Here is a 57,671-nt window from a genome sequence, read left to right as displayed (position 1 = left end):
ACCGAAAGAGCGCGTAATCGGTTCTGGTACTACTTTAGACTCTGCTCGTTTCCGTTACATGTTAGGTGACTACTTAGATGTAGATCCACGTAACGTTCATGCTTACATCGTTGGTGAGCACGGTGACACTGAACTTCCAGTATGGAGCCACGCTACTGTAGGTGTACAAAAACTAGAAACAATCTTAGCGAACAACGAACAGTATAACCAAGAAGATTTAGATAAAATCTTTGAAAATGTACGCGATGCAGCTTACCACATTATTGAGCGTAAAGGCGCAACTTACTACGGAATCGGTATGTCACTACTTCGTGTAACTAAAGCAATCTTAAGCAACGAGAACAGCGTATTAACTGTATCGGCATACCTTGAAGGTCAATATGGTGAGAAAGATGCTTTCGTAGGTGTTCCAGCTGTTATTAACCGCGAAGGTGTACGTGAAATCGTAGAACTTGAGCTAAATGAAGAAGAAAAAGCGAAATTCGCTCATTCTGTAAAAGTATTAAAAGAAACAATGGCACCAGTACTATAATAATTGCTAAATAATTCAGAGGCGGGAAGCTGCTTCCTACCTCTGAGTTTTTATATAATTTAATATAAATTCCTTTTCCGGTTTCCCTTGTATATCCCCAATATACCCCTTTTGCTGGATAAGGGTCGTTTATAGAAAAGAGCACTCTACTTTATATAGAGTGCTCTTTATTATCCCGCATTAACGGGCAGTAAGACCCCCACTTCAAAATGCAGCGAAAGCAAAGAAGTTAGGTGGGGGATCAACTGCCCGTAAAAGCCCGATTTGTTCAACTAATAATCAGTGGTGGATGAACAAAACCCCCACTGATTAAAGTTTCACTTTATCATTTTTTAGGTGTTAATCCTAATTTCTTTAAAATATCTGCCAGTGTACCGCTTTTTGATTTTTCTACAGGTGTTTGTGATTTTGCTGCATCTGGTCCTTTTTTCAAGAATTTCTTTTCTACGAAGCGAATGTCTTTTTCGTCGACGATGCCGTCATTATTAAGATCGCCATCTTTTACAGATACTCCTTTTTTACCATAGTTATTAGCGATAATTTCAGCATCTTTAATATCAATTATTTTATCGCCATTTACGTCGCCTGCAAGGTTTTCATCTGGACGAGCATATTAATATTGACCGAGTAGCTTACCATCTTTTTCAGTACCTAATTTCGTTGTTAGACGGTTTGAAATGAATTACCCGATGTTTCAGAATCACTGAAATAGGCGAATACACCGCCGAATGTAAGGGATAAGCCAAGTGAAGCTGTGACAACTCCCATTCCAACCTTTTGTTTTAATGACATAAGAAAGCCCCCCTAATTTAATTTTTATCAGACTTTCGCCTGGAGCATCGATAGAGTAAACATAGTGTTTCAGTATGAATTATATTTGCGAAAGTTCAATGTTCTTTATTGAGAATGAGTATATGCTTATGAATTTTCCATTTCAATAAAATTGTGACAAAAAATATTGAGAAACATTTTTTTATGACAGATTATTTTGTTACGATTTTAAGTGATAAATAGCGAGTAAAATAGGATAAATCTTATGAAATAAAGGTTGAGAAATAAATAATAGGATGAAAGGCTAGTAGGAAATGAAGCGTTTGCAATGAATATTCGTCAAAATTCGATAATTTACACGGAAAATGTGAAAATTTTAAGTGAAATTTAAGAAAAAAACGAATATTTTTTAAAAAAATAACAAGGATATTTCAGTTTTTCGCAGAAATGATAAAGAGTAAAAAATTTCTGTCATCTTAGTGAGGTGAACATATTGGATGTAATAAATTGTGAAGAAGTGAAACGAGATGAGTTTCATACAGAAAAGTACTATGACAGTTATAACATCTTTGGGGCACATATTGTGACGGAAGATGGGATGCGAGGTGTACGATTCACAGTATGGGCTCCTCATGCGAAAGCAATGAGTGTTGTTGGGGATTTTAATGAATGGGATTATGAGCAACATAAGATGCTACAAGTGACAGAAGAGGGGATTTGGTCCTTGTTTGTACCGCATATTGAAGAGAATGAGATATATAAGTATGCGATTGAAACGATGGATGGTGACGTTATTTTAAAAGCAGATCCTTACGCAGTATATGCAGAAGTAAGACCAAATACGGCATCTGTAGTTTTTGATATAGAGGGATATGAATGGAATGATAAGAACTGGATTCGTAAGAGAAAGAAAAAATCGATTTATAAAGAAGCGATGACAGTTTATGAATTACATTTCGGTTCTTGGAAAAAGAAAGAAGATGGCGCTCTGTATTCTTACAGAGAAATGGCCGAGGAGCTCATTCCGTATGTGGTGGAACATCAATTTACACATATTGAAATTATGCCGCTTGTTGAGCATCCATATGATCGTTCTTGGGGATATCAAGGAACAGGATATTATGCAGCGACAAGTAGATTCGGCACGCCACATGATTTGATGTATTTTGTCGATGAATGTCATAAATATGGAATCGGTGTCATTTTAGATTGGGTGCCGGGGCATTTTTGTAAAGATGCTCACGGTTTATATTTGTTTGATGGGACACCGACTTATGAATATAAAGATATAGATGTACAAGAAAACCAGGTATGGGGAACTGTTAATTTTGATTTAGGAAAGAGGGAAGTACGTAATTTCTTAATTTCAAATGCGTTATTTTGGATGAGGTATTTCCATATTGATGGGTTCAGAGTAGATGCAGTTGCGAATATGCTGTATTGGAATAAAGAAGGAAAAGAGCAAAGCAATGAACACGCCGTTTCTTTCTTACGAGAGTTAAATGAAGCCGTGTTTGCAGAAGATGAAGAGTTTCTTATGACAGCGGAAGATTCAACAGCTTGGCCACTTGTAACAGCTCCAACATACGAGGGTGGACTTGGATTCAATTATAAATGGAATATGGGTTGGATGAATGACGTGCTGAAATATATGGAATGTGCGCCAGAGTACCGGAAATACATTCATGAGAAAATGACATTTTCTTTAATATATGCTCACTCTGAAAACTTCATATTGCCGCTTTCTCATGATGAAGTCGTTCATGGGAAAAAGTCGTTATTAAATAAAATGCCGGGAGATTACTGGGATAAGTTTGCTCAGCTTCGTTTATTATATGGATATTTCTTTACTCATCCAGGTAAGAAATTACTCTTTATGGGTGGAGAATTCGGGCAATTTGATGAGTGGAAAGACCTTGAAGATTTAGATTGGAATTTACATGATTTTGAAATGCATCGTAATATGCATGATTACTTTAAAGAGCTCATAGCATTGTATAAGCGCTCAAAACCACTTTGGCAGTTAGATCACTCGCCTGAAGGATTTCAGTGGATTGATGCTAATAATAATGAGCAAAGTATTTTCTCGTTTATCCGCCAAGGGGATAAGCAGGAAGATGCGTTAGTTGTCGTATGTAATTTTACGAAAGCTACATATGAAAACTATAAAGTAGGTGTACCAGATTTCGAGTACTATAACGAAATTTTAAACAGTGACTCGGCGCAATATGGCGGATCGGGGCAAGTTAATAAGAAACGTCTCAAGACGATTCTAGAGCCATATCATAATCAAGCGGCACATGTAGAAATTACAATTCCACCATTTGGCGTATCCATATTACGACCAGTGAAGACGAGAAAGGGGAGCAAAAAACAAGATGGCTCAAAAACAAAAGTGCGTAGCAATGTTACTAGCAGGGGGAAAAGGTAGTCGTTTAAGTGCATTAACAAAAAATTTAGCCAAGCCAGCTGTTCCATTTGGTGGTAAATATCGCATTATTGATTTTACGTTAAGTAACTGTGCAAACTCCGGTATTGAAACGGTGGGGATTTTAACACAATATCAACCGTTAGAACTTCATAATTATATTGGAATCGGAAATGCTTGGGATCTTGATCGTGTAAACGGTGGAGTCACTGTGTTACCTCCTTATGCGGAGTCTTCAGGTGTGAAGTGGTATACAGGTACGGCAAGTGCTATTTATCAAAACTTAAACTATTTAAGTCAGTATGAACCAGAATATGTTCTTATTTTATCTGGTGACCATATTTATAAAATGGATTACAGTAAAATGCTAGATTATCATGTTGAGAAAGAAGCGGACGTTTCAATTTCTGTTATTGAAGTGCCTTGGGATGAAGCAAGTCGCTTTGGCATCATGAATACAAATGAAGAGATGGAAGTTGTTGAATTTGAGGAGAAACCGCAGTTTCCAAGAAGTAATCTTGCATCAATGGGAATTTATATTTTTAACTGGGCTATTTTAAAAGAATATTTAGAGATGGATGCGAGAAATCCTGAATCTAGTAATGACTTCGGAAAAGATGTACTTCCGCTTTTATTAGATGAAGGGAAGAAGTTGATGGCGTATCCATTTGAAGGATATTGGAAAGATGTTGGAACGGTGAAAAGCTTATGGGAAGCGAATATGGATTTACTTCGTGATGAAACATCGTTGAACTTGAACGATCGTAATTGGCGCATTTATTCTGTGAATCCAAATGAGCCACCTCAATATATTGCACAGCAGGCAAAAGTAGAAGAGTCACTTATTAATGAAGGATGCGTCATTGAAGGGGACGTGAAGCATTCTGTTTTATTCCAAGGAGTAACGGTAGAAGAAGGTAGTATGGTAATCGATTCCGTCGTTATGCCTGGGGCAAAGATTGGTAAAAACGTTGTGATTGAAAGAGCGATTGTTGGATCAGAAATGGTTATTGAAGATGGGACAATAATTCGCCCAGAAAAAAATGTTGACGATGTAGTACTAATTGCTGAAGGAAAATAGAAAAGGGGGATGAAATGAATGGGAGAAAAAATGTTGGGGATTATTAATGCAACGGGAAGTTTTCCTTCCTTAAAGAAAGTAACAGGGCATCGTTCATTAGCGGCGTTACCGTTTGGAGGCCGTTACCGACTCATTGATTTCATGCTTTCAAATATGGTGAATTCTAATATTCATAGCGTGGCGGTTTTTACAAGTCATAAAAATCGTTCTTTAATGGATCATGTCGGTTCAGGAAAACAGTGGGATTTAGATAGAAAGCGTGATGGCCTGTTTTTATTCCCACCGAACTGCCAATGTGATCATGACGAATTTGGATCTTTTGCACATTTTAGAAGACATATTGATTATTTTCTAAGAAGCAGAGAAGAATATGTTGTTATTACGAATAGCCATCTTGTAACAGCGTTAAACTTTCAAGCGGTGTTAGAGCGACATATACATACGTCTGCAGATATTACTGAAGTTTGTCATGAAGGGGTTTCGCTTCAAACATATGTGTTAAAGAAACAATTATTGCTAGACTTATTTGAGACATATAAAGATGTGGAGCAATACAGTTTATTTGATGTAGTGAGAGAAAAGCGAGGGGAATCACTGCATATTGCTACGTATGAGCATACAGGGTATGTAGCTATTATTGATTCGATTGAAAGTTACTATAAACATAGTCTAGAAATTTTGCAGCCTTCTATTTGGAAGCAATTATTTAAGAAAGAAGCACCGATCTTTACGAAAGTAAAAGATGAGCCACCAACTCGTTATATGAAGGGTGCAGTAGTGAAAAATACAATGGTTGCAAACGGCAGTATTATTGAAGGGGAAGTGGAAAATAGTGTTGTCGCCCGTTCTGTTAAAATTGGAAAAGGTTCAATTGTACGTAATAGTATTATTATGCAAAAGAGCCAAATTGGAGATAATTGTATAATAGACGGTGTTATTATTGATAAAGATGTGAAACTTGGCGACGGCGTAGTGTTAAAAGGAAGTGCTGATAAGCCATATGTTGTAGAAAAAGGTAGTGTACAAAATAGTACAATCAATAGTTATTCGTAAATAGCAGGTGCATAATTAGTGGGGGATTTAAAACCCCCACTAATTAAGGTTTTACTCTATATGAAAACTTGAAGGGAGGAAGCTGTAAGAGGAGCGATTTATGATGTATACGCTTTTCGTGCAGTGGAACAACAGGTGAATATTTTATTTGCAGTATCAGAATGTGTACCGTTTATTAAATCCGGAGGTCTAGCTGATGTAGCAGGAGCGCTTCCAAAAGAATTAAAAAAATTAGGAGTGAATGTTCGCATTATACTTCCAAACTACAGTCTTATCCCGAAAGAGTTAAGAGAAGGATGTACGCTTCATAAAGTAATTAACGTTCCTCTTGGATGGAGAAATCAATATTGCGGGATTTTAAAAGGTGAGCAGGACGGGATTACGTATTACTTAATAGATAATGAATATTATTTTAAGAGAGATTCTCTATATGGCCATTATGATGATGGGGAGCGTTTTTCTTATTTTTCAAAAGCAGTTTTAGAGTGTATTCCGCATCTTGATTTCGAAGTAGATGTTCTTCATAGCCATGATTGGCATACAGCTATGGTTAATTTCTTACTTCGTGAAAAGTATCAAGATAACCCGTTATATGAGCATATTAAAACGGTATATACGATTCATAACTTGCAGTTCCAAGGTGTATTTCCTCCTGAAGTGATGTACGACTTACTGGAGCTTGGTCATGAATATTTTCATAGTGAACAGCTTGAGTTTTATGGAAACGTGAACTTTATGAAAGGCGGTATTATCGCATCTGACCAAATTACAGCGGTTAGCCCGACATATAAAGAAGAGATTCAATATGAGTTTTTCGGTGAGAAGTTAGATGGATTGCTACGAAAGCATAACGATAAGCTTAGTGGCATTGTAAATGGAATTGATACGAGTGTATATAATCCAGAAACAGATCCATATATTATGGCTCAGTATAGTGCAGAGTCATTAGAGGAAAAGAGTGAAAATAAACGCGCATTGCAGCGTTATTTTGGTTTACCAGAAAAAGAAGATACACCAGTTATTTCGATGGTAACACGATTAACGAAGCAAAAGGGGCTTGATCTAGTACGTACTGTATTCCGTGAAATAATGGAAGAAGATGTACAATGTATTATTTTGGGGTCAGGCGATTCTGAATACGAGCAGTTCTTTGAATGGATGGCATACGAGTATCCAGAAAAGGTAAAAGTATATATTGGGTTTAATGAAGCGTTAGCGCACCAAGTGTACGCGGGAAGCGATTTGTTTTTAATGCCATCGCTGTTTGAACCGTGTGGACTTGGACAAATTATTGCGCTAGCATATGGCACGATTCCAATTGTAAGAGAAACAGGCGGATTAAATGATACTGTACATTCTTACGATGAGGACACTGGAATTGGGAATGGCTTTAGCTTTACGAATTTTAATGCGCATGACATGTTACATACGATTCTTCGTGCAATTGAGTTTTATCAAGATAAACCGGTATGGGATAAGCTTGTAAAGCAAGCGATGACTGAAGATTATAGCTGGGGGAAATCTGCTCTTGCATACAAGAAATTGTATAAAAGTCTCATGGAATAACATTGAGGTGGTGAAAAAATGTTTACTCATGTTGAAAGCTTCAAATCCGCTTTTCTAGAAAAATTAGAAACGATGTATGGGAAAAGTTTCAAAGATTCTACAACTCGTGATCAGTATAATACGCTCGGTCATATGGTACGTGAGTATATGAATAGTCAATGGATTGCAACGAATGAAAGTTATCGTTCTGGAGATCAAAAACAAATGTATTATTTATCCATTGAATTTTTACTTGGGCGTTTACTAGGCAGTAACATATTAAATTTAGGCATTCGAGATGTATGTGAAAAAGGACTTTTTGAACTTGGAATTTCTTTGCACGAGTTAGAAGAGATTGAAGCAGATGCTGGCCTTGGTAACGGCGGACTTGGACGTTTAGCAGCCTGTTTCCTCGATTCACTCGCTTCTTTAAACTTACCAGGACATGGCTGTGGTATTCGTTATAAGCATGGTCTGTTTGATCAAAAAATTGTTGATGGCTATCAAGTAGAATTTCCAGAACAGTGGCTTCTTCATGAAAACGTTTGGGAAGTAAGAAGGTATGACCAAGCCGTAGAAGTAAGTTATTTTGGAAACGTTGAACCACTAGAAATTGATGGACGTTTAGAGTTCAGGCATACAAATGCAGAAGTTATTATGGCAGTACCATATGACGTTCCAGTTGTAGGGTATGAAACGAGTACTGTAAATACGCTTCGACTTTGGAATGCGGAGCCAGTTCCTTTCCCGCAAAATTGTAAAGATATTTTGAAATATAAGCGTGAAACAGAGGCCGTATCGGAGTTTTTATATCCAGATGATACGCATGATGAGGGGAAAATACTTCGTTTAAAACAACAGTATTTCCTCGTATCAGCAAGTTTGCAAAATATCGTTCGTATGCATAGGGAGAGACACGGTAGTCTTCGTCAGTTACATGAAAAAATCGCGATTCATATAAACGATACACATCCGGTTCTAGCAATTCCAGAACTTATGCGTATTTTATTAGACGAAGAAAAATTGACATGGGAAGAGGCTTGGCACATAACAACGCAGACGATTTCCTATACGAATCATACGACGTTATCAGAAGCGCTTGAGAAATGGCCAATTCGCATTTTTAAACCGTTATTACCGAGAATTTATATGATTATTGAAGAAATTAATGAACGTTTCTGTCATGAGCTTTGGGACCGTTATTCGTACGATTGGAAGCGTATTGAGGACATGGCCATTATTGCGCATGACCTTGTAAAAATGGCTCATTTAGCGATTGTTGGTAGCCATAGCGTTAACGGTGTGGCGAAAATTCATACAGAAATTTTAAAGCAGCGTGAAATGCGATTGTTCTATGAATTTTATCCAGATAAGTTTAATAATAAAACGAATGGAATTGCTCATAGGCGCTGGCTAATGAAGGCGAATCCGCAGCTGACGAATCTTATTTCGGAAGCGATTGGAGAAGAATGGAAGAAAGAGCCAATTAAGCTGCAAGCACTGCAAAACTTTATACATGATACTAGTTTTCAAGAAAAGCTTGCAGGGGTAAAACAAGAGCGTAAGATTATTTTAGCGGAGAGCATTCATAATAAAATGGGGATCACTATTGACCCAAATTCTATTTTTGATGTGCAAGTGAAAAGGTTGCATGCCTATAAACGACAGTTATTAAATGTTCTTCATATTTTGTATTTGTATAACCGTTTAAAAGAGGATACTAGTTTTTCATTTTACCCGCGTACTTTTATTTTTGGAGCGAAAGCATCACCTGGCTATTATTATGCGAAGAAAATTATTAAATTAATAAATGAGCTTGCAAGAAAAGTAAATACCGATCCGTACGTAAGTCAATTTATGAAAGTTATCTTTCTAGAAAACTACCGAGTTTCTTTAGCGGAAGATATATTCCCAGCGGCAGATGTAAGTGAACAAATTTCAACTGCGAGTAAAGAAGCATCGGGAACAGGTAACATGAAATTCATGATGAATGGTGCAATTACACTCGGAACGTTAGATGGAGCTAATATTGAAATAAAAGACCGGGTCGGTGATGATGCCTGCTTCATTTTCGGCTTAACGGCGGATGAGGTCCTTCATTACTACCAAAACGGTGGATATCGTGCAAGTGACTATTATCACCACAATATGCACATTAAAAAAGTAGTAGATCAGTTAACGAATGGTTTCTTTGCACAGTCGGGAGCTGAATTTGAGGCGATTTATGATTCTCTCGTTATTCAAAATGATGAATACTTCGTTCTTCGAGATTTTAGCCCATATGCAGAAAGACAAGAAGCTGTCGGAAGGGCCTATGAAAATAGGGAGAAATGGCTGGAAATGTCGATTTTGAACATTGCACAATCTGGGCATTTTGCGAGTGATCGAACAATTTTGCAGTACAGTAATGAAATTTGGGGTATTGGTAATACTGTTAAACTATTTTAGATGAAAGCCCCTGTTGAAGGGGCTTTTATTTATTTTTAAAACAGGGATACGCTTGCTTAGAAAAATAAAACGAGCTTAATGAGATTAAGCTCGTTTTACTTATGTTGCTTAAGAAAGAAATGGGATAGCGGTATATATTATACCTGTTCCGCCATATTCGCCTGTCGCAAAGTATGAAAATGTAAAGAAACCTGTAAACGAAAAAATTATTATAAGAAAAAGTGCAAAGAAAAATTTTAGCATGTAAGGTCCCCTCATCCGAAAGTAATTTCATAGATTATTATAGTATACAAATATTAAATTTCCAATTGTTTACTGGTTAAAAATGAGAGGTCAGACATGTTTTGTATGTTGTAATGGAATGGTTATTCGTAATGGATTTTGTATTTTTCGTAAATGTCATGTTGTGATGGACGTGTGCATATTCCCAGTCTTTATCATTAAAATGGACATTTCTTGGAGGGAGAAGAGGAACGACATCGAATAAATTGACAAAACGAAAGCTACTAGCTACTTGCAGTTTATAATAATTTCGAAAGGCGATATCTCCAACTTTTGGAGAGGCAAAGGTATAAAGACCGTACTGTGCGAAGGCAGTATTTATACGTGCATCTAGTATGTGTAGTGTAGCGAGTGCACCGCCTAAGCTATGGCCTGTTGCAAGAAGTTTCTTATGGGCTGGTAATGACACGAGCATATCCATAATAGAATCCCGGCAAGATTCATAAATTGAAAGAAAGCCGTTATGAACATTTCCGCTATTTAAAGCGTATGGGTATGGTCTTTGGTTGACGAGTGAATCGATAATCCAATCTGTATCTGTTTGTGTACCCCTAAAAGCTACAATAATCGTATCTTCAGATTCTAATATGAACCCAAACCATTCCATCGTTTGAATCGCTTTTCCTTGAAAGCCTTGTACATATTGGAATCCATCAGGTATTTCAAAAATCCCATTTTGTTTATATTGTTCATACGTTAGATCGCAGCAAGATGCTAACAATATGGCAGTATCTTTATCAAAGGATAAAGGAGTACGCATCAAGCAAGCCCTCCTTAAGAAAAGGTATAGTTCAATATATGCAGTGAGGGACTTGATTCATTCTTTTTTGAAAAAAGGCTTGAACCTACAGTTACGTGAGGGAGTATGATTTTTGTAAACATATTGTTAGGAGGAGTGTAGGATGAGCAAAAAGGAAGGCTATTCAATTGGTGAGTTTTCAAAGAGAACAGGCACATCAATACGGACACTACAGTATTACGATGAACTTGGCCTGCTTAAACCTGAAAAAAATATAAGTTCAGGACACCGTGTATATAAAGATAGAGATATATTAGCGCTCCAAAAAATAGTGAGTCTTAAAGTATTAGGATATAGTTTAGAAGAAATTCGTGTCATGCTCAATGTGAAAAGTTTGAATATAAGCTTAAAAGAAACATTACAAAATCAAAGAGTAGCCTTTGAAGAAAAGAAAAAACAACTTGAAGTTTCGATAAAGGCGATTGAACGAACAATGGTATACCTTGAGGAAGGTGAAGAGGTAGATAGTAATATATTAATGAGCTTAATTAATAGTATCCAAAAAGAAAACGAACAGCGTTTATGGCTTGAAGAATATGTACCAAAAGAAGTGGCTGATGGATTATATAATAAGCCGGAAGAAGAGGACATAGCACTTGATAAAGAGTTTATGCGTTTAGCAAAAGAAGTGAAAAGGTTATTTGGAAGACAAATTGAAGATTCAGAAGTGCAAAAATTGGTTGATGAACATATGAAAGCGACTCTTAAGTATGTCGGTGAAGAGACAATGTATTCTCTAGGTAAATTAGAGAATGTAGAAGAACAATATAATAATATGATGCCTTCTCCTTATACGGAAGAAGAAGAGGCGTGGCTTAATGAAGCGATGAAATACTTTATGATCCAAAATGGTTTGTATAGTCCACCTAAATAAAAAGTGCCCTATAAGGGCACTTCTTACTCTTTTCCATCTAATAAACGACCAAGTCCGCCTAAAACGCTACCTTCACCGCTGTTTTGAGCTGCTGGGCTTGTAAGACGTGCTGCTAAGCGGCTAAGTGTTAAGGACTGAATCCAAACCGTTCCAGGACCTTCTAGCGTTGCGAAGAATAAACCTTCGCCGCCAAATAGAGCTGTTTTTACTTTTCCAACGAATTGAACATCGTAGTTAACATCTTTCGTCATTGCAACGAGACAACCTGTATCAATGCGAAGTTTCTCGCCAGGTTTTAATTCGCGCTTATATACAGTTCCGCCTGCATGCATGAAAGCTAGACCATCACCTTCAAGTTTCTGCATGATGAAACCTTCACCACCGAAGAAGCCAGTTCCTATTTTTTTAGTAAACTCAATTCCGATAGAAACACCTTTTGCGGCACAAAGAAATGCATCTTTTTGGCAGACTACTTTTCCTTGATATTCTGTTAAATCAACAGGAATAATTTTTCCAGGATAAGAAGCGGCGAATGATACGTGTCGTTTGCCATGACCTGTATTTGTAAATACAGTCATAAACATACTTTCACCTGTAACGAGACGTTTACCTGCGCCCATTAATTTACCGAATAGACCATTAGATGGTCCAGAACCATCACCGAAAATCGTTTCCATTTCGATATGATCTTCCATCATCATCATTGCGCCAGCCTCTGCGACAACGCTTTCTTCTGGATCCAATTCAATTTCAACAAACTGCATATCATCGCCATATAATTTATACTCGATTTCATGTGCTTGCATTTTTTCACCTCATCATATGTAGTAATTATATTGTACAGAAATCAAAGGAATTAGAATACTGTAGTTTTGGTAATTTTTGAATAAAAATAGAATGAAAATTTAAGGTTATACTAGAATTATAAAAAACGATGGGACGAAAGTGTTCTCATTTGACGTTTTTGATATAGCATGATATAGTGAAAACACTATTGAGCTACATAATGTGGTACGGAAATAAAGCACGTTGTATTAAAGGCTGTAAGCTTGTTATACATTCATGTCCTTTATATCCACCTTTTCATGTGGATTCATAGTTTCATTTTTATTTAGGAGGTACATGACATGCAAACAGGTAAAGTTAAATGGTTTAACGGCGAAAAAGGTTTTGGCTTCATCGAAGTTGAAGGCGGAGAAGACGTATTCGTACATTTCTCAGCTATTCAAGGCGACGGCTTCAAAACTTTAGAAGAAGGTCAAGAAGTTTCTTTCGAAATCGTTGATGGAAACCGCGGACCACAAGCAGCTAACGTTACAAAAAACTAATTAGCTAGCGAAAAAAAGCATTCCGAATTTCGGAATGCTTTTTTTATGCTTTAGAACCAGACTCATCTGAAGATAATTCACCTTTAAAGGTGCGTTCTTCAAAGTCATCAAGCAATTGTTCATATTCTTCATGTTCTTCTGTTGCGAAAACTTGTGGGTTTTTTCCATACATATCTGTTCCAATAAAGTTTTCGAAATCCTCTACATACCCAACATTTTCTTCACTATTTACGTACATGCCATTATAGTTTTTTGAATCCTGTCTTTCTAAATCGGATGGTGTTTCTGATGTTCCGTAATTTGCGACGTCTTGCCAAGCATCTTCAGCATCGTACTCTACAGAATGATCTTCGTCGTGCTTATGAAACGAAGGATCTAGCACCTCTTCTTCAACTGGGCGCGTCTTCATATCTAATTTATTTGTAGTGTGCTGAATACACGTTGTAGCAGTTGGCATTGCTTCTAATCTTTCAAATGGAATTTCCTCACCAGACACTTCGCAAATTCCGTACGTACCAGCTTCAATTTTTTGCAGAGCATGTTTCGTATCTTCTAACTGTTTATGCCAAAATTCGATGAGTCCGAAATCTTTCTCACGTTCGTACAATTCTGTAGCCATATCACCTGGATGGTTGTCATAGCTAGACAATTCTCCTACTGAATCACGTTCAGATGCACGGTTTTCATCTTCATGATTTTGTATCGTTTGTTCAACTTCTTGCTGTTGTTTTTCTAGAATAGATTTAAATTGATTTATTTGTTGTGGAGTTAACATAGTCGTCCACCTTCCTACAATTCAGTTTCTTTACATAGTATGAGCGTTGAGAGTAGGAATTATGAGGTGAATTTCAGCCGGGAAGTCGGTATATGAAAAAAGGAGCCGCATAAGCAGCTCCTTTCTATAGGAAGTATCCAAGCAATAATCCGATTCCCATTAGGAGACCGAAAATTGTATTTGTTTTTGCTGTTGAAATCATCGCAGGTACCATTTCCATTGGAATGCTTTTGCCGATAAAGCCTTTCGTCGCTTTAAATGCTTTCGGTACACTTAAGAATACGATAAGCATCCATGGTGATACGATGTTAACGATGATTAAAGCGATTGTCCAAATGTAGGCAACGATAAACATAGAAGCAAGTACACCAACGGCTCTTTCGCGTCCAACGAGAATTGCTAACGTTTTACGACCATTTTCTTTATCACCATCTAAATCACGAATATTGTTAGATAGTAAAATTGCACCAATTAAAATGGAGCTTGGAATAGATAATAAAATCACTTCTGATGTTACTGCCCCTGTTTGGATAAAGAATGAAATACCAATAATAATGACACCCATAAATAATCCTGCTGTTAGCTCTCCAAATGGTGTGTACGCAATTGGAATAGGGCCACCGGTGTAAAGGTAAGCAACGGCCATACAAACAAGACCGATTGCAGCAAGCCACCAGCTAGAGTTCATACAAATATAAACACCTAATAGCGTTGCGATGCCTAAAAATCCGAATGCTAAGTTAAGAACGGTTTTTGGTTTAATGCCATCGCGGACGATAGCACCGCCTATTCCAACTGAACCTTCATGATCGAGTCCTCTTTTATAATCAAAGTATTCATTAAACATGTTCGTTGCTGCTTGAATGAGAAGGCAAGCAAGAAGCATCATAAAGAAAAGAGGAAGATGTATTTGATTTATACCTCCGACCTGCATTGCAAAAGCTGTTCCGATGAAAACAGGAACGAAAGCTGCTGTTAATGTATGGGGACGTAATAAACTCCACCAAATTCGCCAGCCTGTTTGTTTACTTGGCTTTGGCGCCGTAGGAGAGGAATTCGTTTCGACGTTCATTTCCATGTTGAATCCTCCTTGGTCACATATTGTACACAATTAAGTGTAGAAAAAGCATCATTTAGTGTCAACGTTTATTTTCTAGGAAGAGAAGGTGAATTTCTCAGAAATGCTAAACGTTGACAGGCCTTTCCTTTGAGGTGTATCTTAAAATCAAGCGTAATTATGACTATTTTTCGCCCATAGGGGGGAGACAATTGTGATTCAAACGAAACGAAAAGGCTTACAAGAAGTTCTTGTTACAGCTATTAAGCGTGCGACTGATGAAAAAACATTAGTTAGTTTTGTAAAACAAATAGATTGGGTGGATCCACTTCTGTTTTATGCAGCAGGAAAAAGGATCGCATTCGAAAATAGATGTTATTTTGCAGACCCAGCTCAGCATGTAATATTTGCTGGAATTGGCTCTGTTTTCACTATAGCAAATTCTTCTCACAAACGCTTTCAAACTGCTCGTGACGAGTGGGATAAAGTAAAAGAGAAAGCATTCGTACAAAGAGAAGGATACGAATTTGGAACAGGTCCTCTTTTATTTGGTGGATTTTCATTTGACCAAGAAAAAGAAAAAACGAATCTTTGGAAAGAATTTGATGATACCACATTTTCACTACCAGCATTTTTATTAACTGTAAAAAATGAAAAGGCGTGGTTAACGATTAATCAGTTCGTTTCAGCTGAAGATTGTGCAGAAACTCTTTATAACGAAATTATTTCTGTAGAAGAGAGAATTTTACAAGAGAGTAAATGTGCACTAGAAGGATCAAAATTAACAGTTACTTCTAAAGTAGAAGTTGATCCGAAGGGCTGGATGAATGCGATTGGAAAAGTGCAAGATGAAATGAAGCAAGGGAACGTGCAGAAGGTTGTATTAGCAAGGGAGCTAAAATTAACGATGGATCAGCATATTGATTCCGTTCTTGTTTTAGAAGCGCTTCGCATTGGGCAACCGGATTGTTACGTATTTTCTTTTGATTATAAAGGAGCATGCTTCTTAGGGGCGACACCTGAGCGATTGATTCGAAAAGAAGGCGAGAAGTTTACATCGATGTGCCTTGCTGGTTCAATTGGTCATGGCAATTCTATAGAAGAAAGTAAACAAAATGGTGAGACGCTTCTTCATGATGAAAAGAATTTGGCTGAACACGATTATGTAGTTAACATGATTCGAGGTGTGCTAAGTGAGCATTGCGAATCTGTTAATATTCCGGAGAGCCCAGGCTTATTAACGACGAAAAATTTAATCCATTTATATACGCCAGTAGAAGCAAAAGGTGATGCAAGTCTTTTAACGATGGTAGAAGAATTACATCCAACACCAGCTCTTGGTGGTACACCTCGTCATGAGGCGTTGAAATTAATCCGTGATGTAGAGCTTTTAGATAGAGGGTTATATGGTGCACCAATTGGCTTTATAGATGATGAAGGAAATGGTGAATTTGCGGTTGCACTTCGCTGTGGATTATTAAATGGCGAGAAGGCATCCTTATTTGCCGGCTGTGGTATCGTAATTGATTCAGTAGCTCAGCTTGAATATGAAGAAACAAGTTTGAAGTTTAGACCGATGCTTGGTGCTTTGGAGGAATTAATGAAATGAACAATCATATAGAAGCATTATCATACTATTTAGGCGCATTCGTGGACGAACTGACGCGTCTAAATGTATGTGATGTTGTCATTAGTCCTGGGTCACGGTCAACGCCGATTGCCTTACTAATGGAACAACATGACGGAATGAAAACATATTTACATGTAGACGAAAGATCAGCAGGATTTTTTGCGCTCGGTATTGCGAAAGCAAAAAAACGTCCTGTTGCACTATTATGTACGTCAGGGACGGCAGCAGCGAACTATTATCCAGCTGTATGTGAAGCGTTTCATTCACGAGTGCCGCTTATCGTATTAACAGCGGATAGACCGCATGAATTAAGAGATGTGGGTGCACCACAGGCGATGAATCAATTTAATTTATACGGTACTTTTGTGAAGCAATTTACAGAGATGGCACTTCCTGAAGCGAGTGAAGCAATGTATCATTACGCCCGTATGACGACGCAGCGTACGATAGCAAGTGCACTTCTAGCCCCGCAAGGACCTGTTCATCTTAATTTTCCAGTTCGCGAGCCGCTTATACCGGATTTCTCATTAGAAAGTTTATGGGATAAAGGGCGTGGTGAATATACAGGAGTAGTTCAGCAAGGGAACGTGACGATGCCGAGTGAATATGTAGATTCTCTTGTAGGGCGCCTTTCACATATGGAAAAGGGGCTTATTATTTGTGGAGACGGCAGTCATCCAGAAATAACAGAAGTTGTTATGAAAGTAGCTGAGAAAACAGGGTATCCAATTTTAGCAGATCCACTTTCTAACCTCCGTAGTGGTAATCATGATAAAACGATGGTTATAGATTGTTACGATACATTTTTACGAAATGAATTGTTAAAAGAAACGTGGAAGCCGAATGTTTTAATTCGTTTCGGAGGAATGCCTGTCTCTAAAGCATTAACGCAGTTCATCAAAAAACAAACGAAAGCTGTTCATATCGTTGTCGATGAATCTGGACAATGGAGAGATCCAGCTCTAGTTGCGACAGAAGTTGTACAAGCTAGTGACAGTGAATTTTGCAGAGCATTACTAGAGAAAATGCCAGTTATGAAAAAGAATGATTGGTTCGGAATGTGGAAACAAATAAACGAGAAAACGAGAGAAACGCTTCGTGAGATGGAAACATATGAAACGGCATTTGAAGGAAAAGTAATTACGGATATTGTAAGTGTATTACCAGAAGGGGCAACGTTATTTGCGAGTAATAGTATGCCAATTCGCGATACCGATTCATTTTTCTTCACATCGGATAAAAACATTCAAGTAATGGCGAACCGCGGTGTAAATGGTATTGATGGAATCATTTCAACAGCTTTAGGAGCGAGTATTATTTGTGATCCGCTCGTATTAGTAATCGGTGATTTATCATTTTATCACGATTTAAACGGACTATTAGCCGCGAAACTACATGAGTTAAATATAACGATTGTTGTTGTAAATAATGATGGTGGAGGTATTTTCTCATTCTTACCACAATACGAGAAAAAGGAACATTTCGAATCATTATTTGGAACACCAATTGGGCTTGACTATGAACATGTTGTCAAAATGTATGGTGGTTCATTTAGCCGTGTAAATGGTTGGGAAAACTTCCGAGAAGAAGTACAAACTGGAACGAAAACGAATGGATTACACGTCGTGGAAATTTGTACGAATCGCGAAGAAAACTTGAAATTACATCGTGAACTATGGGCAAAAACAATGGACGTTATTACTACATCTTTGCAAGGTGAATCAAAATGAAAGTAACATTGCAAGGTGTATCGTATGAATATGAAGTAGCCGGAAGCGGGGAACCACTTCTACTTCTTCATGGTTTTACGGGAAGCATGGAAACGTGGGGTTCCTTTATTCCTTCTTGGAGCGAGCAGTTTCAAGTCATTCTAGTAGACATTGTTGGACACGGGAAAACGGAAAGTCCTGAAGATGTGATGCATTATGATATTCAAAATGTGGCACTGCAAATGAAAGAACTACTGGATCATCTTCATATTGAAAATGCGCACATACTTGGCTATTCAATGGGTGGTAGACTTGCGATTACGATGGCATGCTTATATCCAGAATATGTGCGTTCGCTTCTTTTAGAAAACTGTACAGCTGGACTTGAGAGTGCAAAGGAGCGAAAAGAACGCAAGGAAAAAGATGAACGACTTGCCGATAAAATTGAGCAAGAAGGCATCCGAAGTTTTGTATCGATGTGGGAAAATATTCCGCTATTTGAAACGCAAAAACGTTTAGTGCAAAACGTAAAAGAAGCGGTGCGAAAAGAACGACTTGCTAATAATCCAAAAGGACTTGCAAATAGTCTTCGTGGCATGGGAACAGGGGCTCAACCTTCATGGTGGAACGAATTGCAAAACCTAAAAATGCCTGTCCTTTTACTGAATGGAGAAAGCGATGAAAAGTTCTTTCGCCTATTAAAAAACATCGAAAAATGCATCCCTCATGCGAAATTTGTCAAAATTGATGGGGCTGGCCATGCAATTCATGTGGAACAACCGGAAAAGTTTGATACAATAGTAAAGGGATTTCTAAAAACTATGCAGTGATACTTTTTTCAGCAAGAAGGAAGTTGCACTTATAGCGGAGATCAGAAATATAAAAGGAGGTAATAGTAATGACTATTGAATGGGTAAAAGAAGGCAATTACGAAGATATTATTTATTCAACATACAATGGCATCGCAAAGATTTCGATTAACCGCCCTGAAGTACATAATGCATTCCGTCCTAAAACGGTAATGGAGTTAATCAATGCTTTTGCACACGCTCGTGATGATGCAAATGTTGGCGTTATCATTTTAACAGGTGAAGGTGGACGTGCATTCTGTTCTGGCGGCGACCAAAAAGTTCGCGGTCATGGTGGCTATGTAGGTGACGACCAAATCCCACGTTTAAACGTATTAGACTTACAACGTCTAATTCGCGCAATCCCTAAACCGGTTATCGCAATGGTAGCAGGTTATGCAATCGGTGGTGGACACGTACTTCATATCGTATGTGACTTAACAATCGCTGCAGACAACGCTGTATTCGGACAAACAGGTCCTAAAGTAGGAAGCTTTGACGGTGGATACGGAGCTGGTTATTTAGCTCGTATGGTAGGCCATAAGAAAGCTCGTGAAATTTGGTACCTATGCCGTCAATATAGTGCACAAGAAGCACTTGATATGGGCTTAGTAAACACAGTAGTACCATTAGAAGAACTTGAAGCAGAAACAGTACAATGGTCACAAGAAATTTTAGCAAACAGCCCAATGGCACTTCGTTTCCTAAAAGCTGCATTCAACGCAGACACAGACGGTTTAGCTGGTATTCAACAACTAGCTGGAGACGCAACGTTATTGTACTACACAACTGACGAAGCAAAAGAAGGCCGCGACGCGTTCAAAGAAAAACGCACTCCGGACTTCGGTCAATTCCCTCGTTTCCCGTGATCAAACCAAAAGCGGAAGCGGCTCGCTTAGAATGTGAGGGGGATGGAGCTTCTGACAGAGAGGCGCTTTTTGCCTCGTAGGAAGAAGTGAAGCCACCGAACATTCTAGCCGCTGTAGCTGGATGAAACCAAAAGCGGAAGCAGCTCGTTCAGAACAAGAGGGCGTTGGAACTCCTGAAAAAGAGGCGCTTTTTGCCTCACAGGAAGGCGTGAAACGACCGACTGTTCTAGCCGCTGTAGCTGGATGTCTCAAAAGCGGAGCCGACTGTTTAGTCCCGTAGGCTAAGGCTCTTTCGCACAGAAAGTGTTTTTTACTTTCTCGTGCGGAAGGTTCTTAGACGGAAGGGGCTAGGAGACGCTCCCAAAAGATCACACCGGAAACAAAACAACTAAGAGACTTGATGTCATATCAGGTCTCTTTCTTTCATGAAAGGAGAATGAGTGATGGAGACGATGCCGAATTGGTTAATGCAACGTGCATTTTTAACACCTGATCGCACTGCAATTGAAATAGAGGAAGAGAAGGTTACCTTCGTGCAGTTACATGAAAAAGTAGTATCTGTTTGTGAATACCTCACACATGTAGGAGTGAAGCGGGCGCAAAAGGTGGCTGTTCTGATGAAAAATGGTATGGAGATGATTACAGTTATTCACGCCCTATCTTACATAGGTGCAGTAGCTGTGCTTTTAAATACGCGTCTTTCAAGAGAAGAGCTACTTTGGCAAATGGATGATGCGGAAGTTGTTTGCTTAGTGACGGATCAAGAGTTTGAGACGGAAAATGTTCCAGTATGTTCATTTGCTGAAGTGATGCAAGGACCGAAGGCGGAAGCATTTATACAAGAAGAATTCTCTTTAGAAGAAGCGATGACAATTATTTATACGTCAGGGACGACAGGGAAACCGAAAGGCGTTGTTTTAACGTACGGTAACCACTGGGCAAGTGCAGTCGGTTCTTCGCTTAATTTAGGGCTTCGTGATGATGATTGTTGGTTAGCTTGTATGCCAATGTTCCACGTTGGCGGGTTATCTCTTTTAATGAAAAATATTATGTACGGTATGCGCATTTTACTCGTTCCAAAATATGATGCTAATTTTATTCATAAAGCACTTCAAACGAGAGGCGTTACGATTATTTCTGTCGTTTCTAAAATGCTAACAGATTTATTAGAACGACTTGGCGAAGGTACATATCCATCTTCTTTACGATGCATGTTACTTGGGGGAGGACCAGCACCGAAGCCGTTATTAGAAACATGTGTGGAAAAAGGAATTCCTGTGTATCAAACGTACGGTATGACAGAAACATCATCGCAAATTTGTACGTTAACAGCAGATTATATGTTAACGAAAGTAGGATCAGCCGGAAAACCACTATTTCAGTGTCAGCTTCGTATTGAAAAAGACGGCGTAGTAGTGCCGCCCCGTGCTGAAGGAGAAATTGTAGTAAAAGGACCGAACGTAACAGGTGGCTACTTTAACCGTGAAGATGCGACGAGTGAGACAATTAAAAACGGATGGCTTCATACTGGTGACCTCGGTTATTTAGATGAGGAAGGATTTTTATACGTATTAGATCGACGCAGTGATTTAATTATTTCTGGCGGAGAAAATATATATCCAGCTCAAATTGAAGAAGTATTACTCTCTCATCCGGCGGTAGCAGAAGCGGGGGTTGTCGGTATGGCTGACGAAAGTTGGGGACAAGTACCAGCTGCTTTTGTTGTAAAAAGTGGAGAGGTAACAGAAGAAGAAATTCTTCGTTTTTGCGAAGAGAAATTAGCGAAATATAAAGTGCCGAAGAAAGCATGCTTCTTAGAGGAATTACCACGAAATGCTTCGAAGAAATTGTTAAGACGAGAGTTAAGACAATTAGTGGAGGAGATGTAGGTGGAAATAAAAAAAGCGACACTTTATATAACGGAAATGCCGCTCATTATCCCGTTTGCCGCAAGTTACGGAACTTACGAAAAGCGTGAAAGTATCGTCATTGAATTAGAAGATACGGATGGATACATTGGTTTTGGTGAAGTCGTTGCATTTTCTGAACCGTGGTATACGGAAGAAACGGTGAAGACAGCGCTGCATGTACTTCAGGATTTTTTATTACCAGATTTATTGAAAGCTGAGATCTCTCATCCGAATGAAGTACCGTCTTTGTTCCAACATATAAAGAGAAACCGAATGGCAAAGGCCGGAATTGAAGGTGCTGTTTGGGATTTATATGCGACGCGTCAAAAGCAGTCGTTAGCGATATTGCTTGGCGGAAATAGGTCTGAAATTGAAGTCGGCGTTGTGATTGGGATCAATACGATTCCGGTTATGCTAAAACAAATCGAGAAGTACGCGGAAGAAGGATACGAGCGCTTTAAAGTGAAAATAAAGCCAGAACATGATTACGAATTACTGAAAGAAATTCGCAAAGAGTTTCCGAACATCCCGTTAATGGCTGATGCAAATTCAGCTTATACATTAGCGGATACGGAGAAGTTGAAACGACTAGATGAATTCCAACTTATGATGATTGAACAACCGTTAGCGGATTACGATTTTCTTGATCATGCACAGTTGCAAAAGAAAATTGAAACACCGATTTGTCTGGATGAAAGCATCCATAGTTTAGAAGACGCACGTGTTGCGATTACGATTGGCAGTTGCCGCGTCGTTAATATTAAACCAGGGCGAGTGGGCGGATTAACAGAGTCCGTTCAAATCCATAATTATTGTATGGAGCATAACATACCAGTTTGGTGCGGTGGCATGGTAGAAATGGGGATTTCACGAGCTCAAAATGTTGCACTCGCTTCATTGCCAAACTTTACGATTCCTGGAGATATATCTGCTTCTAGTAGACATTGGGAGAAGGATATCATTTCACCAGAAGTGATGCTTGAAGGCGGAAAAGTAAGGGTACCGCAAAGTATTGAACTTGAGTATGAAGTAGATCGAGGCAGGTTGGAAGAAATAACAAAGCAGCGGATTGTGTTTGAAAGATGAATGGGAGTTTTTATTAGTACTGACTACCTGCAAATAGCGGGATGATTTTGTCGTTAATTGTCGGTAAGTCGATATATTTAAAAAATCGCTGATATAATTTCATTTATCAAGGTTACTCTTACGGGTAGCCTTTTCTTATTGTACAAATTGGATAGACTAGTTTACAATCGAGCGTATGAAAACAGAATAAAGTAGGGGGACTAAAATGAAGCGCATTTCAATTTTAATAGCTGATGATGAAGCGGAAATTGCTGATTTAATTGAGATACATTTAGAAAAAGAGGGTTACCACGTCGTTAAAGCAGCTGATGGAGAAGAAGCCATGCATATTATTCAAACTCAGCCAATTGACTTAGTGGTTTTAGATATTATGATGCCGAAAATGGATGGATATGAAGTGACGAGGCAGATTCGCGGCAAGCACCACATGCCAATCATTTTCTTAAGCGCGAAAACATCTGATTTTGATAAGGTGACAGGTCTTGTATTAGGCGCGGATGATTATATGACAAAGCCTTTCACACCGATTGAATTAGTTGCACGTGTAAATGCACAACTGCGTAGATTTCTTACGTTAAATCAGCCGAAAGTAGCGGAGAATAAATCTGCTTTAGAAATAGGCGGAGTCGCTATTGATCCTGAGCGAAGAACAATAAATGTGTACGGAGAGCCAATTGAATTAACACCTAAAGAGTTTGACATTTTATATTTATTAGCGAGTCACCCGAAGAAAGTGTACAGTGTGGAAAATATTTTTCAGCAAGTATGGGCTGAAGGGTATTACGAAAGTGGAAATACAGTTATGGTACATATTCGTACTTTGCGAAAAAAACTTGGAGAAGATAAAAGAAAGAATAAGTTAATAAAAACGGTGTGGGGAGTAGGTTATACTTTCAATGGCTAAAAAGATGAGAAGCTTTCGCTCAAAGATGGTTATGCTATTTGCGCTAAGTATGATATTTGCTGCTGGCATAACGTATTTACTTTATGAAGGATTACGGATTTATTATAAGCTAGTAGTTCGTTATGAGGATCCATTAGCCCAATTTCGTTCAATGGTAAGACAAATTGGGGATATTAATTTCTTTTTAATTATCTTCATCCCTCTATCCATTATGTTTTTCTTCTTCCTTACTAGACCATACTTAAAATATTTTGATGAGATTTCGAACGGGATTCATCATTTGGCGAACGGTGATTTTACAAATCAAGTTCGCGTTTCATCAAATGATGAGTTTGGATATATCGCGGGCGAAATTAATGTAGCGAGTGAAAAACTAAAAGAAGCAGTGGAACGAGGAGATTTTGCGGAAAGTAGTAAAGATCAGTTAATTGTTAACTTAGCTCATGATTTAAGAACGCCGCTAACATCTGTTTTAGGGTATTTAGATTTAATTCTTAAAGATGAGAATTTGACGAAGGAACAAATTAAACATTTTTCCACAATTGCTTTTACGAAATCCGAAAGGCTTGAAATCTTAATTGATGAATTATTTGAAATAACGAGAATGAATTATGGCATGTTGCAAATTGAAAAAAGACCAATTGATATAAGTGAATTACTTATACAGTTAGATGAAGAATTATATCCGTTATTAGAAAAAAAAGGTTTAGAAGCGAGATTGAATATGGATTCGCATTTACCTATTAACGGTGACGGGAAATTGTTAGCTCGAGTATTTGAAAATCTTTTAACGAATGCGATTCGCTATGGATACGATGGAAAGTTTGTTGATGTGAACGGATATATTGATCATGAAGAGGTAGTTGTACAAATTATTAATTACGGAGATAGCATTCCAGAAGAGGATTTACCATATTTATTTGATATGTTTTATACAGGTGATAAGGCAAGATCAGAGCAGCAAGGTGGTACAGGCCTTGGGCTATTTATCGCAAAAAATATTATCGAACAGCATGATGGGACAATCTCTGCTGAAAGTAACGTAATTAGAACGATATTTGAAGTGAGATTACCAAAAGAAGAGAGCAAAGCAATTTAATAAAAATTTAAACTTTACCCCACTTTTTATTTTAATAGTTTTTTCTATTCTATACGTAAGTTACGTTAAGGAGGAACTAGAAATGAAAAAGTGGGTATTTATTTCTCTTTTTATAGTATGTACAGCATGTGTAGGCTTTTATATATTACCAGTATTTCAAAAGGAGATCGATGTTAAAATTGCAGAAAAAGATAATAAAGTAAAAGCCGCGAACACTGAAAAGATAGAGGTCACAAAGGAACAAATTTATAAAGGGGATCTACTATTAGTTAATAAAGATTACCCGGTTAAAAAAGATAGTGTTAGGTCCGATATTATAAATGTAAATCACAATAGTGAATTAGTAAGGGGCTATGTAATATTTGATAGAAATCTTCGCTTATCAAAGGGTGTTGTAAAAAAGTTTTTGAACGTTGTCGATGCAGCTGGGAAAGATGGAATACAGCATTTCTTAATGAGTAGCGGTTACCGAGATTTTCAAGAACAAAGTAAATTATATAAAGAAATGGGATCTGATTATGCACTTCCAGCAGGATATAGTGAACATAATTTAGGGTTATCACTCGACGTTGGGTCTACTCAAAAGAAAATGGAGAAAGCTCCTGAAGGAAAATGGATTGAAGAGAACGTATGGAAGCACGGATTTGTTTTACGTTATCCGAAAAATAAAAGTGATATTACGGGCATTCAATATGAGCCGTGGCACATACGTTATGTCGGCTTACCACATAGCGCAATTATGCAAAAAAAGAAGATTACGTTAGAGGAATATTTGGACTTTTTAAAAGAGGAAAAAGAAGTTTCAACTGAGGTTGAAGGTAAGAAATATACGGTTTCTTATTATAAAGTTTCAGATCGTATGAACGTGAATGTTCCAGTAAATAAGCAATATGAAATTTCGGGGAACAATATGGACGGGGTTATTGTGACGGTTCAAGAATAGAGAAAAAGGCTGGTCCGTTTTGGGTCAGTCTTTTGGCATATAAGAAATAGATTGCCGTTTTTTGTCGGTAAATCGATATTCCTTGTCGAATCATTGATATAATTTCCTGTACTATCAACATTTTGTGGATTGTTTTTTTATTTACCATTAAACATTATAACGTTATATTTACTTTTCTTTTTTTTCGTGATACTCTAAATATGTGAAAGAGATATAAAATGAAATTTTAATGTAAGCGTATTCTTATGGCTTCTTATAGAAAAGGGTGGAAATACAATGACAGAACGATTCGTGCTACGTAATGTGAAGCGTGTGAACGGGGAAGAGATTGACATTGTAGTTGAAAATAATAAAATCGCACAGGTGACGAAAGCTGGTGCTGGCGAGGGTGGAAAGGTTCTTGATTACTCAGGTACTTACGTATCGAGTGGATGGATTGATTTGCACGTTCATGCTTTTCCAGAGTTTGATCCGTATGGCGATGAGGTAGATGAAATTGGCGTTAAGCAAGGGGTAACGACAATTGTTGATGCGGGTAGCTGCGGAGCTGATCGTATTGCAGATTTAGTACAAAGTAGAGAGCAGGCAAAAACGAATTTATTTGCCTTTTTAAATATTTCTCGCATCGGTTTGAAACGAATTGATGAATTATCCAATATGGAATGGATAGATAAAGAGAAAGTAATAGATGCAGTAGAAAAGTATAAAGATGTAATCGTTGGATTAAAGGCGAGAATGAGTAAAAGTGTCGTTTGTGATAGCGGAATTGAACCGCTGCACGTAGCGCGTTCTTTATCTCGTGAAACATCATTACCGATTATGGTACATATCGGTTCAGCTCCTCCGCGTATAGAGGAAGTTGTACCTCTTTTAGAAAAAGATGATGTCATTACACATTACTTAAACGGGAAAGAAAATAATTTATTTGATGAAGAAGGAAAACCGATATCTGTTTTATTAGATGCAGTGAAACGCGGTGTTCATTTAGATGTTGGGCATGGTAATGCTAGTTTTTCTTTTAAAGTAGCAGAGGCAGCGAAGCGTTACGGCATTGCCCTTAATACAATTAGTACAGATATTTACCGGAAGAATCGTATACACGGTCCAGTTTACAGTATGGCTAACGTTCTTTCGAAATTCCTTTACCTAGGTTATCCGCTAGAAGAAGTAATTGATGCAGTTACGAAAAATGCGGCAGAGTGGCTGAAAAAACCAGAGCTTGGTCGTATTCAAGAAGGCGATATTGCAAACTTAACTTTATTTACGGTGAAAGATGAACCGATTACGTTAATTGATTCAGAAGGGGATCAGCGCATTGCTGAAATAAGAATTGATACGAAAGGGGTTGTAATCAATGGGTCATTCATTGAATGCTAAGTACGGATTAAAAAGAGTTATTAATGCGAGCGGTAGAATGAGTATTTTAGGTGTATCCGCTCCTACAGATACAGTTATGGATGCGATGAAACATGGTGGACAAAATTATGTAGAAATTGCTGATTTAGTAGATAAAGCGGGAGACCATATTGCGAGAATTCTAGATTCAGAGGCAGCAGTTGTTGTAAATTCAGCATCAAGCGGAATTGCGCTTTCTATCGCTGGTATCGTTACAGAAGGAAATCGCCGTAAAAGTGAAAGACTTCATCAAGAAGTAATCGCGAAAAACGAAGTGATTATGTTAAAAGGTCATAACGTTCAATACGGTGCTCCTGTTGAAACGATGATTTATTTAGGCGGCGGTAAGCTCGTTGAAGTAGGTTACGCAAATGAAGGGAAAGCGGAGCATATTGAAGATGCAATTGGCGAAAATACAGCAGCTATTCTTTATGTGAAATCACATCATGCAGTGCAAAAAAATATGATTTCTGTTGAAGAAGCGTGGGAAGTAGCGCAGCGAAATAATGTACCACTTATCGTTGATGCAGCAGCAGAAGAAGATATTCAAAAATATGTGAAGTATTCAGACCTAGCCATTTATAGCGGTTCAAAGGCAATTGAAGGACCTACTTCTGGTATTGTCGGCGGGAAACGAAAATATATCGAGTGGCTGAAAGTGCAATTACATTGCAGTGGTAGAAGTATGAAAGTTGGGAAAGAAACAACTTTCGGTTTACTTCAAGCGCTTGATGAGTACGGAGTAAAAGAAGATAAGAGTGAACAAGAAAAAGAGTTATTACAAGTACTTATGCCGCTAAAAGAATTAAATGGTGTAAATGTAACGATCGTTCAAGATGAGGCAGGAAGAGCAATCTTTAGAGCACGTATTCATATTAACGAGAACGAGTTAAATAAATCAGCAAAAGACGTTGTAACAGCATTACGCGAAGGGGAAATCGCAATTTACACACGTGATTACGGAGTAAGACAAGGATTCTTTGATATTGATCCACGCCCACTTCAAGGTGATGACATACATGTAATTGAAGAAAAAATGAGAGAAATTGTAGGGGGAAACTAAAATGACAAACATTCAAAAACGTTTTTATAAAGGCCGCGTAGCATTAAATGTATTAGCGAACAATACCCGAAATGCGAAAGATATCTTTGAGGCAGCAGAAGGTTATGTAGTCGTTGGAGTGTTATCAAAAGATTATCCAACAGTAGAAGAAGCAGTAACTGCGATGAAAGCATACGGAAAAGAAATTGATGACGCTGTATCAATCGGACTAGGAGCAGGAGATAATCGCCAAGCAGCAGTTGTAGCTGAAATTGCGAAGCATTATCCAGGTAGCCATATTAACCAAGTGTTCCCTTCAGTTGGAGCAACACGTGCAAATCTTGGCGGAAAAGATAGCTGGATTAATAGTTTAGTATCACCAACAGGAAAAGTAGGGTACGTAAATATTTCTACTGGTCCAATTAGTGCAGCTGGAGAAGAAAAAGCAATCGTTCCAATTAAAACAGCGATCGCACTTGTACGTGATATGGGCGGGAATTCATTGAAATACTTCCCAATGAAAGGTTTAGCGCATGAAGAAGAATATCGCGCTGTTGCGAAAGCATGTGCGGAAGAAGGATTTGCATTAGAGCCAACGGGCGGAATTGATAAAGAAAACTTTGAAACAATTGTACGTATTGCATTAGAAGCAAACGTAGAGCAAGTTATCCCGCATGTGTACTCTTCTATTATTGATAAAGAAACTGGCAATACGAAAACAGAAGATGTTCGTGAATTACTAGCGGTCGTGAAGAAGTTAGTTGATCAATATGCGTAAGAAAATTGCAGCATTCGGTGAAGTTATGATGCGCCTGCAAGTGCCAGGGTATGAATTGCTATCGCAAGCAAACTCATTAAATTACTCATTTTCAGGTACAGGTGTGAACGTTGCAGCAGCACTTTCTCATCTAGGGCATGAAGGGCTTCTTATTTCAACTTTACCGGAAAATTCGGTTGGAGATGCGGCGGTATCGCACATTCAAAAACTAGGCATTCAAGCACCGTTTATTTCAAGAGGCGGTAAATATGTTGGTATGTACTTTTTAGAAAATGGATTTGGAGCACGCGCAAGCCGCGTTACATATTCGAACCGATTAGAAAGTAGTTTCAATACGGCATGTGAAGAGATGTACCAATTTGAAGAAATCGCAAAAGAAATTGATATCGTTCATTTTTGCGGGATTACCCTTGCGATGAATGATACTGTGCGCCATCATATGAAATCTTTGGCGAAGGCAGTTAAAGAAAATGGAGGCACTGTTGTCTTTGATTGCAATTATCGTCCATCGCTTTGGGGAGAAGATGGATATAAACAGGCGAAACCGCATTATGAAGAAATGTTAGGGCTAGCTGATATTGTAATGATGAACGAAAAAGATGCAATGTTCGTTCTTGGAATGAAAACGGAAGAGACGGAGCGAGAAGCACAGCTTGTTGATCTTATTCCAAAAGTCGCTGAAATATATAATATCGCTACAATTTCTGGGACACATCGTTCTATTAATAGCGATAATACACACTCACTTCGCGGATTCATATGTAAAGATGGGACGTTCACTTTTGCCAAAACACTTACGTTTTCTGTATATGATAGAATAGGTGCTGGAGATGCTTATACGAGCGGAATTATTCATGGCGAGATAGAAGAGTTTGCACCAGAGAAAGCTGTTTCATTTGCGTCAGCAGCTGGAATGCTTGCACATACAATCGTCGGTGATACGCCAATGTCATCAGAGAAAGATATACTTCGGGCAATGACGGCATCAGTAGGTGATGTAGAAAGGTAGTGGGTGTAACGGTGAACGTAACGAGAAAAAGAGGTCCATTATATTTACAAATTAAAAATATTATTCGTGATCGAATATTACATGGTGTTTATGCCATTCATACAAATATTCCTTCTGAACCACAATTAGAAGAAGAGTTCAAAGTGAGTAAAATTACAGTGCGAAACGCAATTAAAGAACTCGTTCAAGAAGGATATTTAGAAAAGAAAAGTGGTAAAGGAACGAAAGTCATTCGAAATACTTCTGCGACAAAGCTTTCAAAGGGAAAGAAATTTACAGAAGTGTTAGTGGAAGAAGGCTATAAAGTACAAAAGAAATTGCTAAAGGCAGAAGTGGTTCATAATGAAGAAGGAACAGTACCATTTCGTTTGTTTGGTAAAGAGAGTTTTCGTATTGAGCGTCTATATGCTTTAAATGATACTCCGTACATTCATTATACGCACTATTTCTCAGCACAAATGGCAAGTACAGACTTAGCGGACTTTGACTTACAATCGCTTTATGATCTAGTCGAGGACCGTGGTATACATTTAGAAAACTTCAGAGATGAATTCGCTGTTGGATTTGCGCCTAATTTCGTTGCAGAAGCGTTAGGAGAAAAAGAGGGAACAGCGTTATTAAAACGTATGCGCTATTCTTACGATGAAGTTGGCGAAGTAATTGAATATAGTGAAGGCTACTACAATACGGAAATGCAGCATTACGTTGTAAATTATGATGTGTAAAAAGTGAAGAGGGACCAATTCCCTCTTTTTTTGTAAAAAAATTTCATATCGAAGGGGAATGGGATATGGATATATACTTATTAATCGTCACGTTAATTGCGATCGCAATTGTTATTTTAGGGGTATCATGGTGGAAATGGCATGCGTTTATTAGTTTAACAGTTGCTAGTCTATTTTTAGCTATTATGTCTGGATTGAACTTGACCAAAATTGTTACTGCCTATGAAACTGGTGTTGGTAGTGTACTAGGGCATTTAGTTGGTATTTTGGCTCTCGGAACAATTTTAGGGAAAATGATGTCCGATTCAGGGGCTGGCATGCAAGTAGCGGATTTCTTCATTCGATTCTTCGGGGTGAAAAAATTACCTTGGGCAATGTTATTCGCCGGATTTGTTATAGGTATTCCAGTGTTTTTTGAAGTGGGAATCGTCATTTTATTACCACTTGTTATTTCAATTCGAAAAACAACGAAACAAAATATATTGTTAATTGCGTTACCTGTTATTGCCGGATTATCGATTGTACACGGGCTAGTGCCTCCGCATCCAGGTGCGATGACAGCAATTGGTATTTATAATGCGAATTTAGGGAAGGTATTATTGTATTCATTAATTATCGCGTTACCAACATCCATTATCGCAGGACCGATATTTGCAAAGTGGGTACATAAGAGGGTTATACCTGAAAATGAACCGGAGCTTGTTCGAGTTACGACAGTATCAACTGATTTACCGAGTCGTAAAGTTTCATTTTTTATTATTTTACTGCCAGTAGTTTTAATGATTTTATCAGTAGTCGCACCATATAGTTCATTACCGAAAAAAATGACGGAATTTTTTGTATTTATAGGAAGTCCGGTAATCGCTTTGCTTATTTCATGTTTCGCAGCGTTTTATTTGCTTGGCATAAAACAAGGAATTAATAAAAAGATGATTAAAAAATTAACAGATGAAAGTTTACTACCTGTCGGTTCCATTATTTTAATAATTGGTGCAGGCGGTGGATTTAAACAAATATTAATTGAAAGCGGCGTTGGAACAGCCATCGCTCAAATGGCAGAACATATTTCATTATCACCAATCGTCTTAGCGTTCATGGTAGCGGGATTAATACGAATTGCAACAGGTTCAGCTACTGTAGCATTAACGACAGCAGCTGGAATTGTTTCACCGGTTATTCAGCACATGTCTGGTGTAAATTTAGAATTACTCGTTATTGCAACAGGGGCAGGATCATTAATGTTTTCTCATGTAAATGATGCAGGATTTTGGCTTGTAAAAGAGTATTTAGGATTAACAGTGAAGGAAACGTTTAAAACGTGGACTGTACTTGAGACATTATTATCATTTATTGCATTTGGCTTTGCTCTTTTATTAAATATGTTTCTTTAGAAGATACCTTAACAGGTATCTTTTTTTTTGCAGCTCTTTTCACGAAACAAGCCCGTTTTTAGGAAAGCCAAGCTTCCGATTCGCCCTGAAAACATAATATAAATGGAATCCCCTCATTTAGAACAAGAAGAACTTGTTATGAATGATACTAAAGGAGGAATAGAATAATGGGCGAAAAGTGTGAACACAGACATGATGATTGCGACCGCAGATGTGATGATTTCGATCGCAGACGTGGCTGCGGAGGCGGTTTTGCGCTTCTAATCGTATTGTTTATTTTATTAATCATTATCGGTGCTAGCTGCTTCGGCGGAGGCGGAGGCGGTTATGGTGGCGGTTATGGTGGTTACGGCGGTTATGGCGGCGGCTATGGTGGATATTGCTGCTAATTATTTAAAAACTATTGAAAATGGCCTTGTGCAATATGCACAAGGCCATTTTATTCATATTTTTATATGCTGTGATAATTTATTAATGTACAGAGAGCGGATTAAGAAAAAGAAAATAATCTCGATAATCCCGAAAAAGGTGAGTACAATCAGTAACTCTTTTAGTAACGAGAAAGAAAACATGCTTTGTAAAAACTTAACCGCAAATAACGTGTGAACACCAGCAACGATGTAAGGAACGAAAAATAAAATTCCTAATTGAATCGTTGCGGAGCGAAACATTTCTGATTCAGTTAAGCCCAGTTTTGTAATCGTAATGTACTTTTGTTTTTCATTCGTTAAGTCGTTATACATACGGAAGTATAAAACGCTAGCCGCTCCGATAAAGAAGATAAAGCCAAGAAATGCCCAAATAAAGAATTGAGCAACTGCATTTTCTTTATTATGGAGTAACTCATCAGTAGCTGTATAAATATTAAAAGGGACGGGAGATGCATGCTTATCATCTTTATGTGCCTCATAATATTTTTCGGTGTCATTACTAATACTTTTTAATATATTTTTCGTTGGAATAATTGCATTTTCCCAATTATCCACGAAGTAGTTATAAACTGTAATGGTTTCAATATGAGGAATCATAGTATCGATTGCATAATCTTGCATAATAACTAAATTTGCTAATGCAAATGGTGGTGCTATTCCTTTGTTAATAAATCCCTTTATATAAAACTCCTTTTTATTGGATTCAAGCGTAATTGTATTTTGTTTTACAAATGGATTTGATACAAGGTTTAATAGCTCTGGTGAATAGCCAGAAATAATGTAAACTTCTTTTGAATCAAGGGTGATTGTAGGTCTCTTTAACTGCTTAGCAATTTCGTTATAATCACTCATTTTCATAATTGCAATCTCTTCTTTTGAAGCATTATCTTTTAAAAGCGTAAATTTATATTTTTTATATTGAAAATGAGCATTGGAAAGTTCGGATTCAATAGTATTAACGTGCTTTCGTTCAAGGGAATGATCCCCTTCTAATTTGTATGTGAAGGGAATAGGATATCGCTCTAGTATCGACGCTTTTGTATTATTATTCGCAGCAAATAGTCCGATAATAATCGTAAATGCAAGCGCAGATAGCATAGAAACGATAAAGAGTACATTAATATTACTACGGGTACGAGCAACTAAGTCTGAAATCCATAACATGTTTATTTGTTTCAAATAAAACTTTCTACGTTTCTTTAAAATATAGATAAAAAGAAGAAATGTTTGTGAAAAGAAAAAATATGTTCCGACTACTACGAGTGGCAAAATAGATAATATAATAAAGAAGACAGATCCGTTTTGCACATTTTTTTCGGTTACGTAGCCTTGTGGATAACCAGCAATATAATAACATAACCCTAAACAAGTTAAAGCAAATATCGAAATGAGTATAGACGGCCTTTTTTCGGCTGTCACTTTCTTGTTCCCTTTAATAAGATGGACTGTTTTACGAGTCCGAATAAACATAGGTGTAAATGTAGAAACGATTAAAAATAAAATGATAAACGTTACGGTTGTCACGATAATCGCTTCTGTTGGCCAATATAAATAGAGACCTTTCGCACTTGTTAATTTTGAAGTGACTAATAAGAAAAAATTAGAGAACACTAGGCCACCTTGTATACCGATAAAGATGGACAATATCCCGATTATCATGTTTTCAGTAAATAACAGTCTTTTTAATTGTTTCTGTGAGATACCGAGAATCGTGAGTATCCCGAATTGCTGCTTCCGTACATTTAAAAATGTTCCAATTGAATATAAGAGAAAGAAGAACGAGAACATAACAATCACAAGCTGTGCTGTACTCGCTAAGTTCATTAGAGGATCCCGTTCTTGAAAGCTTTGTACATTTTGTAAGCGTGGATGATACGCGTATACAGTAAATGAAAAGAAAACCATAATAGAAAAAGCACTACTTACAAAATAAGCAAAATATGCTTTAGAATTACGCGAGACATTTTTAAATGCAAATTGCCAAAACGTCATCCACGCCTTCCTCCTAATAATGCTAAAACATCTAATATTTCTTGATAAAATTTCTCGCGATATAGTCCGCGGTGTAATTCATTGTAAAGCCCACCATCTTTAATGAAAATAACGCGGTTACAATAACTTGCTGCAAACGGATCATGAGTAACCATTAAAATTGTGGCATCCTCTTCTTTATTTAATTTCGTAAATAGCTCCATTACATCAATTGCTGCTTTAGAATCTAAGTTTCCTGTCGGTTCATCCGCAAGTAGAAGTGACGGATGATGAATAACAGCGCGTGCTACCGCGGTACGCTGTGCTTGTCCTCCAGAAACTTCAAAAATACGTTTGTCCAAAATATGATCAATTCCAAGCTTTTTTGAAATGTTATCGAGTTTTTCGTCCATTTCTTTTAAAGGAACATTATCTAGCGTTAAAGGTAATACGATATTTTCACCAATTGTTAGTGTATCTAATAAGTTAAAGTTCTGGAAAACAAAACCTAACTCTTGGCGGCGGAAAATAGCTAACTTTTCTCTACGGAATGTATGCGGTTGTTTTCCGTTAATAACGACTTCTCCAGAAGTAGGTGAATCGATAGTCGAAATAACGTTTAAAAATGTGGATTTCCCACTTCCGGATGGTCCCATAATCGCAACGAATTCACCTTTATCTACGTGTAAATTTATATTTTTTAAAGCAGTATGAGGGACTTTTCCTTCATACACTTTTGAGACGTTTTTTATGTGTAATACCTCTTCCATAATAATCACCTTTCTATTATTAAAACTTAATATGTTGTGATAACTTTTGCATATAAAAGGAACGAATTAAAAGGAAAAAGAGAATTTCAACCGTTCCAAAAATCATAAGCACGACTGTAATTTCAGCGAAGAACGAGAGATTTAATACATCTTGTAGCATCTTTGTCGCAAACATCGTATGGATGGATGCCATAATGTAAGGGACGAAGAATAAAATAGCAAGTTGGATTGTAGCAGATTGCTTCATCTCAGTTTCTGTTAAACCAATTTTTGTAATCGTTATATACTTTTCTTGCTCATTTGTTAAATCTGTATACATTCGGAAGTAAAGAACACTGCCAGCACCAATAAAGAAAATAACGCCAAGGAAAGTTCCGATTAAGAAAAAGGAAGCAACATTTAGTTTCTTGTTGTATAAAGAGTCACTTGCTTCACTTGCGTGGAACGGTGGATGTTCTGCTTGAATCGCCGCATTGTCGTTAGCGATTTTTGTTATAAATGCTGAACCAATATTATATGCTTTTTCCCAATCCATAACTTTGAAGCTATATACACTCATTTGTTTCGAAATAGATGATAATGCTTCTACATTTTCATCAGATAGTACGATTAATTGAGGTACTAAACCAATTGGGAACGGGCTATAACTTGTATAGTCTTTAACCTGCAATGGTAAAGAGTTTTGAGTAAGTGTAAGAGTGTTTTTCTTTTCCTTATTATGAAGCGTTCCAATGACTTGAGCATCTAAATCTTTAATTAATATATAAGACTCGTCTTTATTCACTGTGAGAGTTTCCCAATTTAACGCCTTAGCCAGTATATTATAGTCACTTTGTTTAATTGCATAATAGAGCTGCGGGCTTTCTTCCGCCGAAGATACTTCATATATATCCGTTTTAAATTTCTTATAAGTAAAATGCTCTTCGTTAAATTTTTGTTCTAACCAATTTAAATGTTCATCAGCTAACGTATTTTCAGTATGTGATAAATAAGTAAACGGGAAAGGGTTTTGCCTTATTTCATCAAACTTTGTGAATTTCCCAAACCCATATAAGAATGTAATCATTGTGAAAGCGAGTGTCGATAACATCGTCACAATAAAGAGCATGTTAATATTCGTCCGAATACGGGTTGCTAAATCAGAAATCCAAAGCATATTAATACGTTTCATATAAAATTTTCTTCTCGTCTTTAATATGCGAATGAGTAAGAAGCTAATTTGTGAGAAGAAAAAATATGTCCCAGCTGCAGCAAGTGATGGGATGACAAATATACAGGAGGCAGCGTACAAAAGCCCAGCGATATCTCCTAGTGAAATAAAATATAGCGGGTTTGCTGCTAAAACATATCCAGATATTAAACATATCGCACCAAAGAGAGAGATGAGTACAGATGCTTTTCTTTCTTTTTGTTTTGTTCCTTCTTTTAAAAGACGTACAGCTTTTCTCGTACGGATTAGCATCGGTGTAAAAGATGATACGAGAATGAAGAGTCCAAGAAAGATAATTATAGTTAAAATGATAGCACCTGTAGGCCACCAATATAAATATAAACCAGGCACATGCGTAATTTTGGCGGTAACTAATAAAAAGAACTGTGAAAAGACAAGGCCAAATTGAATGCCGAAAAATATGGATAGGCCACCAATTAACATGTTTTCTAGAAATACAAGCCTCTTTAACTGCTTTGGAGATATGCCAAGTACTGTTAAAATCCCGAACTGTTTTTTTCGTACTTTTAAGAAAGTACCGATTGAATATAGTAAAAAGAAAAATGAAAAGAATACAATGACAACTTCTGAGATTGTCATTAATATGTTCAGAGCAGCATTCACGCCTGTCATATGCAATTTAGGATGAAATAAATAAACTGCAAACGAGAAGAAAATTGCAATGGAAAACGCACTGCTTACAAAATAGGCGAAATAAGCTCTGGCGTTCCTTGTTACGTTTTTAAAGGCAAACTGCCAAAATGTCATTCACCTAAACCTCCTAATAGAGTGAAGAAGAAAAGGATATAAGAGATACCCTTTTCCTGTACTAATATATTCATAAAACTTAACCATTCGTATACTCTGATAACTTTTGCATGTAAAAGGAACGAATGAATAAGAAAAAGACGATTTCAACTATGCCAAAAATAATAAGAACGGCTGAAATTTCTTTGAATAGTGATAAATCAATTACATCTTGAAGCATTTTTGTTGCGAACATTGTATGAATGGATGCCATAACATATGGAACGAAAAATAAAATGCTAAGTTGAATGGTTGCAGATCGTTTCATCTCTGCATTTGTTACACCAATTTTTGAAATTGCTACATATTTTTCTTGTTCGTTTGTTAAATCTGTATACATTCTGAAGTAAAGAACGCTACCTGCTCCAATAAAGAAAATGACACCTAAGAATGTCCCGATTAGGAAGTATGCAGCACTTCCTGATGTGATTCTATATAATGAGTCTGCTGATTCATAGGGGCGGATAAGGGGGCCTTCGTATTGGAATTCCTGTCGATCTTTTTGTATTTTTTTCATAAAATCATTAGCAATTTTATACGTCTTTTCCCAATTTTGTACGTTATAATTGTACGCTGATATATGCTTTGTTGTACTTGGTAAGTTGTTTACAACAACATCAGGTAAAATTAAAGTTTGATATGAAAAGTTAGATGGAATGGCCCCTGCTTGTTCATAGCCCTTTACTTGTAATATCGTATTTGTGCTAGAAAGTGTAATGGATTTTCTATTGAAGCTTGGCTCAAATTGGCTAAATAAGGTGAAATAAGCGCTATCGCTTAAGACATATGCTTCGTTATCGCTCATGAATAGTTGTTTCATTCGTAGGGAAGCTGCAAGTTTATTATAGTCACTTTGTTTCATTGCATAGACGTCATTGTAAGCCGTTATACCTTCATCTTCTTTCAGTGGTGTTTCATATAAATCAGCTTCTATCTTTTTATAAGAGAAATTTTCTTTTTGTAACTGCTGTTCAAGCCAAGTTAAATGCTTGTTAGCAAAAGGATTTGCGTCATATGAAAAATAAGAAAATGGAAAAGGTGAACTACTCGTAACATCTAGCTTTGTAAACTTTCCAAATCCATATAGAAATGTAATCATTGTGAAGGCTATTGTAGATAGCATCGCTACAATAAAAAGCATATTGATATTCGTGCGAATACGACTTGCTAAATCCGAAATCCAAAGCATATTAATACGTTTCATATAAAAATTTCTTCTTTTCTTTAAAATATAAATAAGTAAGAAACTAATTTGAGAAAAGAAAAAATATGTCCCAATTGTAACAAGTGCTGGAATCACAAAAATACTTGAAACCATATATATAACGCCTACTTGCGGGTTTATTGAGAAAAAATATTTAGGGTTTACAGCTAAAATATAACCACCTAATAAACAGATAGCACCAAATAGAGAAATGGATATGGATGGTTTTCTTTCTTTTTGTTTTACATTGTTTGTTTTTAAAAGGTGCACTGCTTTTTTTGTTCGAATAAGCATTGGTGTGAATGCAGATACAGCGATAAAGAGACCAAGAAACACAATCGTTGTTAAAATGAAAGCATTCGTAGGTATATATAAATATATCCCTGGTAGGTGTGTAATTTTCGCTGTCACTAATAAGAAAAATTGTGAAAATACAAATCCAAACTGCATACCGAAAAAGATAGATAAAATACCAATTAGCATATTTTCAGTGAAAACGAGTCGATGTAATTGCTTTTTTGATATACCTAAAACAGTTAAAATCCCAAATTGCTTTTTACGAACCTTTAAAAACGATCCGATTGAATAGAGTAAAAAAAAGAACGAGAACAAAACAATAACAACTTCTGAAAAAATCATTAATCCTGAAATTTCAGAGATCATAGTGGAATTTTGTAATTTTGGATGAAACAAATAAACAGCGAATGAAAAGAAAACAGCAATGGAAAAGGAACTGCTTATAAAGTAAGCAAAATAAGCTCTTGAGTTGCGCGTTACATTTTTGAATGCGAATTGCCAAAATGTCATAATAAGTACCTCCCGATAGAAGGCTGATATGTAGTTTTATTGCAAAAAATGTATGAGAGTGAGATCTCATACATTTTGCTAGCATATGTTACGATCATGCTTCGGTCACCTTCTCCGTATTTTCTGCTTGATTATTTGCAGCGTTGTGGAAGATGATTTTAATCGTCGTTCCTTTACCAACTTCAGAGTCTAGTTTCACAGAGTGACCTAAATAATCACAAATTTTACTTACAATATAAAGTCCCATACCAGTAGATTCTCCAAATGCACGACCGTTTTTTCCAGTGTAAAAAGGTTCAAATACTCTTCGAATATCTTCTTGTGGAATACCAACGCCTTCGTCACGAACTTCCAAAATAATATCTTTACCATTGCGATAAGCTGATAAGAAAACTTTCTTTCCGCGCTCACCAGAGTAGCGAACTGCATTTGTCATTAACTGATAAATAATGAACTTTAGCCATTTCGCATCAGAAGCAACTTTTAAATCTGAATGAACTTCTAAAACGGGGAAGACTCCGTTTCGAATGAATAGTTCTTTTAATCCGTTAATATTTTTTGTTACAGCATCTTTTAATGAAATCGTCTCAACATGGAAGTCCTCATGGAAGTTATTTAATCTTGCCATGTATAAAGCCATATCGAGCCCTTGATTTAATCGCTCTAGCTCTTTTTTGAATTTAGGGATTAAATGCTCATCTTCCATTTCAAGCACCATAAGCTGCATAACAGAAACAGGCGTTTTCATTTGATGTACCCAATGGTTAATAAATAATTGGTGTTCTTGCTGTTTTACTTCGAATGTTTGTAGGTCTTTTTGGAATAGGCGATATTGCGTACGAACGAGCTCGTTTACACTGTGGGGCATAGGAGCAGTCGCTCTTTCAATAAACGCATCTTCCATTTTCTCTGGTGGTTCACTTAATCTGTGGTACATTCTACGGTTACGAACGTAACGATAAGCGAGGAAACAGATGAATAAGTATAAGCTTAAAACGATGAAGTAAAACTTATTATTTTGAAATCCGTCTACTGCATCATAAAGAACGAAAATGATTCCGAAGTTTAATACATATAGTAGGAAAAATGCAAAATGATCACGTAAAAATAGCTTCATGTTTATTCACTCCAAGTTGCGTTAAAACGATACCCAAGTCCACGTACTGTTTCAATAGCATTTTCAATACCAAGCTCATTGAACTTTTTACGAAGACGCGTGATGTTTACGTTTAATGTATTTTCCTCAACGAAGCTTTCGTCGTCCCAAAGAGCGGCTAGTAAATCTTCACGACTCGCTGTACGCGGGAATTTAGATAATAGCATTTCTGCTAAAATTGCTTCTTTCTTCGTTAAAAGAACTTGCTCAGCTCCAAAATGAATTTCTGGACGCTCAGGGAATAGTTTTAGTCCTTCAACCTCAACGATACGTTCAGAAATATTTGGTGCATAATCACCGTAAATACGGCGTAATTGACCTTTGATTTTCGCCATTACAACGTCATAGTGGAACGGCTTCGTAATATAATCGTCCGCACCGCTTTCAATCGCCATAATTTGTTCCATTTCACCAGCACGTGCCGAAATGAAAATAATTGGACAAGTAGATTCATGACGGATTTGACGGCACCAGTAGAAGCCATCGAATTTTGGTAAGTTTACATCAAGTAAAACAAGATGTGGTTTCACGGCGTTAAACGATTCCATAATATCATCGAAGTTCTCCGCAACAACAGCATCATAGCCATATTTTTGAATGTGAGATTGTAATAATGATGAAATATTTGGATCGTCTTCAACGATTAAAATTTTATACATATGTATATTCCTCCTCAAAAAAACAATTGTAGCTATAGTGTACCATGTGTTTCACGTCTTTTCATTATGTTGAAATATAAGCTAGTAAACAATATAGGTCAAAAGTGGAAAAAGTAAAAAGGGCCTTATATATAATTGACAATTGACTGAAATCATTTTAACATTTAGATAAATATCTAAATGTCTAATTAGTGAAAGGAAGAAAGACATTGAATCAAGCATTCAAAGCATTAGCAGACCCAACAAGGCGAAAAATTTTAGATTTATTAAAAGAAGGCGATTTAACAGCTGGGGAAATTGCTGAACAGTTCAATATGACAAAGCCAAGTATTTCACATCATTTAAGTGCGCTTAAAAATGCTGAACTTATTCAAGATGAAAAGAAAGGGCAATTCGTTGTGTATTCTTTGAACACAACTGTATTTCAGGATTTATTGACTTGGGTGTTTACGTTTACGAATAAGGGGGAAGAGGGGAAATGAGGAAGCATCTATTTCCATTATTATTAATTGCTTTAACGATTATTGCATGGTGCATCGCGTGGCCTTATTTACCGGGAGAAGTTCCAAGTCATTGGAATATTAATGGTGAGGTAGATGGACATATGTCAAAAATGGGAATGCTGATTTTTGATGTAGCAATTATGGTTTTTATATATGCATTAGTGACTGTATTACCTAAGATCGATCCGAAGTACGATAACTATAAAAAATTTCCTAAAGCACTTGGAAGGATAAATGGAGCAATTTTATTTTTCTTATTTACTATTAATATGATGACACTAGCAAATGGTTTAGGATATAACGTTCCAATTGGAATCGTTGTGAACATAATGGTCGGTATCCTTTTTGTAGTACTCGGCAATTATATGCAGCAATGTAAACCAAATTTCTTCATAGGTATTAAAACACCGTGGACGCTAAGTAGTGAAGAAGTGTGGAGAAAAACGCATAGGCTGGGGTCAAAGATTATGATGATTGGCGGTATTGTAATTATATTTTCCTCGTTCCTTCCAGGAATGTGGAAAATGATTTGCTTGTTAAGTGTTGTTGTTGTATTGGTTGTTGGTACAATGGTTTATTCCTATGTTGTTTATAAGAAAGAGATAGGGGCTTAATAAAAAAATTATGGGGGAGAGAGGATGAAAAGACACGTATTACCATGGAGTTTAATTATTGCAATTGCAATTGGATGGTATATTGTATGGCCATATTTACCGGAACAAATTCCACGTCATTATAATGCTGCAGGAATAGTAGATGGATATTTTTCTAAAGTGGAGGCAAGTTCTTTTTCGATAGGTAGTATGTTGGTTCTTTATATGATGTGGCTAGCTATTGGGTATGTTGATATAACGAAAGGCAAGTATAAACAGAAAGCTAAAGTCCTCACTGCAATTAACTATGCCATTCTTTTTATAGGATTCGGCTGTAACATATTTGCGTTATTAGCAGCGTCTAATTATATTGCTTCAGCTTCAATTGCATTTAATTTCGGACTTGGAACACTGTTTCTTGTACTCGGTAATTACATGCAACAAACGAAGCCGAACGGTTTAGTAGGCATTCGAATGGACTGGACATTAGAAAATCCTGTGGTTTGGAGAAAAACACATCGATTTGCTTCGAAGGTATTTGTAATAGGGGCACTCTGTATATATGCTGGTGCGTTACTTCCAGATCCATTCAATATTTTTATGGCAATTGGAATAATATTAGTATGCATCTTCATATCAACGATAAAGTCATATGTTATTTATAAAAAAGAAATGCAATTGTGAGCAATAAGCGATTGAACTACACTAATCAAATTTAATATTTATAGTTTTTATGTGTTAACAGGTTCTAATACTCAGTGAGGATAAAAAACTTACTGAGTAAAATTAAAGGCTTTTCAGTCTGAATATTTCGTTTTTAATCCAAGGGATAGTTTGGGGGAAATCACATGTTAGAAATTATAAATTTTAGCAAGACATACAAAGGTGGCAAAAAAGCAGTAGATCAGTTAAATATTACTGTTCAAGCAGGAGATATCTTTGGATTTATTGGGCATAACGGTGCGGGGAAAAGTACAACAATTAAGTCGTTAGTTGGAGTTATAGATTTTGAAGAGGGTGAAATTTTTGTTGATGGATATTCAGTGAAAAAGGATCCGATTGCATGTAAGAGAGTAGTGGCGTATATTCCCGATAATCCAGATTTATATGAGCAATTAACAGGAATTCAATATTTAAACTTTGTTGCGGATGTGTTTAAAGTGTCTGCAAAAGATCGGGAAAAGGAGATACAAAAGTATGGAGATGCTTTTGAGATTACACCGTACCTAGGTGATTTAATATCTTCTTATTCACATGGTATGAAACAAAAAGTGGCGATTATATCAGCGGTTTTGCATAAACCGAAATTATTAGTTTTAGATGAACCTTTCGTTGGTCTTGATCCAAAGGCTGCTGTAGTGTTGAAAGGTATTATGAAGGAGCTTTGTGAAAAGGGAAGTGCGATTTTCTTTTCTACGCATGTTTTAGATGTGGCGGAGAAGTTATGTAATAAAATAGCGATGATTAATAGAGGGAAATTAGCACTTTCAGGGGAAGTGAATTCTTTAATAAAGGAAGGATCATTGGAAGAGCTCTTTATGAAGGAGCTTGCTAATGAATATTAGTAGTCTAGGTCTTTTAAAAATCCGCTTGATAACGCAGCTTGGTTTAAATACTTTTAAATACGAAAAAGATAAAAAGAAGAAGCAGAATAAGATTTTACTGTCAGCATCTATTGCCTTAGTTGGTGTCATGTTAATGCTATATTGTGGGGCCTCGGCATATGGATTGGTGAGACTAGGAATAAGTGAAATTATCCCAGTTTATGCACTAGTTATTAGCAGTGTATTGACGTTGTTTTTCACTATATTTAAGGCAAATGGAGAGATTTTTGCTTTTAAGGATTACGATCTTTTAATGTCATTACCGATTCGTGTAAGTACGGTTATTACAAGTAGGTTTTTGTATTTATATTTGCTGAATACGATCTTTTCAATCATAATCATGCTACCAATGGGAGTTGTTTATGGCATACATGAGAGGCCATCAGTTTCTTTTTACTTTATGTGGTTCATCAGTATGTTTATAGCATCTTTAATTCCAACAACAATAGCGGCGATTTTTGGAGCTGCTATTACGGCAATCGCTTCTAAATTTAAAAATACGAATAAAATAACTACGACTTTAAGTTTTATAGTAATTATTACATTCGGTTTCTTTATGCTAAAAAGCGGAAATGCTCAATATAGTCTTAATGATATGAACGGAATAGGTGCAATTATTTCAGAGCAACTAACTAAAGTGTATCCATTAGCTAACATGTTTCAAAAAGCAATTGTTCATGCTGATATTGTAGCTTTCATCCTATTCGTTGGGATATCGGTTATTTGGTATTATCTTTTTGTAAAAATCCTTTCGTTAAAATATAAGCAAATAAATACAGAGATTACCACTTATCATATGCTTTCAAATTATGAAATTCATAGCATGAGAAAAGAAAGTGTATTGGCCGCATTGTATAAAAAAGAACTGAAGCGTTTCTTTTCTTCTACAGTGTATGTGGTAAATAGCGGAATGGGAGTTGTGATGGCGCTAGCTTTCGCACTAGCTATAGTTGTAGTAGGACCAAGTCAATTAATAGCGTATCCTGGAATTGAGGCCCTGTTGCAAAAGGTTGCGCCATTTGCTATTGCAGCAGCGATTTCGATGACGTGTACAACATGTGTATCATTGTCATTAGAAGGAAAAAATGTATGGATTATTAAGTCGTTGCCTATAGCGCCAAAGATGATTTATGACAGTAAAATTCTTATGAATCTTTCATTAAGTATACCTGCATCACTTATTAGTGCCGTATTACTAATAATAGGGTTAAAACTAGATGTTTGGAGTTCTCTTTTAATCGTAATAACACCGATAACATATTCATTCTTTTCGGCAGTATGGGGGATTTTTATTAATAATCGATTTGGTTATTATGATTGGGTATCAGAAACTCAAATAGTAAAACAAAGTGTAGGATCGTTTGTCGGTATGTTTGGTGGCTTAATTACGGCTGTTATACCTGCCTTGTTAATCGGTACTGCTACGATCTCGAACTATAGAGTATTTACTTTGGTAGTTATTATAGTGCTTGCGATTATTACTATTTTCTTGTATAAGAACGAGTCGAGAAGAAGTATAAAATAAAAAGCTGCTTTTCCTTTAAAGAGGAAGAGCAGCTTCTTTATTTTGAAACAGTTTAGATCCTTATATTACTTTTTCAAAACAGGTACCCATATCTCGCTTCTGAAATTTGGTGAGGATACGTCTTTACTTTCATTCCATAATATTTCGGGTCCTTCCGCTAGTTCATAATTCGAAGAAGGGAACCATTCGGAATAAATACGTCCCCACACATTTTGTAATGCATCAGGAAATGGACCGACAGCTTCAAATATAGCCCATGTTGAAGCTGCGACTTCAAGTTGTTTGAATTGCTTTGGACAATCTTTCGTTGTGGCTACTCCAATATAGTGATCGAGTTCGCCTTTTTCCTCCATTCTTCCTTCAGAAAAATTCGTAGAAGCACTAATAATTCCGGTAGGTTCAATATTTGAAAGGGACTTTAATGTTTCGATTGATTGGCTGTCTAAACTTTTCCACATAGAAGCAATTTCTTCGTTTACACCGTTAAAAACAATCGGTACTCGTTTTTGTATACCAATGATTTGAAATGGCCCTTTTTCTTCAATTCGATAGTTCATTTCATTTCCCCCTTGAATGGATAGTTGGAAGGTCATTGGTGAATAAGCTTTCAAAGAACGACTAGTACTTCGAGCTTCTGAAGGCGTTATTCCGTGCAAATTTTGAAATGCACGTGTAAATGAATCTGGTGAGTTGTATCCATATTTTATAGCAACATCAATGACTTTTGCATTGCTATCTGTTAGTTCAAAGGCAGCAAGGGTAAGACGTCTACAGCGAATATATTCTGATAGTGATATGCCAGCTAGAAAAGAAAACATTCTTTTGAAATGATATTCGGAGCAGAAAGCTATTTTTGCGACTTCTTTAAAATCAATTTCGTGTGTAAGGTTGTCTTCAATATACTGCATTGCCGCATTCATATTTTTAAGTGAATCCATTATATGACCTCCTTTGTATATAGAATATCAGGAATGAAATAGCTCCATCCGACATTTCGTGCACAACTTTGTAGGTAGTTTTTTACCTTACAAAAATGTAATGTTCATGTAAGGAGAATGAATGGATGGCATGATATCCCAATGTTATAGTAACAAAGTACTTTAGTACATTAGGTTAAATTCTGATGTCTTTACTTATGTGCCTTACATAACTGTCATGTTTGTGTAAGAAACATCGATAGTGGCAAGAGTAGAGAGTATATATAGTTGAAAATAGAGAATAGAAGAAATGAGGGATGTCGAGATGAAAACAGTGTTAGAAGCAAAAAATATTGAAAAAGTATATGACACAGGTGGGAATAAATTTGCAGCTTTAAAAGGTATTAACTTACAAGTAAAAGAAGGGGAGTTCGTTGGAATTATGGGGCCTTCTGGTTCGGGTAAGACGACTCTTTTAAATGTTCTTTCTACAATTGATAATGCGACGAACGGTGAGATTTTAATTGATGGAAAAGATATCGTGAAGATGAATGATGATAAGCTGGCGTTGTTCCGCCGTGATCATTTAGGTTTCATCTTCCAAGATTATAACTTATTAGATACGTTAACGGTGAAAGAGAATATTGCGTTACCTCTTGCATTATCGAAGGTGAAAGCGAGTGAGATTGATCGCCGCGTTCTTGAAATCTCAAAGAAATTCGGTATTGATCATATTTTAAGCCAGTTCCCATACCAAGTATCTGGTGGACAGAAGCAGCGCTGCGCAGCATCGCGTGCGATCGTTACAAGTCCTAGTATGATATTTGGGGACGAGCCGACTGGAGCACTTGATTCTAAATCAGCGACAGATTTATTAGAAAGTATGAAGTCGTTAAATGAATATGATAATTCTACAATTTTAATGGTAACGCATGATGCGTTTGCGGCTAGTTATTGTAAACGAGTTATTTTCATTAAAGATGGTGAGTTATATAAAGAATTACACCGTGGTGAATTAACACGTAAACAGTTCTTCCAAAAAGTCGTTGACGTAATGTCTTCCATTTCTGGAGGTATGGCTGATGACCTTATCTAGCATTGCCCTCCGCAACATACAGCGGAACTTTAAAGACTACTTTGTATATTTTGCATCTATGATATTTAGTATCGTAATTTACTTTACATTTAAAGCACTGCAATATAATTCACAAATGGAAAAAGCAGCGGAAGCATCAAAAAAGATTAGCGGTGCATTCCAAGTTTCCAGTATAATGCTAATCATTTTCGTAGCAGTGTTTATTATATATTCGAACGGTTTCTTTACAAGAAAACGTAAAAAAGAAGTTGGGCTATATTCGTTACTTGGTATCCGAAAAAGACAGATCGGTAAAATGCTCTTTTATGAAAATATGTTAATGGGATTAATGTCTTTAATTATCGGGATTGCGATCGGTAGCGTCCTTTCGAAACTATTCCTTGAACTACTAGTAAGTATGATGGGATTAAACTTAAATGTTCATTTTGAAGTACCGATGGCTGCGATTATTGATACAGCAATTATTTTCTTTGTGATTATTTTATATACATCACTTCAAGGGTATCGTTTAATTTATCGCTTTAAGTTAATTGAACTTTTCCGCGCAGAGCGTGAAGGAGAAGCAATGCCAAAAGGATCCGTAATTATGGCGTTAATTTCAGTTTTCTTAATCGGCTCAGGTTATTTCTTAGCGTTAATGTTTATGAAGGCAGTTATGTATGCAAACTTTATGGCAGTCGCACTTTATATATTACTTGCGACAGTATTAGGTACGTATTTACTATTTATGTTCTTTACAGTATTCGTATTGAAACGTGCAAGAAATAATAAATCATCGTTTTATAACGGTATGAATATGATAACGACGTCACAGTTACTATATCGTATTAAAGGAAATGCAAAGTCACTTGCGACAATTTCTATTTTAAGTGCAGTAACATTAACGGCGGTTGGTACGTCAGTTACGATGTATTACAACACATTTACACAATCAAAAGCAGTTGCACCATACAGCTACTCTTATGAGAAGAAAGATGCAGAACTAGATAAGAAAGTAAATGCGATTTTTGCTGAAGAGAAAGAGAATCACCCTGTAAAAGATCAATTTGAAGTTGAGATGGTTCCTGTAAAAGGAAAGTTTGAAGGAGCTAAAGTCGATTTCATCTTTAATATGAACTACAGTATCTCAGAGAAATATCAATTTATATCTCAATCTGAATTCAACAAACTTGCGAAAAAAATCGATGCGGAAACAGTGAATATAGCTACTGGCGAAGCATTTATATATGATAGTTCTTATATTGAAGGGTATGAGTTTAGCCCTGAATATAAAGGAAATAAAGCGGTATTCCAAATTGGAAATGAAACGAAGACATTGACGATCCAAGGTGCAAATAATAATGCAATTACGAACTTAGGTGAATTAGTTGTTGTCGTTTCAGATGAAATGTATGAACAGGCGAAGCAAGCATTTGGAACACGTGTTGTAAAAAATATTGATGTAAAAGATGAAAGAAACAGTAAAGTATTAACAGAAAAATTAACAAAAGTGATGCCAGCTAGTGAATCAGAAATGGCACCACCATTTAGAGACTTCTATACTGGTTTCCATATGGGACTTGAAGCAACTGGACTAATGATGTTCATCGGAATGTTCTTAGGACTTGTATTCTTACTAGCAACAGGTTCTATTATTTACTTCAAACAGCTAACAGAAGCAAGTGCAGATCGTGAGCGTTACGTTGTCCTTCATAAAGTCGGTGTAACGAAACAAGAAATGAAAAAAGCTATTGCAAAACAAGTGAGCTTTATCTTTGCAATTCCACTAGTAATCGGAATTCTACACAGTTTGTTTGCATTAAAAGGTTTAGGGAACATACTACCATTTGAAATTATGATTCCGCTTCTAATTAGTATCGGAGTATACAGCGTTATTTATATCGGATATTACTTCTTAACAGTTCGCTCTTATTATAAGATTGTGAGCGCGAAGTAATGAAAGAGTTGTTTTATCTTAGTAAAAAAGCATCCGACTAACATGTTAGTCGAATGCTTTTTTGTCTATACGTGAGCTTTATTTTCGTCCGAACTATCAAACATGTCCATTACTTTAAAAATACCTTCCAATAGCAAGGTACATAGAATAGCGAAAATTAATACGGCATGAGGTGATAATTCAACTGATGTGAAGTTAAGGTCTGCCAACCAAAAGTAACCTACATAAAAACTTAGAAATGTGCTAACAGCCGAAAGTGTAAATCCTAAAAATCCTAATTCCTTTAATTTTTCCTCAGATAATTTACATAAACGTAAAACAATAGAGAAGAGAATTCCTACTATGAAAAATCCCATACATAATGCGAACAATGATATTATGCTTGGATACTTAACTTCATCGGGCATCCACTTTTTCATTCCCACTATTAAAAATGTAGGGACAAGAATAGGTAATAAAAGTGGTAGCACTATTTGTATAGCTGCAAATAATGCATTTGATTTATTATCGTTTTGATTATTCATAAAGCCTCCAAAAATGATTTCTATACTAATTTCAAATATCTTAGAGGATTCTAACATAAAAATAGTAACTTCGCTATACAAAATCGGAGTAGGAACATGATCATTCATGGTAAATAAACAAGCTGACTTATTTGTATATGTTTGATTCGCTTATCTTTGGAATTCAATTTTTTATGTTTGTTTATAGTAAAGATGAAGATTTCCTTCATCTTCATAAAATCTTAAGAAATCTCCTCAATATTTGTTAAGAAACGATAGTTATACTTAAACACAAGTTAAAAACTATTGAACGAATGGAGAGAGAGTATATGCAGCTCATAACATTCTTAAATGAATTTATTAAACATCCGAAACATACTGGTGCGATTGCGCCAAGTTCAAAGATATTAGCAAAGAAAATGGTAGATGTAATTGATTTTAATAGAGCGAAATGCATTGTAGAGCTAGGGCCTGGTACAGGAGCCTTTACGAAAGAAATTATAAAGAGAAAGAAGAAGGAGACAATATTTCTTCTTATTGAAATTAATGAAGTATTTTTCAAAGAGTTAAAGAGAAAATTTAAAGATGAGCAGAACGTGATTGTTATACACGGCTCAGCGGAAAATATAAAGAAGTATATGGAACAATTGAATATAGAATGTATTGATTACGTCTTATCGGGATTGCCTTTCACTTCTTTACCAGAAGAGGTTTCAAAGCGCATTTTAAACAGTGTAATGGAAACGATACATGAGAATGGAGAATTTATTACATTCCAATATTCACTTGTGAAAAAAGGATTTATACAGCATTTCTTCCCTGAAATTACACTAGAAAAAGTGTGGTTCAATTTCCCACCAGCTTACGTCTTTAGCTGTAAAAAAGAGCTAAGGGGAGCATATGCATAATGGAGCTACATGAATTAATGTCATACATTGAGCAGTATGGTTATTGGGCACTATTTTTTTGTTTATGGCTTGGTATTATCGGTATGCCGATTCCAGATGAAATGATTGTAATGAGTGGTGGATTTGTATCATCGATGGGTATATTGAATTTGATTCCCGCCTTTTTATTAACGTATTTAGGCGTTGTATCCGGCCTTTCTTTAGGGTATATACTCGGGAAAATCTTTGGCATAAAAGTGCTTAATAAATTGATGAAAAAGAAAAAGATGAAGTATCTTCTAAAATCGCAAGAGATGATAGGGAAATATGGTCATTATGCATTAGTTATAAGTTATTTTATACCTGTTGTGAGGCATATCGTACCGTATTTAGTAGGAATGAATAACATGTCTTTTAAGACATATGCGATTTATTCATATGTAACAGGATTTGTCTGGACGTTAGTTTATTTTGTACTAGGTTCTATATTTGGAAAGCATATAGAAGTGATAGTAACCCTTGCGATCGAGTACGGTATATATTTTGGTGGCATCGTTATTGTAGTTTGTAGTATTTCTTATGTGTATATGCATAAGAAGAATGCAGTAGTGAGTGAAATAAAGCAACATTCTTAGTTTGGTAAATGATGCTGGAGGAGATTTTGTGAGTAAAGGAACGATACTAATCGTGGACGATGAGAAGGAAATTAGAAAACTTATTGCTATCTATTTAAAGAATGAAGGATACGAAGTATTACAAGCTGTAGATGGTGAAGAGGGGTTAGAAATAGTAAAGAAAAGAGACGTGCATCTAATTGTACTTGATATTATGATGCCGAAAATAGATGGCATTCATATGTGTATGAAAGTGAGAGAAATAGCGGAAATGCCTATTATTATGCTGTCGGCAAAAACGCAAGATATGGACAAGATTTTAGGGTTAACAACTGGGGCAGATGATTACGTAGCAAAACCATTTAATCCGCTGGAACTCATTGCTCGGATTAAATCACAACTTCGGAGATATATGAAAATGAGCGGGACAAGCGTAAAAGATGAAAGTGTATTTGAAGTTGGAGATATAAAGATAAATATAGTAACGCGTCAGGTCATTATTGCAAATGAAGAAGTGAAATTGACACCGAGAGAGTTTGAGGTATTAGAATTACTTGCACGAAATCAAGGAATGGTATTAAATGCAGCACAAATTTATGAAAGAGTATGGAAAGAACAAGCTTTCCAATCCGATAATACTGTGATGGTACATATTCGGAAAATACGCGAAAAGATAGAGGCGATTCCAAGAAAGCCTCGTTATATTAAAACAGTATGGGGAGTTGGCTACAAGATTGAGAAAGATATTTGAACCGATAATATGGATGAATCAAATTTTTAAAAAAATGATAGGTAAAACAGTGAGTTATTTGGAAAAAAGTATACGGATACAGCTAATTGCTACATTTACTTTCTGTACGTTACTCGGTGTATTAGTAGGATGGTCTTCATCTTCCTTTTTCGAGGATGCGAATAAAATTTCTATCATTGATTATGCATCAGGTATGGAAGCCATTGATGGACAGACACAATGGCTTGTTGGAAGTATAACAGAGGAAGGTAAGGAAATTAATATACAAGAACTGCTTGATCAATCGAATCATCAAAATCAACTGAAAATTTTAATAATAGATGAGAATGGGAAAGTCGTTTATAAAACAAAGGGAGCGTCAGAAGAACAAATCAATCTTCATGAGACGATGCGTAATGTGATGGATTTTAAAATGGATCAAGTACGATATGTAGAGGCGCAAAATTTAATTCAAGATGGAACTGAACAAAAGCGTAAGGAGTTTACAACTTTTTATCCGGTTACTGTTAATACGAAAAATATGTATATCATTGCAAGTGGTATACCACAAGGAAATGTGAAGTATATCGTGAATGATAGTAGCCCATTTCCATCTTTACTAGGTTTTATCACGTTTATACTATCTTTCTTTTATATAACGAAAAGGAAGATGAATCAGATTGAAGCGATGGCAGAAGGAGTAAGGGAATTTTCGAAAGGTAACTTACAATATAAAATCAAACAGGCAGGTCAAGATGAAATAGGGTTATTAACTTCAAATATTAATCAAATGGCAGAAAAGCTTTTGGCTAATATAGAAAAGGAAAAACAAATAGAGAAACAAAAAAGTGAATTGATTACAAATGTATCACATGATTTAAGAACACCACTTACTTCTATTATGGGGTATTTACGTTTACTAGGTGATGCAAAATATGAAAATAAAGAACAGCATGATGAGTATATAAAAATTGCTTTCTCAAAATCAGAGCAGTTGAAGATGTTAATAGAGGATTTGTTTGAGTATACAAAACTAACAGATGAAAATATGGCGTTAGATTCACAAGAAGTGTGTATGAATGAACTACTTGATCAGTTAATAGAAGAGCTAGTACCACAAGCGGAGGAGCATAATCTTTCTTTTGTGAAAGAATTTCAGGAAGATCGTATATATGCTGTTGTGGACTCAGAAAAAATGGTACGTGTGTTTGAAAATCTTTTAATAAATGCAATTAAATACAGTATAGATAAAGCAGAAATTCGAGTTTTACTTCAAAGAGAAGAACAGCATATCAAAATTTCTATAGCGAATCATAGTGAAGAATTTACAAAAAAAGAATTAGAGAATTTGTTTGAGCGTTTTTATAAAAAAGATCAATCAAGAAGTAGAGCTGTAGAAGGTTCAGGTTTGGGGCTTGCAATTGCAAAAAGCATTGTTGAATTGCACAAAGGAGAAATTCGAGCAGAATATGAAAATGGGGTTATTCAATTTATTATCTTATTGCCAATTTAATTAGAAGAGCATTAGGAAATTTGGTTACATTTTAATAAGTAATAGCGCCGCCGCTATTGATTTAGAGGAAGTCCTTTAAGGGGAAGTATCTGAGAAGAGGAGAATAGAAAGTTTCATGAAAAATATAAGTGCGTTTATCGTATTGATTATAGTTGGAGTTACATTACTTATCGGGAAAGGTGGACCGATTGTAGATCAACTCAATCCATTTATTAAAGAAGATGTTTATTATGCTGTTGTAGACAATGATGGTAAATTTGAGGCTAAGAAAGATGGTTTTGGTAGATGGCAATATAAATTCAAAGGATATAATGAATCCGGTCAAGAGCAAAAGATCGCGATGACTGCTTCAAAACATTTAAGAATAGGGTCATATTTAAAGATTAGATCTAAAGGAAGTTATGGTATGAAATGTGAGGAAGTACAAGTAGATGAAATACCTAATAAAGTAAAAGAGAAAGTACAAATAAAACATAATTAGTTATAGAAATTATAAGTTGCATTCCATGGATAAAGTAACGATCAAGCTTCGAATATAGTGGCAGTATATGATAATTTCTAAATTTTTTATAAAGAAGATAAAGTTTATCTGAACTTTATCCAAACTGCATTTCTTCTGTGTACAATGACTAGTATTCTATAGTATGTAGATAAAAAATAGTAAGGAGTAGCAGGATAATTATGCAGGTTTCTAAGAAGAAAATATTATTATTTCTTTCAATTATTCTTTTGGCTTTATTGATGGTGTATGTATGTACAAATAATAAGCATGTCCAAAATATTGTTCATAATATAGAAGACATCTATAAAGTATATAAAGAGAATCAGGTATTGAAAGGGAAAATTGAACATCAAGAATCGTTAAAGAGTAAAGTACAAATGTTAAGTGAGGAGAAAGAAAGCCTTACTAAAATTATCAACAAAACGAAAGAATTAAAGGAACAGGGAAAATATAATTTCATTCAAGCTAAAGTAGTAACCCGTGTAGCAGAAGAGTGGTATAGAGAAATTACTCTCGATAGAGGTTCACAACATGGTGTAAAGGCTGATATGGCTGTTATTACAGTGAACGGTTTTATCGGAAAGGTAGAGAGTGTAGATCAATATACATCTGTTGTGAAATTAATTACGAAAGATGAACGAACAAATCGTTTAGCAATCACCTTCCAAAATGATTCATCTATTTTAGGATTTGTTACAGGGTACGATAAGAAAAAACAAGCCCTTCGAATTGATAATATTCCATCAGATAAAGCGAAAGAAATAAAAATAGGTGATAGCGTTATTACCTCTGAATTAAGTCAGAAAATACCACCCGGTCTTGAAGTAGCAGAGGTGATAGAGCAAGAACCAGATCAATATGGTCTTGCTTATATTATTTATGCAAAACCAAAGGCAAATCTATATGATTTAGAAGATGTAATTTTAATAGAACCTAAATAATAGTTTTATATAGTGTCTATGAGAGGTGAATTAGAAACGAAGAGAATTAATGTAAAGTAAAGAGTAAGAGGGATAAGGGAAAATAAAATGGTACTAAATTTAATAATATGTAGTTATATCTTTATATCGTTTTTATTTTATCTTTATCTTATCTTTATCTTATCTTTATCTCGGACAATTATAATGAAGAGGTAAACTGATGATAAGTGCAAAGTTATTAAGTATTACAATGGGTCTTTTTTTGTCCATTTTTAATATTAATTATTTATATAACCTCTCCAGTAGGCTAGAAAACCTATACAATATCCTTCGAATTTATATTTGTAAATGCATTATTTGAGCGCGAGAATAATGGCTCTTCGAAAACGTTATTGACGCCATCTTCGTGAGAACAAAGTAATGGTATATGAATTGGGTTATAAAACATTTAATTCGTATATTATAATTTCATTAGAAATATACATTACAAAAATGTAAGGATAATGTAAGGGGAATGAATATTGCTGTTTGTAAAGAAAAGATAAAATGATAGTTAGTGTCTATAAAAATAGCATAATCGCAACACTGGCCATATGACAGGAGGCAATATGAAAAATTTAATATTTGATGAGAACGTTGTGCAAAAAGTGCATAGTAAAAAGGTGAATGTAGTACACCATACTGTAGAGAAGCGTGGGCATAGAGTATGTTATTAAAACTTTCTATTTCCAGTATGAAAAAAATGATAAAGGATTACATCGTTTTACTAATAGGTCTTGTAATCTCAATTTCTATATTTTATATGTTTCAAACGCTTGCGTTAAATAAAGAATTTACAATGAATAACAGCATTATTGGTTCAATTGTATTTGTATTTCAAATAGGATCTATTTTGGTGGCGTTTATTACCTTCTTTTATATTTTTTATGCAAACTCATTTCTCCTCTCACTCCGGCGGAAAGAACTTGGCATGTATCTTGTATTAGGAGCAAAAAAGAGTAAAATCAGCCAACTCTTATTTTTTGAGACGTTAGCCATGGGAATGATTTCACTAGTATTAGGTAGTGTATTCGGAGCTATTCTTTCTAATTTCATAAGTGGGTTTTTAACAAAACAATTGGAAATATCAGCTGAAGGTTATCAAGCTTTTTATGGTCCTGCATTCAAAATAACATTTATATTCTTCAGTGCATTGTTTCTGCTTACATCTGTTGTGAATGCAATTCGAATAACACTTAAAACAGAATTAGATTTAATTCGTACAGAGCAAAAGGCGGAGCAGATACGAAAAAAGGGTCCTGTCACAATGGCGTTAACTTTATGTAGTTTATTAGGACTAAGTGTAGGATATTATTTCGTAATCTTTGTAGGAATAAAAGGTGCTGGTGCCATTTTACTCCCATTATTCACAATTACATTGGGAACATACCTTATATTTATTTCTCTTTTACCCACGTTTGTTAATAGATTAAAAAAAACGCGCTATTTAAACGAAAAGAAATTAAATGCATTTACATTTGCACAATTGCAGTTCCGTGTAAGTAGTTTGACGAAAATATTAGGAACGGTAACGATGCTAATTGGACTAGGCGTGGGGGCAATGGCCGGTGGCATGTCTTTACAGAAAAATGTAATCCTTACAGCAGAAAAAATGCCAGGGTATGATATTACAATTCATGATCCAGAAGCAACGGATTATAAAGCTATGGAAAAAATGAAAATTATAGATAAAAAACAGTATAAATATAAAGTTGATAATGAGGCTGTTTACTATTTAAAAGAGGAATTATTAGAGAATCCTCCACTTCTATTCAGAAAGAAAGAGACAACACATATTTCTGAACAACTTCCATCTTCGAGCTATAGGATGTTTAAGGGAGAGGAAGTTGATCCATCTAGTTCTACGTTACCGATGAACTGGGACAAGATTGTGGATAGTGATTTTAGGTCGAATATTACTGTGTATGATCGTAAGCCTGTCTATATTGTCGATAAAAACCGTTATGAAACAATTCAAGGGAATGAGCATACGTTTTTTATTGCTAAAGTAGATAATATTTTACAGTATAAAACAGAGTTAAAAGAGATGGATAATCGTCAAATTGAAAAAATAGCTGCTGCCACTAATAGGCCTAAAGCAGATGTATATTTACCAACGAACTATGGTGATTATGAATCTATGCTCGCCTTTTCAAAAGGAACTTCCTTTATGGGATTCTTTTTAGGTCTTGCTTTTTTAGCTATGATGGCAAGTTGTTTAATGTTTAAAATCCTTTCTGGGGCTACGAAAGATATAGGGCGGTATGAGATGCTTCGAAAAATTGGGGTGCGTAAAGAATTACTTATAAAATCTATGTATAAAGAATTAGGTATCGTATTTCTATTTCCAGCAATATTGGGTCTCATTCATGTTTTGGTAGGAATGAACATATTTACATTTGTTAAATTTTTTGTGAATCCATATGTGAACATATGGATGCCGATTTGTATATTCCTAGGAAT

51 protein-coding genes and 2 pseudogenes (2 of these 53 only partly in view) are annotated in these 57,671 nt (G+C 36.1%); 39 read left to right on the top strand and 14 right to left on the bottom strand.

Annotated features, from left to right (window positions below; translation table 11 throughout):
- A protein-coding gene (locus tag ABH957_RS25090; protein ID WP_002129674.1) for an L-lactate dehydrogenase crosses the window boundary here: on the top strand, positions 1 to 532 show its 3' portion. The gene continues 413 nt to the left of window position 1, outside the view; only the last 532 of its 945 coding nucleotides appear in the window; its start codon lies beyond the left edge, outside the window; its stop codon occupies positions 530 to 532.
- 325 nt (positions 533 to 857) lie between these two features.
- Here ABH957_RS25090 and ABH957_RS25085 read toward each other — a convergent pair.
- Both ABH957_RS25085 and ABH957_RS25080 read right to left on the bottom strand, forming a co-directional pair.
- Positions 858 to 1,211, bottom strand: a pseudogene (locus ABH957_RS25085) (dockerin type I domain-containing protein); the annotation flags it as partial.
- A pseudogene (locus ABH957_RS25080) lies at positions 1,205 to 1,324 on the bottom strand (TasA family protein); the annotation flags it as partial. The pseudogenes ABH957_RS25080 and ABH957_RS25085, both read right to left, overlap by 7 nt.
- A gap of 472 nt (positions 1,325 to 1,796) precedes the next feature.
- Here ABH957_RS25080 and glgB point away from each other — a divergent pair.
- The 5 genes from glgB to glgP all read left to right on the top strand — a co-directional run bounded on the left by glgB (position 1,797) and on the right by glgP (position 9,858).
- Complete coding sequence (gene glgB, locus ABH957_RS25075; RefSeq protein WP_404457770.1) at positions 1,797 to 3,734, top strand: 1,4-alpha-glucan branching protein GlgB; 1,938 nt, start codon at positions 1,797 to 1,799, stop codon at positions 3,732 to 3,734.
- Positions 3,682 to 4,812 (top strand): glucose-1-phosphate adenylyltransferase, encoded by a 1,131-nt coding sequence (gene glgC, locus ABH957_RS25070; RefSeq protein ID WP_404448449.1) that lies wholly within the window; start codon positions 3,682 to 3,684, stop codon positions 4,810 to 4,812. The genes glgB and glgC overlap by 53 nt, the downstream gene beginning before the upstream one ends.
- 18 nt (positions 4,813 to 4,830) lie before the next feature.
- Complete coding sequence (glgD, locus tag ABH957_RS25065; protein ID WP_002138850.1) at positions 4,831 to 5,865, top strand: glucose-1-phosphate adenylyltransferase subunit GlgD; 1,035 nt, start codon at positions 4,831 to 4,833, stop codon at positions 5,863 to 5,865.
- Positions 5,866 to 6,000: 135 nt separating this feature from the next.
- Positions 6,001 to 7,431 carry a glycogen synthase GlgA gene (gene glgA, locus ABH957_RS25060; protein WP_404457767.1) on the top strand — a complete coding sequence of 477 codons (1,431 nt, stop codon included), beginning with the start codon at positions 6,001 to 6,003 and terminating at the stop codon, positions 7,429 to 7,431.
- An 18-nt stretch (positions 7,432 to 7,449) separates the two neighbouring features.
- The gene (gene glgP, locus ABH957_RS25055) at positions 7,450 to 9,858 is read left to right on the top strand and encodes a glycogen phosphorylase (protein ID WP_016095894.1); all 2,409 of its coding nucleotides are present in this window, start codon (positions 7,450 to 7,452) and stop codon (positions 9,856 to 9,858) included.
- 319 nt (positions 9,859 to 10,177) lie between these two features.
- Here glgP and ABH957_RS25050 read toward each other — a convergent pair whose 3' ends face one another.
- Positions 10,178 to 10,900 carry a lipase family protein gene (locus tag ABH957_RS25050; RefSeq protein WP_002138843.1) on the bottom strand — a complete coding sequence of 241 codons (723 nt, stop codon included), beginning with the start codon at positions 10,898 to 10,900 and terminating at the stop codon, positions 10,178 to 10,180.
- A 142-nt stretch (positions 10,901 to 11,042) separates the two neighbouring features.
- Here ABH957_RS25050 and ABH957_RS25045 point away from each other — a divergent pair, with 142 nt between their 5' ends.
- Positions 11,043 to 11,813, top strand: a complete 771-nt coding sequence (locus ABH957_RS25045; protein ID WP_404512444.1) for a MerR family transcriptional regulator — start codon at positions 11,043 to 11,045, stop codon at positions 11,811 to 11,813.
- Between the two features lie 23 nt (positions 11,814 to 11,836).
- Here ABH957_RS25045 and ABH957_RS25040 read toward each other — a convergent pair whose 3' ends face one another.
- Entirely contained in the window at positions 11,837 to 12,619 is a 783-nt protein-coding gene (locus tag ABH957_RS25040) for a TIGR00266 family protein (RefSeq protein ID WP_404512442.1), read from the bottom strand.
- 321 nt (positions 12,620 to 12,940) lie between these two features.
- Here ABH957_RS25040 and cspD point away from each other — a divergent pair, with 321 nt between their 5' ends.
- Positions 12,941 to 13,141 carry a cold-shock protein CspD gene (gene cspD, locus ABH957_RS25035; RefSeq protein ID WP_001193051.1) on the top strand — a complete coding sequence of 67 codons (201 nt, stop codon included), beginning with the start codon at positions 12,941 to 12,943 and terminating at the stop codon, positions 13,139 to 13,141.
- 43 nt (positions 13,142 to 13,184) lie between these two features.
- Here the strand turns inward: cspD and ABH957_RS25030 are convergent, their stop codons facing one another.
- Both ABH957_RS25030 and ABH957_RS25025 read right to left on the bottom strand, forming a co-directional pair.
- Entirely contained in the window at positions 13,185 to 13,916 is a 732-nt protein-coding gene (locus tag ABH957_RS25030; RefSeq protein WP_219301108.1) for a yteA family sporulation protein, read from the bottom strand.
- Positions 13,917 to 14,040: 124 nt separating this feature from the next.
- Positions 14,041 to 14,994 carry a 1,4-dihydroxy-2-naphthoate polyprenyltransferase gene (locus ABH957_RS25025; protein WP_002015811.1) on the bottom strand — a complete coding sequence of 318 codons (954 nt, stop codon included), beginning with the start codon at positions 14,992 to 14,994 and terminating at the stop codon, positions 14,041 to 14,043.
- 193 nt (positions 14,995 to 15,187) lie between these two features.
- On the opposite strand from ABH957_RS25025, the gene ABH957_RS25020 reads away from it, so the two are divergent.
- The 17 genes from ABH957_RS25020 (at position 15,188) to ABH957_RS24940 (ending at position 32,700) form a co-directional block, all read left to right on the top strand.
- Positions 15,188 to 16,582, top strand: coding sequence for an isochorismate synthase (locus ABH957_RS25020; RefSeq protein WP_404512440.1), 1,395 nt, complete (start codon positions 15,188 to 15,190; stop codon positions 16,580 to 16,582).
- Positions 16,579 to 18,333: a 2-succinyl-5-enolpyruvyl-6-hydroxy-3-cyclohexene-1-carboxylic-acid synthase gene (gene menD / locus ABH957_RS25015; RefSeq protein WP_404457755.1), complete on the top strand. Its 1,755-nt coding sequence runs from the start codon at positions 16,579 to 16,581 to the stop codon at positions 18,331 to 18,333. The genes ABH957_RS25020 and menD overlap by 4 nt, the downstream gene beginning before the upstream one ends.
- Positions 18,330 to 19,142, top strand: a complete 813-nt coding sequence (gene menH / locus ABH957_RS25010) for a 2-succinyl-6-hydroxy-2,4-cyclohexadiene-1-carboxylate synthase (RefSeq protein ID WP_002129651.1) — start codon at positions 18,330 to 18,332, stop codon at positions 19,140 to 19,142. Before menD ends, menH begins: the two co-directional genes overlap by 4 nt.
- Positions 19,143 to 19,210: 68 nt before the next feature.
- Entirely contained in the window at positions 19,211 to 20,029 is an 819-nt protein-coding gene (menB, locus tag ABH957_RS25005; RefSeq protein ID WP_002089233.1) for a 1,4-dihydroxy-2-naphthoyl-CoA synthase, read from the top strand.
- A gap of 121 nt (positions 20,030 to 20,150) precedes the next feature.
- Positions 20,151 to 20,309: a hypothetical protein gene (locus ABH957_RS25000; RefSeq protein WP_404512438.1), complete on the top strand. Its 159-nt coding sequence runs from the start codon at positions 20,151 to 20,153 to the stop codon at positions 20,307 to 20,309.
- Between the two features lie 163 nt (positions 20,310 to 20,472).
- Complete coding sequence (locus ABH957_RS24995) at positions 20,473 to 21,918, top strand: o-succinylbenzoate--CoA ligase (protein ID WP_404512436.1); 1,446 nt, start codon at positions 20,473 to 20,475, stop codon at positions 21,916 to 21,918.
- Positions 21,919 to 23,025 carry an o-succinylbenzoate synthase gene (gene menC, locus ABH957_RS24990; RefSeq protein WP_404512434.1) on the top strand — a complete coding sequence of 369 codons (1,107 nt, stop codon included), beginning with the start codon at positions 21,919 to 21,921 and terminating at the stop codon, positions 23,023 to 23,025.
- Positions 23,026 to 23,230: 205 nt separating this feature from the next.
- Complete coding sequence (locus ABH957_RS24985; protein ID WP_404457745.1) at positions 23,231 to 23,929, top strand: response regulator transcription factor; 699 nt, start codon at positions 23,231 to 23,233, stop codon at positions 23,927 to 23,929.
- The gene (locus ABH957_RS24980; RefSeq protein ID WP_404512432.1) at positions 23,922 to 25,028 is read left to right on the top strand and encodes a HAMP domain-containing sensor histidine kinase; all 1,107 of its coding nucleotides are present in this window, start codon (positions 23,922 to 23,924) and stop codon (positions 25,026 to 25,028) included. Before ABH957_RS24985 ends, ABH957_RS24980 begins: the two co-directional genes overlap by 8 nt.
- 82 nt (positions 25,029 to 25,110) lie before the next feature.
- The gene (locus tag ABH957_RS24975; RefSeq protein WP_016120966.1) at positions 25,111 to 25,971 is read left to right on the top strand and encodes a M15 family metallopeptidase; all 861 of its coding nucleotides are present in this window, start codon (positions 25,111 to 25,113) and stop codon (positions 25,969 to 25,971) included.
- Positions 25,972 to 26,247: 276 nt separating this feature from the next.
- The gene (locus ABH957_RS24970) at positions 26,248 to 27,348 is read left to right on the top strand and encodes an amidohydrolase/deacetylase family metallohydrolase (protein WP_016120965.1); all 1,101 of its coding nucleotides are present in this window, start codon (positions 26,248 to 26,250) and stop codon (positions 27,346 to 27,348) included.
- Positions 27,326 to 28,429: a DgaE family pyridoxal phosphate-dependent ammonia lyase gene (locus ABH957_RS24965; protein ID WP_002129640.1), complete on the top strand. Its 1,104-nt coding sequence runs from the start codon at positions 27,326 to 27,328 to the stop codon at positions 28,427 to 28,429. The genes ABH957_RS24970 and ABH957_RS24965 overlap by 23 nt, the downstream gene beginning before the upstream one ends.
- A gap of 1 nt (position 28,430) precedes the next feature.
- Positions 28,431 to 29,186: a 2-dehydro-3-deoxy-phosphogluconate aldolase gene (gene dagF, locus ABH957_RS24960; protein WP_002191030.1), complete on the top strand. Its 756-nt coding sequence runs from the start codon at positions 28,431 to 28,433 to the stop codon at positions 29,184 to 29,186.
- Positions 29,179 to 30,195: a sugar kinase gene (locus ABH957_RS24955; protein WP_404448431.1), complete on the top strand. Its 1,017-nt coding sequence runs from the start codon at positions 29,179 to 29,181 to the stop codon at positions 30,193 to 30,195. Before dagF ends, ABH957_RS24955 begins: the two co-directional genes overlap by 8 nt.
- Entirely contained in the window at positions 30,195 to 30,920 is a 726-nt protein-coding gene (locus ABH957_RS24950) for a GntR family transcriptional regulator (RefSeq protein ID WP_002015828.1), read from the top strand. Before ABH957_RS24955 ends, ABH957_RS24950 begins: the two co-directional genes overlap by 1 nt.
- A gap of 65 nt (positions 30,921 to 30,985) precedes the next feature.
- Positions 30,986 to 32,311 carry a gluconate permease GntP gene (gene gntP, locus ABH957_RS24945; protein WP_078178324.1) on the top strand — a complete coding sequence of 442 codons (1,326 nt, stop codon included), beginning with the start codon at positions 30,986 to 30,988 and terminating at the stop codon, positions 32,309 to 32,311.
- A gap of 167 nt (positions 32,312 to 32,478) precedes the next feature.
- Positions 32,479 to 32,700, top strand: coding sequence for a YjcZ family sporulation protein (locus tag ABH957_RS24940; RefSeq protein WP_002164881.1), 222 nt, complete (start codon positions 32,479 to 32,481; stop codon positions 32,698 to 32,700).
- A gap of 54 nt (positions 32,701 to 32,754) precedes the next feature.
- Here ABH957_RS24940 and ABH957_RS24935 read toward each other — a convergent pair whose 3' ends face one another.
- The 6 genes from ABH957_RS24935 to ABH957_RS24910 form a co-directional block, all read right to left on the bottom strand.
- Positions 32,755 to 34,734 (bottom strand): FtsX-like permease family protein, encoded by a 1,980-nt coding sequence (locus ABH957_RS24935; protein WP_002143552.1) that lies wholly within the window; start codon positions 34,732 to 34,734, stop codon positions 32,755 to 32,757.
- Positions 34,731 to 35,483 carry an ABC transporter ATP-binding protein gene (locus ABH957_RS24930; protein ID WP_002145171.1) on the bottom strand — a complete coding sequence of 251 codons (753 nt, stop codon included), beginning with the start codon at positions 35,481 to 35,483 and terminating at the stop codon, positions 34,731 to 34,733. Before ABH957_RS24930 ends, ABH957_RS24935 begins: the two co-directional genes overlap by 4 nt.
- A 19-nt stretch (positions 35,484 to 35,502) precedes the next feature.
- The gene (locus ABH957_RS24925; RefSeq protein ID WP_016127570.1) at positions 35,503 to 37,461 is read right to left on the bottom strand and encodes an FtsX-like permease family protein; all 1,959 of its coding nucleotides are present in this window, start codon (positions 37,459 to 37,461) and stop codon (positions 35,503 to 35,505) included.
- Positions 37,462 to 37,540: 79 nt separating this feature from the next.
- Complete coding sequence (locus ABH957_RS24920; protein ID WP_404457733.1) at positions 37,541 to 39,511, bottom strand: FtsX-like permease family protein; 1,971 nt, start codon at positions 39,509 to 39,511, stop codon at positions 37,541 to 37,543.
- Between the two features lie 94 nt (positions 39,512 to 39,605).
- Positions 39,606 to 40,628: a sensor histidine kinase gene (locus tag ABH957_RS24915; RefSeq protein ID WP_002167488.1), complete on the bottom strand. Its 1,023-nt coding sequence runs from the start codon at positions 40,626 to 40,628 to the stop codon at positions 39,606 to 39,608.
- Positions 40,629 to 40,630: 2 nt separating this feature from the next.
- A complete protein-coding gene (locus ABH957_RS24910) occupies positions 40,631 to 41,326 on the bottom strand; it encodes a response regulator transcription factor (RefSeq protein ID WP_000276730.1) in 696 nt (231 codons plus the stop codon).
- A gap of 209 nt (positions 41,327 to 41,535) precedes the next feature.
- Here ABH957_RS24910 and ABH957_RS24905 point away from each other — a divergent pair, with 209 nt between their 5' ends.
- The 5 genes from ABH957_RS24905 (at position 41,536) to ABH957_RS24885 (ending at position 45,551) form a co-directional block, all read left to right on the top strand.
- Entirely contained in the window at positions 41,536 to 41,808 is a 273-nt protein-coding gene (locus tag ABH957_RS24905) for an autorepressor SdpR family transcription factor (RefSeq protein WP_002067754.1), read from the top strand.
- Entirely contained in the window at positions 41,805 to 42,443 is a 639-nt protein-coding gene (locus tag ABH957_RS24900) for an SdpI family protein (RefSeq protein ID WP_078180952.1), read from the top strand. Before ABH957_RS24905 ends, ABH957_RS24900 begins: the two co-directional genes overlap by 4 nt.
- A 24-nt stretch (positions 42,444 to 42,467) precedes the next feature.
- Positions 42,468 to 43,106: an SdpI family protein gene (locus ABH957_RS24895; protein ID WP_404457729.1), complete on the top strand. Its 639-nt coding sequence runs from the start codon at positions 42,468 to 42,470 to the stop codon at positions 43,104 to 43,106.
- A 164-nt stretch (positions 43,107 to 43,270) separates the two neighbouring features.
- Complete coding sequence (locus ABH957_RS24890) at positions 43,271 to 43,987, top strand: ABC transporter ATP-binding protein (RefSeq protein ID WP_002167491.1); 717 nt, start codon at positions 43,271 to 43,273, stop codon at positions 43,985 to 43,987.
- The gene (locus tag ABH957_RS24885) at positions 43,977 to 45,551 is read left to right on the top strand and encodes a hypothetical protein (protein ID WP_002191024.1); all 1,575 of its coding nucleotides are present in this window, start codon (positions 43,977 to 43,979) and stop codon (positions 45,549 to 45,551) included. The genes ABH957_RS24890 and ABH957_RS24885 overlap by 11 nt, the downstream gene beginning before the upstream one ends.
- A gap of 65 nt (positions 45,552 to 45,616) precedes the next feature.
- Here the strand turns inward: ABH957_RS24885 and ABH957_RS24880 are convergent, their stop codons facing one another.
- Positions 45,617 to 46,489, bottom strand: coding sequence for an AraC family transcriptional regulator (locus ABH957_RS24880; RefSeq protein WP_002191023.1), 873 nt, complete (start codon positions 46,487 to 46,489; stop codon positions 45,617 to 45,619).
- A gap of 304 nt (positions 46,490 to 46,793) precedes the next feature.
- Here ABH957_RS24880 and ABH957_RS24875 point away from each other — a divergent pair, with 304 nt between their 5' ends.
- Both ABH957_RS24875 and ABH957_RS24870 read left to right on the top strand, forming a co-directional pair.
- On the top strand, positions 46,794 to 47,564 hold the full coding sequence (locus tag ABH957_RS24875) for an ABC transporter ATP-binding protein (RefSeq protein WP_000859658.1): 771 nt from the start codon (positions 46,794 to 46,796) through the stop codon (positions 47,562 to 47,564).
- Positions 47,551 to 49,500 (top strand): ABC transporter permease, encoded by a 1,950-nt coding sequence (locus ABH957_RS24870; protein WP_404491843.1) that lies wholly within the window; start codon positions 47,551 to 47,553, stop codon positions 49,498 to 49,500. The genes ABH957_RS24875 and ABH957_RS24870 overlap by 14 nt, the downstream gene beginning before the upstream one ends.
- A gap of 65 nt (positions 49,501 to 49,565) precedes the next feature.
- Here the strand turns inward: ABH957_RS24870 and ABH957_RS24865 are convergent, their stop codons facing one another.
- A complete protein-coding gene (locus ABH957_RS24865) occupies positions 49,566 to 50,024 on the bottom strand; it encodes a hypothetical protein (RefSeq protein ID WP_001064712.1) in 459 nt (152 codons plus the stop codon).
- 308 nt (positions 50,025 to 50,332) lie between these two features.
- Here ABH957_RS24865 and ABH957_RS24860 point away from each other — a divergent pair, with 308 nt between their 5' ends.
- The 7 genes from ABH957_RS24860 to ABH957_RS24830 all read left to right on the top strand — a co-directional run.
- Positions 50,333 to 50,911, top strand: coding sequence for a class I SAM-dependent methyltransferase (locus ABH957_RS24860; protein WP_002129619.1), 579 nt, complete (start codon positions 50,333 to 50,335; stop codon positions 50,909 to 50,911).
- On the top strand, positions 50,911 to 51,525 hold the full coding sequence (locus tag ABH957_RS24855) for a DedA family protein (RefSeq protein ID WP_404457724.1): 615 nt from the start codon (positions 50,911 to 50,913) through the stop codon (positions 51,523 to 51,525). Before ABH957_RS24860 ends, ABH957_RS24855 begins: the two co-directional genes overlap by 1 nt.
- A gap of 28 nt (positions 51,526 to 51,553) precedes the next feature.
- Positions 51,554 to 52,255: a response regulator transcription factor gene (locus ABH957_RS24850; protein WP_000033680.1), complete on the top strand. Its 702-nt coding sequence runs from the start codon at positions 51,554 to 51,556 to the stop codon at positions 52,253 to 52,255.
- Complete coding sequence (locus ABH957_RS24845; protein ID WP_404512430.1) at positions 52,239 to 53,747, top strand: sensor histidine kinase; 1,509 nt, start codon at positions 52,239 to 52,241, stop codon at positions 53,745 to 53,747. The genes ABH957_RS24850 and ABH957_RS24845 overlap by 17 nt, the downstream gene beginning before the upstream one ends.
- A gap of 115 nt (positions 53,748 to 53,862) precedes the next feature.
- Positions 53,863 to 54,228 (top strand): YxeA family protein, encoded by a 366-nt coding sequence (locus ABH957_RS24840; protein ID WP_404512428.1) that lies wholly within the window; start codon positions 53,863 to 53,865, stop codon positions 54,226 to 54,228.
- Between the two features lie 200 nt (positions 54,229 to 54,428).
- Positions 54,429 to 55,190 (top strand): rod shape-determining protein MreC, encoded by a 762-nt coding sequence (mreC, locus tag ABH957_RS24835; RefSeq protein WP_404457718.1) that lies wholly within the window; start codon positions 54,429 to 54,431, stop codon positions 55,188 to 55,190.
- Positions 55,191 to 55,875: 685 nt separating this feature from the next.
- Positions 55,876 to 57,671 carry the 5' portion of an FtsX-like permease family protein gene (locus ABH957_RS24830; RefSeq protein WP_404512426.1) on the top strand. The gene runs 67 nt beyond the window's last position, so 1,796 of the gene's 1,863 nt are visible here — the first part of the coding sequence; its start codon is at positions 55,876 to 55,878; its stop codon lies off the right edge, out of view.

The sequence above is a fragment of the Bacillus sp. RC242 genome, from assembly GCF_044908245.1.
Lineage (GTDB): Bacteria > Bacillota > Bacilli > Bacillales > Bacillaceae_G > Bacillus_A > Bacillus_A mycoides.
Note: the sequence above shows the minus strand (reverse complement) of the source record. Positions and strands in the feature narration are given on the sequence as shown.

Bases quoted from the DNA above. Each gene is read 5' to 3' on its own strand.
- ABH957_RS24975 (WP_016120966.1), top strand. From the start codon at position 25,111: ATGAAAAAGTGGGTATTTATTTCTCTTTTTATAGTATGTACAGCATGT.
- ABH957_RS24880 (WP_002191023.1), bottom strand. From the start codon at position 46,489: ATGGATTCACTTAAAAATATGAATGCGGCAATGCAGTATATTGAAGAC.
- gntP (WP_078178324.1), top strand. From the start codon at position 30,986: ATGGATATATACTTATTAATCGTCACGTTAATTGCGATCGCAATTGTT.
- menB (WP_002089233.1), top strand. From the start codon at position 19,211: ATGACTATTGAATGGGTAAAAGAAGGCAATTACGAAGATATTATTTAT.
- glgP (WP_016095894.1), top strand. From the start codon at position 7,450: ATGTTTACTCATGTTGAAAGCTTCAAATCCGCTTTTCTAGAAAAATTA.
- ABH957_RS24930 (WP_002145171.1), bottom strand. From the start codon at position 35,483: ATGGAAGAGGTATTACACATAAAAAACGTCTCAAAAGTGTATGAAGGA.
- ABH957_RS24915 (WP_002167488.1), bottom strand. From the start codon at position 40,628: ATGAAGCTATTTTTACGTGATCATTTTGCATTTTTCCTACTATATGTA.
- dagF (WP_002191030.1), top strand. From the start codon at position 28,431: ATGACAAACATTCAAAAACGTTTTTATAAAGGCCGCGTAGCATTAAAT.
- ABH957_RS24865 (WP_001064712.1), bottom strand. From the start codon at position 50,024: ATGAATAATCAAAACGATAATAAATCAAATGCATTATTTGCAGCTATA.
- ABH957_RS25025 (WP_002015811.1), bottom strand. From the start codon at position 14,994: ATGGAAATGAACGTCGAAACGAATTCCTCTCCTACGGCGCCAAAGCCA.
- ABH957_RS24985 (WP_404457745.1), top strand. From the start codon at position 23,231: ATGAAGCGCATTTCAATTTTAATAGCTGATGATGAAGCGGAAATTGCT.
- ABH957_RS24970 (WP_016120965.1), top strand. From the start codon at position 26,248: ATGACAGAACGATTCGTGCTACGTAATGTGAAGCGTGTGAACGGGGAA.
- ABH957_RS25050 (WP_002138843.1), bottom strand. From the start codon at position 10,900: ATGCGTACTCCTTTATCCTTTGATAAAGATACTGCCATATTGTTAGCA.
- ABH957_RS25040 (WP_404512442.1), bottom strand. From the start codon at position 12,619: ATGCAAGCACATGAAATCGAGTATAAATTATATGGCGATGATATGCAG.
- ABH957_RS24935 (WP_002143552.1), bottom strand. From the start codon at position 34,734: ATGACGTTTTGGCAATTTGCATTTAAAAATGTCTCGCGTAATTCTAAA.
- ABH957_RS24920 (WP_404457733.1), bottom strand. From the start codon at position 39,511: ATGACATTTTGGCAATTCGCATTCAAAAATGTAACGCGCAACTCAAGA.
- cspD (WP_001193051.1), top strand. From the start codon at position 12,941: ATGCAAACAGGTAAAGTTAAATGGTTTAACGGCGAAAAAGGTTTTGGC.
- ABH957_RS25045 (WP_404512444.1), top strand. From the start codon at position 11,043: ATGAGCAAAAAGGAAGGCTATTCAATTGGTGAGTTTTCAAAGAGAACA.
- ABH957_RS24980 (WP_404512432.1), top strand. From the start codon at position 23,922: ATGGCTAAAAAGATGAGAAGCTTTCGCTCAAAGATGGTTATGCTATTT.
- ABH957_RS25000 (WP_404512438.1), top strand. From the start codon at position 20,151: ATGAAACCAAAAGCGGAAGCAGCTCGTTCAGAACAAGAGGGCGTTGGA.
- ABH957_RS25030 (WP_219301108.1), bottom strand. From the start codon at position 13,916: ATGTTAACTCCACAACAAATAAATCAATTTAAATCTATTCTAGAAAAA.
- glgC (WP_404448449.1), top strand. From the start codon at position 3,682: ATGGCTCAAAAACAAAAGTGCGTAGCAATGTTACTAGCAGGGGGAAAA.
- ABH957_RS24965 (WP_002129640.1), top strand. From the start codon at position 27,326: ATGGGTCATTCATTGAATGCTAAGTACGGATTAAAAAGAGTTATTAAT.
- ABH957_RS24875 (WP_000859658.1), top strand. From the start codon at position 46,794: ATGAAAACAGTGTTAGAAGCAAAAAATATTGAAAAAGTATATGACACA.
- menH (WP_002129651.1), top strand. From the start codon at position 18,330: ATGAAAGTAACATTGCAAGGTGTATCGTATGAATATGAAGTAGCCGGA.
- ABH957_RS24840 (WP_404512428.1), top strand. From the start codon at position 53,863: ATGAAAAATATAAGTGCGTTTATCGTATTGATTATAGTTGGAGTTACA.
- ABH957_RS24910 (WP_000276730.1), bottom strand. From the start codon at position 41,326: ATGTATAAAATTTTAATCGTTGAAGACGATCCAAATATTTCATCATTA.
- ABH957_RS24955 (WP_404448431.1), top strand. From the start codon at position 29,179: ATGCGTAAGAAAATTGCAGCATTCGGTGAAGTTATGATGCGCCTGCAA.
- ABH957_RS24940 (WP_002164881.1), top strand. From the start codon at position 32,479: ATGGGCGAAAAGTGTGAACACAGACATGATGATTGCGACCGCAGATGT.
- ABH957_RS24995 (WP_404512436.1), top strand. From the start codon at position 20,473: ATGGAGACGATGCCGAATTGGTTAATGCAACGTGCATTTTTAACACCT.
- ABH957_RS24855 (WP_404457724.1), top strand. From the start codon at position 50,911: ATGGAGCTACATGAATTAATGTCATACATTGAGCAGTATGGTTATTGG.
- mreC (WP_404457718.1), top strand. From the start codon at position 54,429: ATGCAGGTTTCTAAGAAGAAAATATTATTATTTCTTTCAATTATTCTT.
- ABH957_RS24925 (WP_016127570.1), bottom strand. From the start codon at position 37,461: ATGACATTTTGGCAGTTTGCCTTTAAAAACGTAACAAGGAACGCCAGA.
- ABH957_RS24890 (WP_002167491.1), top strand. From the start codon at position 43,271: ATGTTAGAAATTATAAATTTTAGCAAGACATACAAAGGTGGCAAAAAA.
- glgD (WP_002138850.1), top strand. From the start codon at position 4,831: ATGGGAGAAAAAATGTTGGGGATTATTAATGCAACGGGAAGTTTTCCT.
- ABH957_RS24885 (WP_002191024.1), top strand. From the start codon at position 43,977: ATGAATATTAGTAGTCTAGGTCTTTTAAAAATCCGCTTGATAACGCAG.
- menD (WP_404457755.1), top strand. From the start codon at position 16,579: ATGAACAATCATATAGAAGCATTATCATACTATTTAGGCGCATTCGTG.
- ABH957_RS24900 (WP_078180952.1), top strand. From the start codon at position 41,805: ATGAGGAAGCATCTATTTCCATTATTATTAATTGCTTTAACGATTATT.
- ABH957_RS24860 (WP_002129619.1), top strand. From the start codon at position 50,333: ATGCAGCTCATAACATTCTTAAATGAATTTATTAAACATCCGAAACAT.
- ABH957_RS24870 (WP_404491843.1), top strand. From the start codon at position 47,551: ATGACCTTATCTAGCATTGCCCTCCGCAACATACAGCGGAACTTTAAA.
- ABH957_RS24895 (WP_404457729.1), top strand. From the start codon at position 42,468: ATGAAAAGACACGTATTACCATGGAGTTTAATTATTGCAATTGCAATT.